At 45.2% G+C, this 55,662-nt stretch carries 74 protein-coding genes and 2 tRNA genes (1 of these 76 only partly in view); 69 read left to right on the top strand and 7 right to left on the bottom strand.

Annotated elements, in window-relative coordinates; all coding sequences use genetic code 11:
* The 7 genes from RB298_RS29490 to RB298_RS29460 form a co-directional block, all read left to right on the top strand.
* Positions 1 to 416, top strand: partial view of a WXG100 family type VII secretion target gene (locus tag RB298_RS29490; RefSeq protein ID WP_096773090.1) — the end only. It extends 658 nt beyond the left edge of the window; 416 of the gene's 1,074 nt are visible here — the last part of the coding sequence; its start codon lies beyond the left edge, outside the window; it ends in the stop codon at positions 414 to 416.
* A 14-nt stretch (positions 417 to 430) separates the two neighbouring features.
* The gene (locus RB298_RS29485) at positions 431 to 1,198 is read left to right on the top strand and encodes a hypothetical protein (protein ID WP_486049950.1); all 768 of its coding nucleotides are present in this window, start codon (positions 431 to 433) and stop codon (positions 1,196 to 1,198) included.
* Positions 1,198 to 1,473 carry a DUF4176 domain-containing protein gene (locus RB298_RS29480; RefSeq protein WP_009589601.1) on the top strand — a complete coding sequence of 92 codons (276 nt, stop codon included), beginning with the start codon at positions 1,198 to 1,200 and terminating at the stop codon, positions 1,471 to 1,473. Before RB298_RS29485 ends, RB298_RS29480 begins: the two co-directional genes overlap by 1 nt.
* 37 nt (positions 1,474 to 1,510) lie before the next feature.
* Positions 1,511 to 1,783, top strand: coding sequence for a WXG100 family type VII secretion target (locus tag RB298_RS29475; protein ID WP_009589633.1), 273 nt, complete (start codon positions 1,511 to 1,513; stop codon positions 1,781 to 1,783).
* 182 nt (positions 1,784 to 1,965) lie between these two features.
* Entirely contained in the window at positions 1,966 to 2,130 is a 165-nt protein-coding gene (locus RB298_RS29470) for a hypothetical protein (RefSeq protein ID WP_009589607.1), read from the top strand.
* Between the two features lie 82 nt (positions 2,131 to 2,212).
* Positions 2,213 to 2,289 (top strand) — tRNA-Met (locus tag RB298_RS29465).
* A 55-nt stretch (positions 2,290 to 2,344) separates the two neighbouring features.
* A tRNA-Ile gene (locus RB298_RS29460) sits at positions 2,345 to 2,418 on the top strand.
* Positions 2,419 to 2,537: 119 nt separating this feature from the next.
* Here the strand turns inward: RB298_RS29460 and RB298_RS29455 are convergent.
* From RB298_RS29455 to RB298_RS29445, 3 genes are all read right to left on the bottom strand, one after another.
* A complete protein-coding gene (locus RB298_RS29455) occupies positions 2,538 to 3,698 on the bottom strand; it encodes a site-specific integrase (RefSeq protein WP_486049947.1) in 1,161 nt (386 codons plus the stop codon).
* Positions 3,699 to 3,711: 13 nt separating this feature from the next.
* Positions 3,712 to 4,596 (bottom strand): ImmA/IrrE family metallo-endopeptidase, encoded by an 885-nt coding sequence (locus tag RB298_RS29450; protein WP_486049945.1) that lies wholly within the window; start codon positions 4,594 to 4,596, stop codon positions 3,712 to 3,714.
* Positions 4,597 to 4,666: 70 nt separating this feature from the next.
* Positions 4,667 to 5,047, bottom strand: coding sequence for a helix-turn-helix domain-containing protein (locus RB298_RS29445; RefSeq protein ID WP_486049943.1), 381 nt, complete (start codon positions 5,045 to 5,047; stop codon positions 4,667 to 4,669).
* Positions 5,048 to 5,198: 151 nt separating this feature from the next.
* Here RB298_RS29445 and RB298_RS29440 point away from each other — a divergent pair, with 151 nt between their 5' ends.
* The 19 genes from RB298_RS29440 to RB298_RS29350 all read left to right on the top strand — a co-directional run bounded on the left by RB298_RS29440 (position 5,199) and on the right by RB298_RS29350 (position 16,006).
* Positions 5,199 to 5,453, top strand: a complete 255-nt coding sequence (locus RB298_RS29440) for a helix-turn-helix transcriptional regulator (protein ID WP_456289683.1) — start codon at positions 5,199 to 5,201, stop codon at positions 5,451 to 5,453.
* On the top strand, positions 5,454 to 5,597 hold the full coding sequence (locus RB298_RS29435; protein ID WP_486049941.1) for a hypothetical protein: 144 nt from the start codon (positions 5,454 to 5,456) through the stop codon (positions 5,595 to 5,597). It abuts the gene before it with no gap.
* A gap of 15 nt (positions 5,598 to 5,612) precedes the next feature.
* The gene (locus RB298_RS29430) at positions 5,613 to 5,906 is read left to right on the top strand and encodes a hypothetical protein (RefSeq protein WP_456289685.1); all 294 of its coding nucleotides are present in this window, start codon (positions 5,613 to 5,615) and stop codon (positions 5,904 to 5,906) included.
* A gap of 342 nt (positions 5,907 to 6,248) precedes the next feature.
* A complete protein-coding gene (locus RB298_RS29425) occupies positions 6,249 to 6,764 on the top strand; it encodes an XRE family transcriptional regulator (RefSeq protein ID WP_486049939.1) in 516 nt (171 codons plus the stop codon).
* A 9-nt stretch (positions 6,765 to 6,773) separates the two neighbouring features.
* A complete protein-coding gene (locus RB298_RS29420) occupies positions 6,774 to 7,052 on the top strand; it encodes a hypothetical protein (RefSeq protein ID WP_486049937.1) in 279 nt (92 codons plus the stop codon).
* Positions 7,049 to 7,414 (top strand): hypothetical protein, encoded by a 366-nt coding sequence (locus tag RB298_RS29415; RefSeq protein ID WP_486049935.1) that lies wholly within the window; start codon positions 7,049 to 7,051, stop codon positions 7,412 to 7,414. The genes RB298_RS29420 and RB298_RS29415 overlap by 4 nt, the downstream gene beginning before the upstream one ends.
* 146 nt (positions 7,415 to 7,560) lie before the next feature.
* Positions 7,561 to 7,824: a hypothetical protein gene (locus RB298_RS29410; protein WP_486049933.1), complete on the top strand. Its 264-nt coding sequence runs from the start codon at positions 7,561 to 7,563 to the stop codon at positions 7,822 to 7,824.
* A 192-nt stretch (positions 7,825 to 8,016) separates the two neighbouring features.
* Positions 8,017 to 8,964, top strand: a complete 948-nt coding sequence (locus RB298_RS29405; RefSeq protein WP_486049931.1) for a YqaJ viral recombinase family nuclease — start codon at positions 8,017 to 8,019, stop codon at positions 8,962 to 8,964.
* Between the two features lie 9 nt (positions 8,965 to 8,973).
* On the top strand, positions 8,974 to 9,828 hold the full coding sequence (recT, locus tag RB298_RS29400) for a recombination protein RecT (protein ID WP_486049929.1): 855 nt from the start codon (positions 8,974 to 8,976) through the stop codon (positions 9,826 to 9,828).
* Positions 9,829 to 10,089: 261 nt separating this feature from the next.
* Positions 10,090 to 10,968: a hypothetical protein gene (locus RB298_RS29395; protein WP_486049927.1), complete on the top strand. Its 879-nt coding sequence runs from the start codon at positions 10,090 to 10,092 to the stop codon at positions 10,966 to 10,968.
* The gene (locus RB298_RS29390; RefSeq protein WP_486049926.1) at positions 10,955 to 11,290 is read left to right on the top strand and encodes a hypothetical protein; all 336 of its coding nucleotides are present in this window, start codon (positions 10,955 to 10,957) and stop codon (positions 11,288 to 11,290) included. The genes RB298_RS29395 and RB298_RS29390 overlap by 14 nt, the downstream gene beginning before the upstream one ends.
* On the top strand, positions 11,268 to 12,692 hold the full coding sequence (gene dnaB / locus RB298_RS29385; protein ID WP_486049924.1) for a replicative DNA helicase: 1,425 nt from the start codon (positions 11,268 to 11,270) through the stop codon (positions 12,690 to 12,692). Before RB298_RS29390 ends, dnaB begins: the two co-directional genes overlap by 23 nt.
* A 13-nt stretch (positions 12,693 to 12,705) precedes the next feature.
* Complete coding sequence (locus RB298_RS29380; protein ID WP_486049922.1) at positions 12,706 to 12,873, top strand: DUF6906 family protein; 168 nt, start codon at positions 12,706 to 12,708, stop codon at positions 12,871 to 12,873.
* Between the two features lie 53 nt (positions 12,874 to 12,926).
* Positions 12,927 to 13,061, top strand: a complete 135-nt coding sequence (locus RB298_RS29375; protein WP_486049920.1) for a hypothetical protein — start codon at positions 12,927 to 12,929, stop codon at positions 13,059 to 13,061.
* Between the two features lie 131 nt (positions 13,062 to 13,192).
* A complete protein-coding gene (locus RB298_RS29370) occupies positions 13,193 to 13,321 on the top strand; it encodes a hypothetical protein (protein ID WP_486049918.1) in 129 nt (42 codons plus the stop codon).
* Positions 13,318 to 13,854 (top strand): hypothetical protein, encoded by a 537-nt coding sequence (locus RB298_RS29365; RefSeq protein WP_148248689.1) that lies wholly within the window; start codon positions 13,318 to 13,320, stop codon positions 13,852 to 13,854. Before RB298_RS29370 ends, RB298_RS29365 begins: the two co-directional genes overlap by 4 nt.
* 5 nt (positions 13,855 to 13,859) lie before the next feature.
* The gene (locus RB298_RS29360; RefSeq protein ID WP_486049916.1) at positions 13,860 to 14,684 is read left to right on the top strand and encodes a hypothetical protein; all 825 of its coding nucleotides are present in this window, start codon (positions 13,860 to 13,862) and stop codon (positions 14,682 to 14,684) included.
* A gap of 93 nt (positions 14,685 to 14,777) precedes the next feature.
* The gene (locus tag RB298_RS29355) at positions 14,778 to 14,948 is read left to right on the top strand and encodes a hypothetical protein (RefSeq protein WP_486049915.1); all 171 of its coding nucleotides are present in this window, start codon (positions 14,778 to 14,780) and stop codon (positions 14,946 to 14,948) included.
* 5 nt (positions 14,949 to 14,953) lie between these two features.
* The gene (locus tag RB298_RS29350; RefSeq protein WP_486049913.1) at positions 14,954 to 16,006 is read left to right on the top strand and encodes a phosphoadenosine phosphosulfate reductase domain-containing protein; all 1,053 of its coding nucleotides are present in this window, start codon (positions 14,954 to 14,956) and stop codon (positions 16,004 to 16,006) included.
* Between the two features lie 227 nt (positions 16,007 to 16,233).
* Here the strand turns inward: RB298_RS29350 and RB298_RS29345 are convergent, their stop codons facing one another.
* Positions 16,234 to 16,926, bottom strand: coding sequence for a Cthe_2314 family HEPN domain-containing protein (locus RB298_RS29345; protein ID WP_486049911.1), 693 nt, complete (start codon positions 16,924 to 16,926; stop codon positions 16,234 to 16,236).
* A gap of 107 nt (positions 16,927 to 17,033) precedes the next feature.
* Here RB298_RS29345 and RB298_RS29340 point away from each other — a divergent pair, with 107 nt between their 5' ends.
* The 43 genes from RB298_RS29340 to RB298_RS29130 all read left to right on the top strand — a co-directional run bounded on the left by RB298_RS29340 (position 17,034) and on the right by RB298_RS29130 (position 52,582).
* The gene (locus RB298_RS29340) at positions 17,034 to 17,483 is read left to right on the top strand and encodes an ArpU family phage packaging/lysis transcriptional regulator (RefSeq protein ID WP_486049909.1); all 450 of its coding nucleotides are present in this window, start codon (positions 17,034 to 17,036) and stop codon (positions 17,481 to 17,483) included.
* Positions 17,484 to 17,597: 114 nt separating this feature from the next.
* Complete coding sequence (locus tag RB298_RS29335) at positions 17,598 to 18,758, top strand: MrcB family domain-containing protein (protein ID WP_486049907.1); 1,161 nt, start codon at positions 17,598 to 17,600, stop codon at positions 18,756 to 18,758.
* Positions 18,759 to 19,916: a PIN-like domain-containing protein gene (locus RB298_RS29330; protein ID WP_486049905.1), complete on the top strand. Its 1,158-nt coding sequence runs from the start codon at positions 18,759 to 18,761 to the stop codon at positions 19,914 to 19,916. It abuts the gene before it with no gap.
* 56 nt (positions 19,917 to 19,972) lie between these two features.
* A complete protein-coding gene (locus RB298_RS29325; RefSeq protein ID WP_486049903.1) occupies positions 19,973 to 20,308 on the top strand; it encodes a nucleotide pyrophosphohydrolase in 336 nt (111 codons plus the stop codon).
* A gap of 6 nt (positions 20,309 to 20,314) precedes the next feature.
* On the top strand, positions 20,315 to 21,298 hold the full coding sequence (locus RB298_RS29320) for an HNH endonuclease (protein WP_486049901.1): 984 nt from the start codon (positions 20,315 to 20,317) through the stop codon (positions 21,296 to 21,298).
* Between the two features lie 259 nt (positions 21,299 to 21,557).
* Positions 21,558 to 23,054, top strand: a complete 1,497-nt coding sequence (locus RB298_RS29315) for a PQQ-binding-like beta-propeller repeat protein (RefSeq protein WP_486049899.1) — start codon at positions 21,558 to 21,560, stop codon at positions 23,052 to 23,054.
* 399 nt (positions 23,055 to 23,453) lie between these two features.
* Positions 23,454 to 24,332, top strand: a complete 879-nt coding sequence (locus RB298_RS29310) for a discoidin domain-containing protein (RefSeq protein ID WP_486049897.1) — start codon at positions 23,454 to 23,456, stop codon at positions 24,330 to 24,332.
* Positions 24,333 to 25,584: 1,252 nt separating this feature from the next.
* Entirely contained in the window at positions 25,585 to 27,090 is a 1,506-nt protein-coding gene (locus tag RB298_RS29305; RefSeq protein WP_486049895.1) for a PIN domain-containing protein, read from the top strand.
* A 68-nt stretch (positions 27,091 to 27,158) separates the two neighbouring features.
* Positions 27,159 to 28,040 (top strand): phage terminase small subunit, encoded by an 882-nt coding sequence (gene terS, locus RB298_RS29300; RefSeq protein ID WP_486049893.1) that lies wholly within the window; start codon positions 27,159 to 27,161, stop codon positions 28,038 to 28,040.
* Complete coding sequence (locus tag RB298_RS29295) at positions 28,021 to 29,304, top strand: PBSX family phage terminase large subunit (protein WP_486049891.1); 1,284 nt, start codon at positions 28,021 to 28,023, stop codon at positions 29,302 to 29,304. Before terS ends, RB298_RS29295 begins: the two co-directional genes overlap by 20 nt.
* 13 nt (positions 29,305 to 29,317) lie before the next feature.
* On the top strand, positions 29,318 to 30,811 hold the full coding sequence (locus RB298_RS29290) for a phage portal protein (RefSeq protein WP_486049889.1): 1,494 nt from the start codon (positions 29,318 to 29,320) through the stop codon (positions 30,809 to 30,811).
* Complete coding sequence (locus RB298_RS29285) at positions 30,808 to 32,448, top strand: minor capsid protein (RefSeq protein ID WP_486049887.1); 1,641 nt, start codon at positions 30,808 to 30,810, stop codon at positions 32,446 to 32,448. Before RB298_RS29290 ends, RB298_RS29285 begins: the two co-directional genes overlap by 4 nt.
* Positions 32,445 to 32,609 (top strand): hypothetical protein, encoded by a 165-nt coding sequence (locus tag RB298_RS29280; protein WP_486049885.1) that lies wholly within the window; start codon positions 32,445 to 32,447, stop codon positions 32,607 to 32,609. The genes RB298_RS29285 and RB298_RS29280 overlap by 4 nt, the downstream gene beginning before the upstream one ends.
* Positions 32,610 to 32,667: 58 nt before the next feature.
* Entirely contained in the window at positions 32,668 to 32,943 is a 276-nt protein-coding gene (locus RB298_RS29275; RefSeq protein ID WP_486049883.1) for a hypothetical protein, read from the top strand.
* Positions 32,944 to 33,053: 110 nt separating this feature from the next.
* Positions 33,054 to 33,701: a phage scaffolding protein gene (locus RB298_RS29270; RefSeq protein WP_486049881.1), complete on the top strand. Its 648-nt coding sequence runs from the start codon at positions 33,054 to 33,056 to the stop codon at positions 33,699 to 33,701.
* Between the two features lie 6 nt (positions 33,702 to 33,707).
* Positions 33,708 to 34,064: a hypothetical protein gene (locus RB298_RS29265; RefSeq protein ID WP_404566206.1), complete on the top strand. Its 357-nt coding sequence runs from the start codon at positions 33,708 to 33,710 to the stop codon at positions 34,062 to 34,064.
* Between the two features lie 22 nt (positions 34,065 to 34,086).
* On the top strand, positions 34,087 to 35,136 hold the full coding sequence (locus tag RB298_RS29260) for a major capsid protein (protein WP_486049879.1): 1,050 nt from the start codon (positions 34,087 to 34,089) through the stop codon (positions 35,134 to 35,136).
* Positions 35,137 to 35,186: 50 nt separating this feature from the next.
* Positions 35,187 to 35,474 carry a hypothetical protein gene (locus RB298_RS29255; RefSeq protein WP_486049878.1) on the top strand — a complete coding sequence of 96 codons (288 nt, stop codon included), beginning with the start codon at positions 35,187 to 35,189 and terminating at the stop codon, positions 35,472 to 35,474.
* A gap of 41 nt (positions 35,475 to 35,515) precedes the next feature.
* Positions 35,516 to 35,908: a DNA-packaging protein gene (locus tag RB298_RS29250; RefSeq protein WP_486049876.1), complete on the top strand. Its 393-nt coding sequence runs from the start codon at positions 35,516 to 35,518 to the stop codon at positions 35,906 to 35,908.
* Positions 35,905 to 36,276: an ABC transporter ATP-binding protein gene (locus RB298_RS29245; protein ID WP_486049874.1), complete on the top strand. Its 372-nt coding sequence runs from the start codon at positions 35,905 to 35,907 to the stop codon at positions 36,274 to 36,276. The genes RB298_RS29250 and RB298_RS29245 overlap by 4 nt, the downstream gene beginning before the upstream one ends.
* Entirely contained in the window at positions 36,276 to 36,683 is a 408-nt protein-coding gene (locus RB298_RS29240) for an HK97 gp10 family phage protein (RefSeq protein WP_486049873.1), read from the top strand. The genes RB298_RS29245 and RB298_RS29240 overlap by 1 nt, the downstream gene beginning before the upstream one ends.
* A gap of 4 nt (positions 36,684 to 36,687) precedes the next feature.
* Positions 36,688 to 37,128, top strand: a complete 441-nt coding sequence (locus tag RB298_RS29235; protein ID WP_486049871.1) for a phage tail terminator family protein — start codon at positions 36,688 to 36,690, stop codon at positions 37,126 to 37,128.
* Positions 37,109 to 37,300 (top strand): hypothetical protein, encoded by a 192-nt coding sequence (locus RB298_RS29230; protein WP_456289730.1) that lies wholly within the window; start codon positions 37,109 to 37,111, stop codon positions 37,298 to 37,300. The genes RB298_RS29235 and RB298_RS29230 overlap by 20 nt, the downstream gene beginning before the upstream one ends.
* Position 37,301: 1 nt before the next feature.
* The gene (locus RB298_RS29225) at positions 37,302 to 38,633 is read left to right on the top strand and encodes a phage tail sheath family protein (protein ID WP_486049869.1); all 1,332 of its coding nucleotides are present in this window, start codon (positions 37,302 to 37,304) and stop codon (positions 38,631 to 38,633) included.
* A 1-nt stretch (position 38,634) separates the two neighbouring features.
* Positions 38,635 to 39,102 (top strand): phage tail tube protein, encoded by a 468-nt coding sequence (locus tag RB298_RS29220; protein WP_486049867.1) that lies wholly within the window; start codon positions 38,635 to 38,637, stop codon positions 39,100 to 39,102.
* Between the two features lie 63 nt (positions 39,103 to 39,165).
* Positions 39,166 to 39,573, top strand: a complete 408-nt coding sequence (locus RB298_RS29215; RefSeq protein WP_456289733.1) for a phage tail assembly chaperone — start codon at positions 39,166 to 39,168, stop codon at positions 39,571 to 39,573.
* 238 nt (positions 39,574 to 39,811) lie between these two features.
* Positions 39,812 to 40,372, top strand: a complete 561-nt coding sequence (locus tag RB298_RS29210) for a hypothetical protein (RefSeq protein WP_404566217.1) — start codon at positions 39,812 to 39,814, stop codon at positions 40,370 to 40,372.
* A gap of 54 nt (positions 40,373 to 40,426) precedes the next feature.
* The gene (locus RB298_RS29205; RefSeq protein WP_486049865.1) at positions 40,427 to 42,973 is read left to right on the top strand and encodes a phage tail tape measure protein; all 2,547 of its coding nucleotides are present in this window, start codon (positions 40,427 to 40,429) and stop codon (positions 42,971 to 42,973) included.
* Positions 42,974 to 42,985: 12 nt separating this feature from the next.
* Positions 42,986 to 43,651 carry a LysM peptidoglycan-binding domain-containing protein gene (locus RB298_RS29200; protein WP_486049863.1) on the top strand — a complete coding sequence of 222 codons (666 nt, stop codon included), beginning with the start codon at positions 42,986 to 42,988 and terminating at the stop codon, positions 43,649 to 43,651.
* On the top strand, positions 43,648 to 44,625 hold the full coding sequence (locus RB298_RS29195; RefSeq protein ID WP_486049861.1) for an XkdQ/YqbQ family protein: 978 nt from the start codon (positions 43,648 to 43,650) through the stop codon (positions 44,623 to 44,625). The genes RB298_RS29200 and RB298_RS29195 overlap by 4 nt, the downstream gene beginning before the upstream one ends.
* Position 44,626: 1 nt before the next feature.
* A complete protein-coding gene (locus RB298_RS29190; RefSeq protein ID WP_486049859.1) occupies positions 44,627 to 44,998 on the top strand; it encodes a DUF2577 domain-containing protein in 372 nt (123 codons plus the stop codon).
* Positions 44,995 to 45,399, top strand: a complete 405-nt coding sequence (locus RB298_RS29185) for a DUF2634 domain-containing protein (protein WP_486049857.1) — start codon at positions 44,995 to 44,997, stop codon at positions 45,397 to 45,399. Before RB298_RS29190 ends, RB298_RS29185 begins: the two co-directional genes overlap by 4 nt.
* Positions 45,392 to 46,471: a baseplate J/gp47 family protein gene (locus RB298_RS29180; protein WP_486049855.1), complete on the top strand. Its 1,080-nt coding sequence runs from the start codon at positions 45,392 to 45,394 to the stop codon at positions 46,469 to 46,471. The genes RB298_RS29185 and RB298_RS29180 overlap by 8 nt, the downstream gene beginning before the upstream one ends.
* Positions 46,464 to 47,051, top strand: a complete 588-nt coding sequence (locus tag RB298_RS29175; RefSeq protein WP_486049853.1) for a putative phage tail protein — start codon at positions 46,464 to 46,466, stop codon at positions 47,049 to 47,051. The genes RB298_RS29180 and RB298_RS29175 overlap by 8 nt, the downstream gene beginning before the upstream one ends.
* Positions 47,048 to 47,332, top strand: a complete 285-nt coding sequence (locus RB298_RS29170) for a ketopantoate hydroxymethyltransferase (RefSeq protein WP_486049851.1) — start codon at positions 47,048 to 47,050, stop codon at positions 47,330 to 47,332. Before RB298_RS29175 ends, RB298_RS29170 begins: the two co-directional genes overlap by 4 nt.
* A 1-nt stretch (position 47,333) precedes the next feature.
* Positions 47,334 to 48,503, top strand: coding sequence for a phage tail protein (locus RB298_RS29165; protein ID WP_486049849.1), 1,170 nt, complete (start codon positions 47,334 to 47,336; stop codon positions 48,501 to 48,503).
* An 11-nt stretch (positions 48,504 to 48,514) separates the two neighbouring features.
* Complete coding sequence (locus RB298_RS29160; protein ID WP_486049847.1) at positions 48,515 to 48,787, top strand: hypothetical protein; 273 nt, start codon at positions 48,515 to 48,517, stop codon at positions 48,785 to 48,787.
* On the top strand, positions 48,788 to 48,934 hold the full coding sequence (locus tag RB298_RS29155) for a hypothetical protein (RefSeq protein ID WP_486049845.1): 147 nt from the start codon (positions 48,788 to 48,790) through the stop codon (positions 48,932 to 48,934).
* Between the two features lie 81 nt (positions 48,935 to 49,015).
* Entirely contained in the window at positions 49,016 to 49,306 is a 291-nt protein-coding gene (locus tag RB298_RS29150) for a hypothetical protein (RefSeq protein WP_486049843.1), read from the top strand.
* A 15-nt stretch (positions 49,307 to 49,321) separates the two neighbouring features.
* On the top strand, positions 49,322 to 49,588 hold the full coding sequence (locus RB298_RS29145; protein WP_486049841.1) for a phage holin family protein: 267 nt from the start codon (positions 49,322 to 49,324) through the stop codon (positions 49,586 to 49,588).
* Positions 49,585 to 50,310: an N-acetylmuramoyl-L-alanine amidase gene (locus RB298_RS29140; protein ID WP_486049839.1), complete on the top strand. Its 726-nt coding sequence runs from the start codon at positions 49,585 to 49,587 to the stop codon at positions 50,308 to 50,310. The genes RB298_RS29145 and RB298_RS29140 overlap by 4 nt, the downstream gene beginning before the upstream one ends.
* A gap of 107 nt (positions 50,311 to 50,417) precedes the next feature.
* On the top strand, positions 50,418 to 52,004 hold the full coding sequence (locus RB298_RS29135) for an SIR2 family protein (RefSeq protein ID WP_486049837.1): 1,587 nt from the start codon (positions 50,418 to 50,420) through the stop codon (positions 52,002 to 52,004).
* 134 nt (positions 52,005 to 52,138) lie between these two features.
* Positions 52,139 to 52,582, top strand: coding sequence for a NucA/NucB deoxyribonuclease domain-containing protein (locus RB298_RS29130; protein ID WP_486049835.1), 444 nt, complete (start codon positions 52,139 to 52,141; stop codon positions 52,580 to 52,582).
* 365 nt (positions 52,583 to 52,947) lie between these two features.
* On the opposite strand, the gene RB298_RS29125 is transcribed toward RB298_RS29130, so the two are convergent.
* From RB298_RS29125 to RB298_RS29115, 3 genes are all read right to left on the bottom strand, one after another.
* Positions 52,948 to 53,661: a DUF4145 domain-containing protein gene (locus RB298_RS29125; RefSeq protein ID WP_486049833.1), complete on the bottom strand. Its 714-nt coding sequence runs from the start codon at positions 53,659 to 53,661 to the stop codon at positions 52,948 to 52,950.
* A 113-nt stretch (positions 53,662 to 53,774) separates the two neighbouring features.
* Positions 53,775 to 54,095 carry a hypothetical protein gene (locus tag RB298_RS29120; RefSeq protein WP_486049831.1) on the bottom strand — a complete coding sequence of 107 codons (321 nt, stop codon included), beginning with the start codon at positions 54,093 to 54,095 and terminating at the stop codon, positions 53,775 to 53,777.
* A gap of 490 nt (positions 54,096 to 54,585) precedes the next feature.
* Positions 54,586 to 55,452 carry an ATP-dependent DNA ligase gene (locus tag RB298_RS29115; RefSeq protein ID WP_486049828.1) on the bottom strand — a complete coding sequence of 289 codons (867 nt, stop codon included), beginning with the start codon at positions 55,450 to 55,452 and terminating at the stop codon, positions 54,586 to 54,588.
* Positions 55,453 to 55,662 lie beyond the last annotated feature (210 nt).

Below are 55,662 nucleotides of genomic sequence, written 5' to 3'. Positions count from 1 at the left end.
TCCTGCCCGGCGCAGCCGTGAAGGACTCGCTCAGCTGGAAGGGCGGCAAGCTTGGTTATGCCGGCATCGCCATGCAAACGGTGGGAAATCTGGTCACGAATATCAATGAAAACAAAAGCGGGGCGAAAATAGCCGGAGACGCCGTCGTCGACGTGGGTGTCGGCGTGGGAACCGTGGTCGCTTCCGCGGCGGCTGGCGCTAAAGCCGGCGCGCTTATCGGTACGGCAGTGGGCGGTCCGATCGGCACCCTGGCGGGTGCGGCCATCGGCTTCGGCGTGTCGGTCGGCGCTTCCTACGTCATGGACGGCATCAAGTTCGCGGATTTTGACGGGGATGGGAAGAAAGATACCGTAACCGAAGGATTGAAAATGGGGGCGGAGAAGATAGGTTCTACGATAGCCGGATGGTTCAAATAAAGGGAGTGTCATAGATGAGCACGAAGATTTCAGAGGAAGAACAGTTTCATTTCCGGCTAATCCCCGCCGAGCAAATTCGGGGCGGCATCGTATGCTTTTTATTCATTATGCTCATCCCCGCGCTGGTCACGCTGGCGGCGCCGATGATGTCGGTATATTTTTATGCGGCTGCGGCAGTGTGGGCGGCCATGCTGCTGTGGGGAATTGGCCTGAGCGTAAATCCGTACCGGTCTGAGGTCGGTTTTGTGCTGTACTTGGGGATTTACGGATTGGCGTTGGCGGTCACTTGCCAGCTGGCTATCTTGAAAATGATGTATGACATGGCCGGTGTCGAATCGATCGGATATGGACTTAGCTCGATCGCGGTGATGCTCCTGCTGCTCGTTGCGTTTTATGTTCTGCATGCAAGAGCGCTGCGGCAAGGGACGTACCAGTCCATGGAACGCAAAGGCGGCATCGGCAAAGCAGGCAAAGCGGCCTTGCTGTTGGCTGGCATCGGTTACACAGGGTATTACGTCGTGGTTGCCGTTACCGGGGACCTTGGCGGATTCGTCATGGGCATGGCGGCTTTTTCCGTCCTGTTGATTCTCGGCTTGTACCTGGCCGTTGTGTTCATCCCTCGATATCGGTTCATCCAGAACAATATGGAAAAGCTGAGAGCTCATTATCCCGTACTGGGATTGCCGAAGGAGCAGCGGAACGCCGCGTTTCTGAACAAAATGAATCAGGGCCGCACGCCGGCGGCACCGCATCGTCAGAGTAAGAAAAGGAGAGGAACGTAATGACGCAACAACAGCAGCTGCTGCCCAACGGGTCGATCGTCATTTTGAAGGAAGGCGAGAAAAAGCTGGTGATCTATGGACGCAAGCAAATTTTGGCGCTTGAGCAGCCGCAATTGTTCGACTATCTGGCTTGTCCGTATCCGGAAGGGTATGTCAGCCCGGAGTTTGCTTACGTGTTTAACCATGAGGATATCCAAGAGATTATTTTTACGGGTTACCAGGACGAAGAGGAAGAACAATTTCAGGCCGTACTGGCTGAGACGAAGGCTACTTAGCTTACGAGGGATTAAGGGAGGAGCGTGAGGCGGATCTATGTCAGGACGTATAGAGGTATCGCCCGAGGAGCTGCGCCGCGCGGCGGCAGACATTCGCAGCGGGAGTGACTACGGCGGAGAATTGGTCGCGAGGCTGTCCCAGGTCATTGAAACGCTGAATGCCGAATGGGAAGGCGTTTCCCAGCAGCGATTTCGCACAGAGGCCGAGGAGACGAAGGCGCAGCTGATGAATTTCATCCAGATGATGCATTCGATGGAGCAGGAGCTGATGAGCATCGCTGCCCGGTTTGCAGAGGCCGACGGCCAATAAGCGAATGGGTTATAACCCAAGACAACAATCAGCATATACGTATCCCGGCACGGTATACGGCATGGCTGATTGTTTTTATTATGGGGAGGGACGGAGAACTTCGGAGGACGGCGTTTTTTTTGTGGAAGTTTGGACATAATATGACAGCATTACATTATCATTTCGGTAAGGAGCCGCATAGGATGAACTGGGTATATTACGGAAAGCTCTATACAACCAAATTTCAGGCTGGGTGCTTCGCTAAACGTCTGGAGCAGGACGGCTGGCTGTTCGGGTATCATGATCCGCGGATGGTAGAGGTTTATCGTTCCAAGAAGGGGCGTTATGGCGTGCGATTCCTGCCTTGAGGAAATTCCATTAAAACAGCACTTGACTTGATGCAGGGGAATGGTGTATATTTATTCTTGTCGCTGTTTGATACAGCATTGACGCGGGGTGGAGCAGTTCGGTAGCTCGTCGGGCTCATAACCCGAAGGCCGCAGGTTCAAATCCTGCCCCCGCAACCAATTTTTAAACGATGTATGTATGACGTCCTTATGTTTATGTGTACATGTATGTTCAGGACCCTTAGCTCAGTTGGTTAGAGCGGTCGGCTCATAACCGACTGGTCGGGGGTTCGAGTCCCTCAGGGCCCACTTTATGAAAACCCTTGCGATGCAAGGGTTTTTTGCTGTTTATAGGGCTGTTTAGTCGCATAAAAAACAATGGTGAAAAAGCAGGAACTTCAATTTGCTAACGCATTTGCTAACGGCAGCTATTTATCCACAGGATCTCGCATCTTTTCAGAGTACTTATTAAGCTCTGCTTCGATTCTGTCAACGGCTTCATCTTGCATTGTAGGGAGTAAGTGAGAGTATCGCTCATTGAACATTGCTGGGGTCATACCAAGACGTTCAGCTGCCACTTTGGGGTTTATGCCAATCCGGAGTAAAAACGACGCGTGGGTATGTCTTAAATCGTGGAATCGAATCTTCTTTACTCCTGCCTTCCGGACCAAAACGTCCATACCTTCTGTTATACGTTTCGGTTTTATATAACCGCCGTTCGGGTAGCAGCATACGAGATCATTATCCTCATACCCATCGCCGTACTCAGATTTATTCTTCTGAATCTGCTGATAGCGTTCCTGAAGGTCGTCTAAGATAAACTGGAATAGCTTTACCCTACGGATTGAATCATTCGTCTTAGGGCGCTGTATGACCAATCCTGAACGGGTCCAATTGGCTGTTTGAGTAACTAGCAGCTCCTTGCGCTCAAAATCGACATCCTTCCAGCGAAGACCCAGAATCTCACCGCGACGCATGCCAGTATAAATTGCGAGTGAGAAAACAATATAGTGAACATGACCTTTCGATGATTTTAGAAACTGGTTGAATTCTTCAACAGACCAGAACTTCATTTCCTTTTGCTCGTTCGCATTAACCTTGCTTCTCATGGATACCTTGCTCATAATGTCTTCTGACAAGAGCCCTGATTCGGTGTAAGCGATCCTCAGTGCACGCTTCATAATGCCGTGAATGGTCTTTACATACTCCTTTGAATAGGTTTTTCGTAGCTCGGCGTAGAATGTTTTGATTGCTCGAGGAGTTAATGCTTGAAGTCTTATTTTACCGAGAACAGGAATAATTCGAGCTTCAATAACCGTTTTCTCAGTATCATATGAAGTAGGCTTAAAATTCGGCTTAGCATGGGTTTCGAGATATTCCAGCAGGTATTCCCGAAGGGTTATTTTTGAGTCATCGACATGCAGACCTTTCTCAATCTCAGCAATTTTTAAGTGGCACGCTGTCCAGGCTTCCTTTTCGGTTTTAAAACCGCCTTTTGATTTTTGCCTCCGACCACCTGTCATTGGATCAGGTGGTAGATCAATTACATACGTATATGTTTTTCCTCTTGGATATACATGGCCTTTCATATATTAGCCCTCCTTAAAATTCATCTCCATAAAACCTTAGTAATTCCTCAATATCTTTTTTCTGAATTACAAACTTATTTGCAGAGTTATAATATCTGCTTGCCAGATGGCTCAGCTTTAAACTGACTTTTCCTTCTCTGGTATAATCCAAATCGAAAAACTTTACTGGTTTACTGTCTGTAAAATTCTCAAGCTGGCCATCCTCGACTACCTCAAATGGGCCATCTATGGAGAAAATGAGTTCTTCTTGAGTATGTAAAGTTTCATGGTCTACATGAATGATAAATTGTGAAGGTGCGATCAAATCATCAGCGGAATCGTAATATGCGTAGACTTTAGTCTCTCTCATATCGTCGTGATCTCCATTACTAACATGATCGCTGTCTTCAACCTGTTTAACAGTCTCCGTTAACAACTTCCCTTGGCACAATCTATGTTGGATTTGTTCAAGTCTCTTTTTAGCTAGATACAACGGGACTTTGAAAATAGAGGCTAAGAAATGAATAGCATCATTCTTTCTTACAGGTAATCGAAGTTGTGAGATCATTGAAATCGGCATTGCTGCATAAAGAACAAAATTATCTGCTTCAGCTTCTTGAGCTCTGGTGAATTGCTCGGGCATGATTCTCTGATCCCCAGAATGGCGTAATATATGGCATAGTTCATGCAGAAAATCGATCCATTGCCTTGCCCTTGACTGATTCTTATAAATGTTAATGGATCCTAACCCGCTCTTTATTTCCACCGCTTCACTACCTAGCTCCGAATAATAAACCCATACGTTTAGCCGCCTGGCTAATTCTTCAATATTCAGTTGTTGTGGAGTAAGTATTCCGTGTTTTTTATATAAGTCTTCGACAAACTGCTCTAAAAGAGTGGTTTCATAAAATCTAAACATGCTGCACCCCCTCAATTATAGGAATATATGTTCGGTTTTAAGGTAAAAAGAAAAGCCAATAATGGCTATTTCATTCTCCTTGTTGTTGACCAGGTTTACGATCTTTCTCTTGCTCTAAAATGAACTTTAAAAACTGACGCATCTCTGCCTTTTTCTGTTCTGGGGCATCCAGATATCCCTTGAAGAAAGCTCCGTGTACTGGGTTCTCAAGCAGTTTCTCAAGCTCTGAATCTTCATTGTTTGAGCGAGGGATATCCGTTCGACCTAGAAGATAATCGGTATCAACATCAAGTATGTCAGCTATAAGAGTTAAGGTAGCTGTATCCAAATCTCTTTTCCCTGATTCATAATTTCCGTACCCTTGTCGGGTAATCCCCAATTTGCTTGCCATATCTTCATGGGTAAGTTTTTTTTCTAATCTGTGGCTCTTCAATCGATCTAAGCGCACCATATCACCTCTTCTTATGAAGAAAGTATAACGCAACTATATGTTGCCTAAAAGCACCGAAACAAAAAGTTGCATAAAAGAGTTGACAGAAACAAAATGTTGCTTATAATGAGAGGTAACAGGAAACAAAACGTTGCTTAAGGAGGTGGATGTAATGGCTAGAGAATGGTTAGCCAAACTTAGAATTGCCAGTAATAAAACCCATGATGATGTAGCAAATCAAGTTGAAGTTAGTCGTCAATATTATGGGATGATTGAGTCAGGAGTTAGAAATCCAAGCGTAGATCTAGCGAAACGAATCGCTTCGTCCTTAGGATTTGAATGGACTATTTTTTTTGTAGATGATGGAAACGAAATGTTTCGTGACGATGTACAGACAGCATCATCTGATCGAAAGGAGGTGGGGTAGGTGGAACAACAATTATCAGAAGCGAAGGCAGTTAACGAAACCTATGATTTTTCTAAAGTGAACGAATTGCTTTCACTAGGGTGGACATTACACAGCATGTGGCCAGATCAAAGTAAGACACGTTATGTACTCATGAAATTTTGATAGGGAGGAGAGAGCATGGCAAGAGCACTTACAACCCCTTCAACATTGGCGGAAGCTTTACGTTTGGCTGCTGATCTCGCTGAACGAAATGAGGAACTGGAGAAACAGCTAGTGGAATTGCAAACATCCCAGTTTCCTGAGGTGCTTCAATCAAAGCACATTCTTGAATTGATGGGGTGGTCAAAATCAACTTTGACATTTGCGGCAAATGATCCAACGTTTCCGCATCTGGATGGATCCAGAAAGAAAGGTGATGCAATTCGGTGTTTGAAATGGGATTTTTACGACTGGCTTAAATCGCGGAGGTGAAGAACATACGGTTTCGATGGATGCGCCAAACTTCCAGAACTGCCTGTGTTTCAGCAACAGTAACAAGAAGCCTGCTCAAAAACATTGATGTCGAGATCGCTCTGGACATGTCGCTTCCGAAGTACGCTATAAATCCGGAAAAGCTATCGAAGCTTGAAAGGAAGCGAGTCTTGAAGGAAGCGCAAGAAGATTTGAAGAGGATAGAAGAAAGCCGCCGGAGCGGTACCAGCTGCCAGCGGCGAAGGGGATGACGAGTGGGGAAGGTTTTCTTACAACTTCATAATACATCAGATCCTTGTCCGTCATCTCCCAATAAATCGGACAAAGGAGATCGATAAAGCAATGGCAATCGGACAGTTTGGACCAGCACTCGACGAAGTGCTGAAACGAAAAGGAGAGACGCGAGGGACGGCCGGCGTCGCAGCTCACGTAGATGCTTCCCTGATCGGGAAGATCGTAAAGGGAACAAGGAAACCTTCTAAGGAAGTTATGGCTTCCACGACTAAGCATTACGATGATGGTCAGCTTTACATTGCAGCAGCCGGGGAGGTTACTGGCGGCGCTTTTGCCCCCTGGCTCAACAATGTGGATTTACATAGAGCATCAGTTCTTTTCAAAACGGTCGAGGAAATCAAGGAAGTCTTAGTGCTCACATCCGAGGCGCCGATCAGCAAGACGGCAGATCAACTCAACGAATCAGAAAGAAAGATCATGAAACGGCTGCTGATGGAAACGGTCGAAGCGATAACGGCGTTGACTCACTTTGCAGCGGTCCTCTGTAAGGAATATTCATTCAGTTGGTTTGCCACGTGGAAAGAGCACCGCGCCGATCTTAAAGCAAAAAAATACATGAAGTGAGGTTTCGATATGTTGAGAAACGAGTTGGTAAAACAAGCACTACAGGCTGGAAGAAATGCTGAACATAATCTGCAGGTCATCGTCCGGAATCCAGATAGGATGATTCACCCCAACAAATTGGTTGATGGAATCGACTATTTGAACAACATGATCAGATTCGCGGAAAAAGAATTAGAAATGAAAAAAGACCGCCGGCCAGGGCAGTCTCGGTTGAGAACACGTCTAATGAGTCTCTTGTCGTCTATTGTAGCTGACGAACAACGGAAGCGCAAGGAGGGTACGACATGATTGATAAAGGTTTAGTTATGGAGCAAGTCGGTAGGGATCTGTCGGAGCAAGAATCCCGGATAGTGGACTGGCTTAATGGCTGGAGTTCCGATACCAGCAACACCGTCGCAAGACTTATTTATTCAGCTTATGAAAATGGTAGACAAGCGCATGTTGTGGCAAGGGAACAAACGATGACAGCTGAGGATATTCAGGAATTCGTTCAGGCACTTGCCTTTCGATTCAAACAAGTTATGGATGCATGGATTGTATCAAAGCCAGGAGACGAGAAAGCCATCTCAAATTACAAACTCTTTCAGAACGTTATCGATTCATTACCTCGAGAGATTTCAGGCCCCTTTTGGGCGGAGTTCAATCGTTAAGTTCAGGGCTGTTAGCCCTGTCTCTCGGCGTCGGACAGTTTTCTAACCTATTCTCCTGTTCGGCGTCGAGAGATGCGGCTAACGCATCCAAGGTGGTGCCAACCCCCGGCCCACCTTGAAAAGTACATACGAAGGGAGGACAAACCATGCAAGTGATTCAAAAGCTGACCGTTGTCAGTAACCCGACAAGAATTTTTGAAGTCGGTACTGAGGTCAACAGCCGGGAAGTAATTGAGATCAAACAAGTGGGTGATGACAACATTTCCGAGTTCTGGGTGATCGATGAGAACGAACAGATTATTGTCAGTGTCGAGAATTGTCCAGTCATCGTGGAATGGCAGAACATCGCTGAACATGATCAAACAGAAAATGACCCGCGGGAACGGGTCATATCTGGTGCCAAAATTTAATTTTGATGCCCCCATATTAGCAGATGGGGGCGAATCACACAAGAGGGAGGCCAACTCGATGGATGAAGAGGATTTACTTTGGGAGGATCGTCAGTCCGATGATACGACTCTTTGGTGGCCTTCATTGGAAGAACAACTTAATGATGTTGGCATGAGCATTCATGACTTTATCTGAAAGGTGTGTTGGTAGAGGTGGCAATGAGTATTGCAGCAGTAACAAAAGGAATCGACCGTTCCGAGTGGTTGAAACTCCGTCGGAAAGGCATTGGTGGGAGTGATGCATCCGCAGTGGCTGGCCTAAACCGCTACAAATCACCTGTTGGCGTGTTTCTGGACAAGACCGGTCAAATTGAACCAGAAGAAGCCGGAGAAGCAGCCTATTGGGGCAATGTGCTTGAGGATGTTGTTGCCCGGGAATTCTCGCTTCAGTCTGGATTACGGGTACAGCGCAGTAACAAGCTTTACCAGCATCCTAAGCACGAGTTCATGCTTGGGAACGTGGACCGCTTGATCATGGATAAAAGTGGGCGCGGGATCGGTATTCTGGAGTGTAAAACAGCCAGCGCATACAAAGCTGACGAGTGGAATGACGAGAAAGTCCCCGATGAATATGCGATCCAACTCCAGCATTACATGGCTGTGTTGGGCGTGGACTATGGGTATTTCGCGGTCCTGATTGGTGGTCAGAAGTTCCAGTATAAGTTGGTTGAACGAAATGACAAGATTATTGACTCGCTCATACAGATCGAGGATGAATTCTGGAATAAACATGTCGTCCCTGGTATCCCACCGATGATTGACGGAAGTGATGCTTCATCGGATCTGCTGAATCAGTTATATCCCGTTTCATCCCCGGCTACTGAAATCATTTTGGATGATAAGCAGGCCGGACTTGTCCAACGATTAGTGGCTGCAAAAGAAGATGCTGCTCTGGCAGCTGAGCAAGTAAAACGATGTGAGAACGAGCTTAAAGCCATCATGGGTGAGAATGAGTTTGCCATTCATAACGGGGAAATCTTGGTGTCTTGGAAGTCGAACGATACCTCTCGGATCGATAGCAAGCGTTTGAAGAAAGAGCAGCCTGATTTGTATGAAAAATACGTGAACACCACGTCTTCCAGACGGTTCTTGGTGAAATAAGGAGGCACTATGGCACGAGCACAAGGAAACGGCGCATCACTTGAAAATAAACTTCAGAGCAGGGCAGCAGGGGCAAATAATGCTCCTGCTGCAAGTCCATCACAGACGATTGCTGCATACTTGAAAAAGATGGAGCATCAGATCGCGGAAGCCATGCCAAAACACATGAATATTGAGCGGCTTAGCCGTATCGCACTCACGACCATCAGAACGAATCCGAAGTTGTTGGAATGCTCTATTCCTTCTTTGATGGCAGCGGTCATGCAATCCGCGCAGTTGGGTTTAGAACCAGGGTTGATTGGTCATTGCTACATCATTCCTTATGGCAAAGAGGCAACCTTCATCATTGGCTACAAAGGCATGATTGACCTGGCCAGACGTTCAGGTAATATCCAATCCATTGCTGCCCATGAGGTCTATGAAAATGATTTCATTGAGTTGACATATGGCTTAGAAGAGAACCTGAAGCATGTCCCATGGTTCCTGCGGAAGGATGAGAAGCCAACAGAATCCGGTAAAGTGGTCGGAGCGTACATGGTGGCCAAATTTAATGACGGTGGGCACTTCATCCACTATATGCCAATCAGTGAGATTGAGGCCCACCGGAAGCGATCCAAGGCATCCAATAACGGACCATGGGTCACGGATTACACTGAGATGTGCAAAAAGACGGTAGTTCGCTCCGGTTGGAAGTGGTTGCCGATCAGCGTGGAAATCGCCTCGGCTGTAACGAAAGATGAAACTACTCGGACGGATATCACATCGGACGATTCTTTTATTGACATAACACCAACATCTTCGGATGAAGCGCCTACGTCAGAAAATTCCGGCAGCAGCGATGCTGAACAAGTTGAATTTGAATAATGGAGCATCTTGATTCCATCACTGGCCAACCACTGCTTCGCAGTATGATTGGTGATCGAATATGGATGTTGATGGACACTGATCCAGCCAGATTCAAGCAAGAGGTTCGAACCTATTTCGAACGGGGCTATCCTGGCTGGACCGTTGTCCGGGCTAAGTATCCGCATATTTACTTACGAGATGATAGGGGGAAATAACAATCTGCTGGTGTTGTAGTTACTAAGATGAAATTTGTAAAAGAATGATTTAGGGGATGAGAAAATGCCCGAAGGCAGTTACCCTTTTCCGATGTACTCCGGATTGTTGGAACACAGACATTACAAAAAAATAGGATCAGCAATATGGCTGTTCCTTTGGTGCATCAGCTCCACGACGAAGGAAGTCGAAAGGGACGGAATTGTCTGGGGTATCGTCCTTGGGAACAAGCCAGTAAAAATAAACGAACTTGAATCAGAATTCGGAGTGTCGGACCGGACGATCAGGTCGTGGATCAGAACGCTCGAAGATAACCACTACATACAAGTCACCAGAGCACCCTATGGTCTTATCTTTACAGTCCGGAACTCCAAAAAGTTCAAAAATAGATCGGAAGAAAACTTCCACTCTGACTCAGGAGATCGGCAACAATCTTCCGATCTGAACGCTAGTGATCGGCAGGAATCTTCCGATCACCCGGAAGAAAACTTCCGATCTAATAAAGATATTACAGAGATACACAATGCTGTTACTACTATCACGGATCCTGAGACCATTTTAAAACTTGCTCATGAAGTCGAGAAACATTTCTGCATGAGACGAGGGCAAGGTTTGAACGTGAGCACCTCAGATTTCGAGGAGATCAAAAAGATGGTGGCTACGGGGATCCCTTTAGACATCGTGAAGAGAAGCATTGATAAATCTTTCGCGGAGTACAAGCCCAAGCACAATTGGGACAAAATCCGAAACATGGCCTACTGCATCCCTCGCTGCCTTGACGAGTGGACAAAGATGCAGGTGGATGACTCCATAACTGTTGCGGTGCCGCCCGTGCCAGTCGCCCTTGGACAATCTCCCCAGCGTGGCTATCGAAACAAAAAACAAGCGCAGATGGACGAACTAGATCGCTTTATCGAGGAGGAGAAGAATCGTGGAAATCGTTGAAGTTGCTCAGCTTTACAAACACATCGCAAATTACTACCCAGCCTTTGACGCTTCGGTAGATCGAGTGAAGGCAGACCATAAGTATCTTCAGGATTTTCCCTTGAAGGTGGCTCAGGAAAATGTTGATGAGCACATTCGGAAGAGCAAGTATCCGCCGAATATTGCGGAGATTCGCGGGAGCTTAGGAGAACAAATTGAACGGGACCGAATGAAGGTGGCTACCGAAGAATATTTCTCCGAGCGTGCCCGTGCTCGAGAAGAAGCATGCCCTCCTCCGCCAGGCTGGAAAGAGGCATTATATGCAAAGCTCAAACGTGCATGACATAATCCTACCCGAGATGCCGCATGATTTGGCAGCTGAGTGCTCGGTACTCGGTGCTATCCTGGTCAATCCGGATGTGTACGAGTACGTTGAAGCACTGGTCCCGAACGCCTTTTATCGTGCAGAGCATCAGATCATCTTTAGCCGAATGTTGGAACTCGCCGAGGAGGGGCAGCCGATCGACCTGGTGACGTTGGCTTCTCGTCTGCAGGATCAGAAAGAGCTTGAAGATACAGGAGGCGTCAGCTACTTATCAAATCTGGCTCGCTCAGTTCCGACGACAGCAAATATAGAATCTTACGTCAAGTCAGTCCTAACCAAGTACATGTTGCGTGAATATATTCGGTCAAGTATGGCCGGGATACAGGCTGCTATGGCCGGTGAGGATATACGACACCTAGTCACATCAGCTCAGCAAGTTGCGACAACACTGGCAGATCAAGCAGCTCCTAAGAAGGATTTCAAACGAATCAATGACGTCCTGGTGGAAGTTATCGAGACGACAGAGGTTAAATCAGAGGCGTATAAGACAGGTAATGTTACGGGACTTCAAACTGGGTACACGGATTTGGATTTAATCACAGCCGGTCTACAACGTAGCGATTTAATCATTGTCGCTGCCCGGCCATCTGTCGGGAAGACTGCTTTTGCTCTCAACGTTGCGCAGAATGTAGCACTTCTGAGTAGGGATCCCGTAGCGATATTTAGTTTGGAGATGTCGGCTGCTCAATTGGTGACCCGAATGGTCAGCGCAGAAGGGAATCTGGAAGCAAGTAAACTCCGGATGGGTGATATGGCTGAAGATGATTGGAGCAAAATGTCCGCGGCTGCTGGTGTCCTCGGTGGTACGAATATTTTGATCGACGACTCAGCTGGAATCACGGTGCATGATATCCAGTCGAAATGCCGGCGCCTTAAGAAGCAGGAAGGACTTGGACTTATCGTAATCGATTATCTGCAACTGATCGTCGGCCGCAGCAAGGGTCGTGGGCCAGAGAACCGGCAGCAGGAGGTCTCGGAGATCTCCCGGACATTGAAACAGCTGGCCAAAGAGTTGGATGTTCCGATTATCGCGCTTTCCCAGCTTAGCCGCGGCGTGGAGCAACGGCAGGATAAGCGTCCAATGATGAGCGACCTTCGAGAATCCGGATCGATCGAACAGGATGCGGACATCGTGGCCTTCCTGTACCGGGATGACTACTACGACAAGGAATCCGAGAAGAAGAACATCATCGAAATCATCATAGCTAAACAGCGGAACGGCCCAGTTGGAACAATTGAGTTGGTGTTCCTGAAGCAATTCAATAAATTCGTCAATTACGACCGGATTCATTCAGATCCTGGTCCAAAACCACCAAAGCAGAACAAGGTGGTCAATATGGAAAAACGTCAATGGGCGTGAAGGAGGAGTAGCATTGGGAAAGCAAACGAGACCAACAATACCCACTCGTAAGCAGAAAGAAGAAATGAAGGCGTGGAAGCTTGTTCCGGATTCCTGGCTAGTCGTCCAGGATACCCCGACGGAGTTGCTTCTGATTAGTAAGAGCGGATTAAAGAAACGTTCCATCCGCCGAGGTGCATGATGGGGAGACCTTGGAGCAAGTGGAGCGTGTTCGAATACATGAGACACCGGTTCATGAATACTGGCAGCGTTCCCGATCGTCAGGAACTGTTTATCGAGTTCTCGGGCATGGAATCTTCTGAGATTGACGAGGGCGTTAAAGAGTTTGAGCTCGCTATGAAGATCGGAGGCGGACAGCTTGCGCAGTGAAGCTCGAATCGATCCGTTTTTTCAAGAGTCACCCTGGGAAATCATCTATGACAACGACGGTCGGCAAATTGGAGAAGTTTTCGTGCTCCGTGGATGGTCGAAGTCCAACAGAAAAAGGAGGGCTAAGAAACGTGGAAGTAAGAGACGAAATCAAAAGAGTTATTGACGACCTTGAAACGAAGGCCGAGGCTGTCGATAACACGGCTGCTGCTGCGGCCTACCAGTACGCCGCCGAAGAATTGAAGAAGGTGGGTAAATGAACCGATACGTCGGGGTTGACCACTCAACGAAAACGGGGGTCGCTATATTGGACCCGAACGGTAATGTCTTGAAAAGGATCGAGATCCAAGCGGATGGTGCGTTAGATGCTGCACGGATCAACGATGTTGTTGTCCGGACACTCCGGTTAATCCAGCCAACCGACAAAGTGGCCATCGAGGGATTCTCTCATGGGTCGACCGGATCTTTTGTGGGACAACAGTATGCAATAGGCTGGGCAATTCGAATCGGACTGTATGTGAGAAAGCAGAAATACATCGAGGTAGCCCCCACCCAGCTTAAAAAATTTGCTACTGGGGTGGGGAAAGGGTCGAAAGAGGAGCTAATCCTACCTATATTCAAACGCTGGGGGTTTGAACACCCAAGCGATAACGTCCGGGACGCATTTGTCCTGGCGCAAGTCATAAGAGCAATTCATGAGCCCGTACAGCTTACCAAGCCGCAGCAGGAAGTCATTCATAACATTATCAATCCACCGGTAAAAAAGCCGGCTAAAAAGAAGAAGGGAAAGTGATCGATATGGGGAAAGATTTTGCGAAGCTTACTGGAGAATTGGCAAAAGGGATCAAAATCGGGGAGTCGACAATTGAAATTAAACTAACTTTTCCACTTAAAGCAGCATTACCGCATTTGGTGTTCTTAAGTAACAACCAAGGGGAAGAGCTCAATGTATTCCTTGGAGATCCGCAAATGTCATTCGATTTTGATGAAGACGATGACGACGCCTACAAGATTTACCAAGGTGGCCGTCGCGTGACAACCGATGCTTCCGGTGTGGTGACATCCGTTGAACAACCGGATGAGCAGAAGGATGGAAATCAGGCTGAGTTGGACCTCGATGAGTCCGGATCAGAGGGATCCGCTGAACACAGTGATGGACAAGTTGAGGATCCTGCAGGAGACCCTCCACCGCCAGCGGAAGAGGACGAGCTGAACGATTACGAAAAGGAAGTAATGGGCGAAGGATCAACGCAAGAAGGTTCCGATCTTCCAGAATGGATGCAAGAACAGCAACAGGAACAGTCGGGTGGACAGGAGATGAGCTTTGAAGAATCTGACGATGATCCTGCAGACAATGATGCCTCTCAGGCCGAGGAAACTCAGGCTTCCAGCGGTGAAGAGATTAGCAAGGAGGAACTGGAAGAGTACATTCTTGCTCAGCGACCATCATTCCCTGACCATCCGCTCGATTTCCCAGAGTTGTTAAAACGTAAGCGTACGGAGGAAGTGACCTGGCGTGAGCTTGCTAATAGCGTCGGCATGACATCGGGGCAGTTGAACGGAAAGTATGCAAAGTACAAAGAAGCGGTCAAACAGGAAATGAAAAGTAACGGCGTCGCTTAAATATAATTGCATTCCAGCCCCGGTCGAAGCAGACCGGAGTACCTAAATACATGGGGTTAACAGAACATCAGTTCTTGTAGGAGGGGAAGCAGCATGAAATCATCGGTACCTAATCGTGAAAATGAACTGAAGGGGTCGCCCCCGAGTAAAGTCATGAACTATAGGCTTAGTCCGGATGAATTGGCGCAGATTGTTGGGAAACCGATTCCGGCATCACATAAGAAGCCGATCAACTTCAGATCTATTTTGAAGGGGAGAGGGTGATTCGGTTGAGCGTAATCGCAAATGTAGCTTCCTTATCAGGTGGAAAAGACAGCACAGCCATGTGGATCAAGGGGATATATGAGGACGGCGTTGACCTCATCCCTGTATTCGCAGACACGGGTCATGAACACATTGAAACATATAGATACCTTGACTATCTCGAAAGTGTACTCGGCCCTATCAAAAGGGTAAAGGCTGATTTCACCGAACGGATCGCAAAGAAGAGACTTTACGTCCAGGAACATTGGTCACGAAAGTTAACTAAGGACCTTCCGGGTTATTGGCACACCGATCTTGACGAGCCGGAGGCTTCACCGGGATGGGAACCGGAGGATAAGTCAAGAGAATGGACACATGGGTCATGGACTTGGATTCCCATGCAAAAAGGGATGACAGATAGAGAGGCTGAAGCCATTGTGGAACGAGCAGTGAATGCCCTGCAGCCAACAGGTATCCCTTTCTTGGATCTGTGTATCTGGAAAGGGCGCTTTCCAAGTACAAAAGCCCGGTTCTGCACTCAGTTTCTAAAGGTTGAAGTAATTCAAGAACAGGTGTATCTGCCGCTTCTAGAAGAGGGTTTTGACATCGTGAGCTGGCAAGGAGTACGGGCCGAAGAAAGCAGAGCGCGGGCAAACCTCTCTATGAGAGAGGCTGGTGACGGATTTACAGTATATCGTCCCTTGATTCATTGGACGGCTGATGATGTGTTCGCGATGCACAAGAAACACGGCATTGAACCAAATCCCCTGTACAAGCTTGGAATGGGGCGGGTTGGCTGCATGCCTTGCATTAATTGTAATAAAGCGGAACTTTTTGAAATAGCCCGCAGATTCCCGGAAGAAATTAAGCGTGTCGCTGAGTGGGAAAAGATAGTGAGCATGGCAAGTAAGCGAGGAGGATCAACTCTTTTTCCAACTGCCAATGGAGTTGGTGAAGGCATTTACGAGATGGTGGAATGGTCAAAAACAGCTCATGGCGGAAAACAGTACGATCTACTGAAAGCGATTGAGTTCGAAAATGTGCCAGCCTGCAGCTCCTCATACGGGCTTTGCGAATGAGGAAGTTTCATGAATTCAATTGCCCGATGTGTGGTGATGCTGGCGTTGAACAGCGCCGGGTTGATTTGAAGAGGCAGTGCCCTTGGTCTATCGTATCCTTCATGATTTGTAGGTGCGGGTACAATTGGCGGACCTATATTAGGGACAATTCCAGAGAGACACCATTCGACATTGTTGATGGCGATGATGATTAATACTGAGTTTAAGACACAAAAAGAGATTGGAAGCTAGTCCACTTTAATAATATCCAAGATTTCAAAGACAGTGTCCTTTAGCGAAGTCATTGTTACGTATCTCTGAGAAGTTGGTGTGTAACTTCCAACAGAAGTTATTGTCATACCATTCCGATCCTTAATTATCCCTGAATCTACTTGACCTGGAGAGATATTATGTGTTGAATCATTTCTAAGTTTTCTAAACTCATTAAAACTTTCTGATTCAATAATAGTTTTTAGTTTGCTAGATCTGAGGGGGTCTTTTTCCTGAAGTTTATTAATCAATGTTTTGTTAAAAGATACTATTCTCATTTCTATTCCGTAATTGATAGAGACGATATGAGCAATAGTGTCTAAAGCCGAGAAGGATTTGAGGAGAAATATCTCACCGTAGTATTCGAATCCTTCTTTGTTGGACCAATGTGGTTTTTCTTTAAACTGAGGGAAGAATTTGTTGCTTACTTTATCGTAATAAGGTTCATCTGGTATGCCGTTGTGATAATAAAATGAGGCCATAATATAACTGAAATTTAATTCACGTAATCGCTGGGCCAAGATACGAGCCCAAGTTCTAATTTTAATTGTTTCATCATCTAAAATTGTGAATTGTTCACTTATAAATTCTGAATCGCTAAATTCAAAGTGGGTGGAAAAACTCTTCAGTTCCTTCATTTCATCTGGAGTAGGGAAAGAAATTTCGTACATTTGATAACCTCTAAAAATGACAATGACCCCCTAATCCTTGGTCGGGGCGGGGGTCGATCGGTAATATATTCCTCTCGATAAATTATAACACGGGTGAGGGGATAAAGATGGGGAAAAGAAGAAATAATCCACTGCAGCTGGCGCTCAATATCCTGCCGATCGATGAGAAAGCAACTCGCCGTGCTGTAGAAGATTTTTTGGAAGAAGTTCGTATTTATCGGCAGATTGGTTTCGTTCGTAGGCAAGCAGCTAAGACCCCTAGTTATGAACCGCGATATCATGGAACAACAAATGTACTAAGCAAACCTACTGAGAAAGTGGCACTATGGAATGTGGATCGAGAAGCTGAGCTGCATCGGAAATCTGAATTGTTGGATTTAGCGATGAGTCGATTATCAAGTGTTCAAAGGGAAGTTATTGAGCGAAGTTATCTTAATATTGAAGATGAATTTGACTATATGAATAGCATTGAGATGGGTATTAGTGATCGTACGTATAGAAGATTAAAATTTAGTGGAATTAGATTGCTTGCTGCTGCTCTTAAATTAGAAAAGTAAAAAGTTTTACTTTGAAAGTCGTAAACTAAACGACTTTCTTTTTTGATGGAAAAAAGTTGATATTACTAGTACTATATTACTAAAACTATATCACTATACTGCTTAAATTAGGAGGTGGATCAAATTTCATCAATCAGTTTAAATAAAAGATTTGAAATGATCCTTAAGAGTTATGATCAAGCAAAACAAGAAAATATTAAAAATCATCCATTAGCTAATTTAGTTCGCAGAAATTTAACTCAAGAGTTAATTGAATCAATTGGGCTCGATACTTATAAGTATAAAGTGTCTGGTTCAGTAGGTCTGGGAAGATGGGCTGAGATTCCATGGATATCTATTTTCGATAAGAAGATTACAACAAGCGCACAAGTTGGATACTATATTGTTTTTTTGTTTAAATCTGATATGTCAGGTGTTTATCTTAGTTTAAACCAAGGCTGGACTTATTTTGAAAATAAATATGGTAAAAAGGCTGGACGACCTAAGTTAGCTAAAGCTACCTCTAAAATTAGAGGATCTTTAAACTCTATTCCTAACAATATGAATTCAATTATTGACCTTGGCAGTTATAATGATCTCCCTATCGGATACGAATTAGGACATATTTGTGGAATATATTATGAACTCGATAATTTCCCCTCTGAAGAAAGTATGCACAATGATTTAGTTAATCTTTTAGTAACTTATCAAGAGATATCAACTCTCCTTAATGGGCGGAGTTTCGCGCAATATAACGAGTATTTACTTGCCGAAGAAGATGGTTTATTTGTCGAAGATACATTCAGTGAAGAAGGTTACCAAAGAGAAGTAAACATCCTAAATCCAGGTGTCTTAGATAGTTTATTGGACGGTGAAGATGCTAGCACAAGGCCGGATCCAATAGTTAATAAAGACGGGACACGTAGATGGCCCAGAAACTCGAAAGTAGCAGCATCTGCTCTTCAAAGGTCTAAATATAAATGTTCTTATGATCCATCTCATCTCACATTTGTTTCAAACAAATATGTACCTTTTGTAGAAGCTCATCATTTAGTTCCAATGTCAGCTCAAGAAAAATACGTCAATAGTTTGGACAAAGTATCTAATATCGTAGCTCTATGTCCAAACTGCCATAGAATGATTCACTTCGGTCAAAATATAGATAAGAAGAAAATGATTGATTTATTATTCCAGGAAAGAGGCAACGAACTAAGTAAAATAGGGATAAATGTAACTAAAATGGAACTATATAAGTATTATGGAATTAGTAATAAGAAAATGTTGGAGGTCCAATAGATGGATTTATCGTTAGATAAGTATTTTTTTAAGCCCAAAGAGCCTAAAGAAATCATAAACACTGCATATATAGTTGTAGATACAAGTGTTTTATTATCAGCTTATCAATGGAAGGAAGTCACTTTTAAAGAGATGCTACGTATTTTAAATGAGATCTCTTCTGAAAAGAGATTGAAGATTCCATATCAAGTTTTTAAAGAATTTACAGATCAAAGGCCAAGGAAAATTAAAGAAACAATCGAAAAGTTAAATACTCAGATATACTCAAAAATTCAAAAAACAACGGACTTAATATCGGTTGTGCCGTTTTTTGAGATGCTAGAGGATAACGAGAAGCTTGAAAAAACAGAAGAAGAATATGTAAAAGCTCGAAAAGAGTATAGGAAAAGCCTTGAAGATTTATCAAAGCGATTAAGACTATTATTTCAGGATGATTTAGTCCTAAATTCTATTCAGCCATTATTTGAAGAAAATTGTTATTTATCATTTGATTATGAGGAATTAAGTAATGAAGCAAAACAACGACAGACTGACAAGCTACCTCCATTAACCGGTGGAGATCAAAATAAAAAAGAAAATAATTATGGTGATTATTATATATGGAAAGATATTTTATCCCTAAATGGTGATGTTATATTTGTGACGACTGATACAAAAGAAGACTGGTTTTACAAAGATCATGAAAAAAATATACTAGCACCGAGAAGAGAGTTGATTGAGGAATTTTATGAGAAAAATAATAAAAAGACAGTATGTATAGTACCTTTGAAAGAATTTGTAACAATTCTTAATCCAAAAACGAAAGAGGCAGTAATAGAAGATATCTCTAAAAACAATCAGTTGGATCAAATAACACAAAGGCTCTTTGAAATAAGGTATCTTGCAAATTATGTGGAACAAAATCCCAATAGTTTCAGAAAAGGAATCTACGACAATATGCATTATTTTTTTAATTATGGAGATATTGATATTTCTGATACTGAGTATCTTACTAAAGATGAAACAAACATCGAGTACATCTATATGAAGATAACTAGCTCGATTAATTATAATGTATCAGATTTAAAGAAAGTCCTGATAGGTGGCTATGCTGATGGTTCACAAATTATCGATATCAAAGAACAATCTATCAGTGATGCGATAAAGTATGATCTTTAATGATTGGTAAACATGAAACTGACTCTTTCTTTTAAATTTTTACGAGGTGATGACTAATGGAAGATTTAATTAAAGAAATTATAAAATTTAGGGATGAACGCAATTGGGCCAAATTTCATAATGGAAAAGATCTTGCGATCTCTCTTAATCTTGAGGCTAGCGAACTTCTTGAGTTGTTTCAATGGAAGAACAGCGAGGATGCAATTGCTGATAAGAAAGGTGAGATGCGAGATGAACTTGCTGATATCCTTTACTATACATTGCTGATGTTTAACGATCTTGATATTGATCCAAAGCAAGCGTTGATGGAGAAGTTACATAAAAACGCTGAAAAATATCCAGCAGATAAAGCTTATGGATCAAACAAAAAATATACTGAGTTAGAGGAGTAACTTCTAATGACACTTGTTATTTTACAACCTGCTGGAACTGATACTTCTGAGTTTAATTTCAACAGCACAATGAAAAAAACTGTCAGTCTAGATAAGATTGCGAAATACGATAAAGCTTATGGAGAGTATTTGAGTAATATATATAAGGATGGGGGAGCTCCGACGTGGGGGGTAACACCTGCTAAAAATAAAAGCAACGCAAAAAAATGGGAGAGAGTTAACCGAGGAGATGTTGTCTTTTTTTATGCTCAGAAACGATATTTCGCCACTGCTGTAGTAACAGGAAAATTGCATTGTAAATCACTTGCATTAGACCTATGGGGGTGGAAGGATCGCAATGAGGGAGTAACGTGGGAGTATATTTATTTTCTAGATGAGTTGAAGTTTATAAATATTTCTTTAAATGATATGAATAAATTAATTGATTATACTAAAGATAAATTTTTGCAGGGATTTACAGTACTTTCTCAGGAAAAAAGTAATGAGGTTCTTAATATATATGAATATGAAAGTGATACCTACGTTCCTTCTTATGATTTCGATAGTTACAGGAATGCTCTTAGTAAATTCCAATCAGGTCAACCATTGGACGCAGAGGGGAAAGCCCTTCGTCGAGCTGAACAAGGATTTTTGCGTCAGCATCTATTTGGATCTAGTCTGACAGGATATTGCGGAGTATGTGGAGAAGAACTTCCAGTAAATCTTCTGGTAGCAGCTCATATAAAAAAACGTGCAGAATGTACTCCTGAAGAAAAACTAGATGTATTTAATATTGTCATGCCGATGTGTAAACTAGGATGTGATGATTTATATGAAAGAGGATACATATCAGTGAAAGACGGGGAAATCGTAGTAAATGAACAAAAATACTTAACATCAAGTTTGAAGGTATATATAGAAAAAATAAATAAAAAGTTGTGTTTACATTGGAGTGAAGAGTCACTCAAGTATTTTGAATGGCATAATAATAAACACGGGTTTTCTTACTAGTTCGTTCTAATTTTTGTTTTAATTGATTTTTGTGGCCTGAAATTGACCGGAAATGGACCTCTAACTGGACTTATAATATGTTAAATTTATATTATGAAAAAGGCGAGAATGACACGCACGGCTGCATGAATGCGGCATATGACCGGGGCGTACCTCTTCTCGCTTTTTCTGATATATGGGGTCAATGTAGCTGATATTATTAATTCCATAGAACTATCCGATATATAATATATTCAAATAATGGGAGGATGAAGGAGTTTTGAGAATCAAAAAAGGATTAACATTACTCACTGCTTTTACTTTGGGGTTTTCTTTATTAGCGACAAACGTGGAGGCAGCTAGTACACCTTTTACACAGGGTGGAGGATATGAACAAGGGGCATACGATAATTCAGCTATGCAGCCTACAGGGCACAACTGGAACAGGAACTCTAGGTTTGCAGCGGTTAATTCTAACATTCATCTGAAGTGGAAGTATCAGATGCCTTCAGGCGGAAAATCATCCATAGTCATTGATGAAGAAGGAACAGTATTCACTAAAAATTATGAATCACCTTCAAATCCGAAATTTAATATTCATGCAATCAATCCTGATGGCACAATGAAATGGATACAACCGATTGTTGATACTTCGGTTAATGGCACTCCAATTATTAACAATGAAAAGAAATTGATTATTCCTGCAGGTTCAAAGTTGCTCACTTTAAACACCGGTGACGGAAGTGTTACTGAATTAACATTACCAACTAGCTACTCAAATGAAGTTTTAGTAGGAAAAGATGGCACCTACTACTTGTCTGGTATAGCTGGTAGATTGGCTGCGTATAATCCTGATGGTACTCCTAAATGGAGAACTTCTTTCGAATCTACATATCATGCAGGCTACCCTGCATTAACCAAACAAGGCTCTTTGATTTTTAAAGCTGGCTATGGCAGTTATGGAAGTTTATATTCATATAATTCACAAACCGGTGAAAAAAATTGGGAATTCAAGGATTTGGTTGGTAGCGAAACTCGGTCGGCACCAGCTATTGCTGAGAATGGGACAATTTACGCGACTTCACAAGATGGTTATGTTTATGCAATTAATCCGGATGGAACTTTAAAATGGAAGTTCACAGTAGATAGATCGATTTCAGCAACTGATACAATTGACCCAATAGTGGGGCCTGATGGCACGATTTATGCAGTTAACGGAACTAAGAATTTTTATGCAATTAACCCAGATGGAACTTTGAAATGGGTGTACAATTCTAAAGCAATGTATACATCACCTATAATTGATAAAAATAATTTGATATATATTGGCGTAGGTGGAAAAGTTGTAGCTCTTAATTCTGAAGGAGTTGAGCAGTGGTCTTTAGCCTTAGAAGCTTCTAATTTTGTGTCAGCACCAGCTATTGCGGAAGACGGGACAATTTATATTGCTGATTCAAGTGGTGCAGTCTATGCAATTGGTGGTGAAGTAATAGGAAAGGATCCTACGGACCCCCCGGTCGATCCTAAACCACCTGTTGATCCAGTCGGTGAACGTGCAATTTTCGTTCTGACATTAAGTAATGGGACTGAGAAAGAATATGACCTCTCTATGCAAGAAGTACAGCAATTTATCAGTTGGTACGAAGGAAGAGCGGCAGGTGCTGGCCCGGTAACATTCGCAATTAATAAGCACGATAATAATAAAGGTCCATTCAAACAGAGACAGGATTACATTGTTTTCGATAAGATTATCACTTTTGAAGTAAATGAATATTAGAGTATGGGCGGCTGTCTAAAACAGCGGCTTTTGATTTAATGAGCATTATGTTGAAAATGGAAAGTAATGAGGAGATAGTCAGCATTATTCCGAATTTATTATGTTGACTCCATTTTTAACCCAACAGTAGAATGGTCTTGTTCTTCCTCTCTAGTTACTAAGTGCAGATGCTTTTAAAGCAAGGAGCGCAGCGTTTTTGCTGCGGCCGGCACGGTCGCAATGTTCTGACGGATCTCTTTGCAGATAAACTGAATATATAATCCGAAGTCGTTCCTTCCTGGAGCGGCTTATTTTTATTTGCTTTATATAACATTAGTTACATTATATTCAAGTTTATGTTTAGACAAATGTTGATTATTCTTGTACTTTTATCACATACATAATTTAGGAGGAAGATAGATGTCTACATTAATTAAGAGAAGCACTCTATTTTTAACTGCAATTGTATTGTTTACTACCGTTTTTTTATCATCTAATACTTTTGCAGCTACAACTCAAGATCAGTACTCAGATAATTTAATTCCTAAGATGACTAGCCACACAGCACCTAGTGGTATTGCATCAGCAAGTCAGGAATACGGTCCCATGTATGCAGCTTGGAAGGCCTTTAACAGAAGTACCAGTCAATCATATGAAGATACTTGGGAACCACCTATTCCGACTGGATGGTTAGCTTATGAATTCGATTCTCCACAAGTTATTTCTAAGTATACAATTAAAAATATTACCCCACGTTTGAGCTCTGATATGAACAGAGCACCAAAGGATTGGACGTTTGAAGGATGGAATGAACAAACTCAAGCTTGGGATATCCTTGATACACGAATAAGCGAAATTAACTGGATCGGAGGAGAAAAGAGAGAGTACACCTTTAACAATATAACACCTTATAAAAAGTATCGTTTAAATGTGAAAGCTAACAATGGTGGTATATATGTAAGCATTGACGAATTAGAAATGATGAGTAAGATCACTGAACCAACCGAACCTCCAACAGAACCTACCGAACCTCCAACAGAACCTACAGAACCACCAACTGAACCAGATAGCAATCGTGCATTGCTTGAAATTACCTTGCTCAACGGGGCTATAAAAGAGTTTGATCTTTCTATGAGTGAAGTAAACGCATTTATTAATTGGTATGAAGCAAAAGCATCAGGAAGTGGCTCAATATCTTTTGCTATTGATAAACATGGGAACAACAAGGGTCCATTTAAGTCCAGAAAAGACTATATCATCTTCGATAAGATAATTAATTTTGAAGTAAGTGAATATTAGAATAATTAAGTCGTCCATCCCTGGGCGGCTTTTTATATTTCTTCGAAGGAGCACGATTTTATATGAAATGGATTGAATGGTTGGTAAAAGTGACTGTTGGGAGCTCCCCACGAAATCGGGAGGAACGACGACATGGCCGGAAAACGTAATAATCTGAAGCGACCACGTTATAAGCCAAAGCAGCCGGAAAAGTGTAAACGATGTGTGTGGGGTGAATGGACCGGTACAAAGCAGTTCTGTAGTAGGAGACCTTGTGTAAAGAAGGGAAATACTTCCTAATGTCGAATTGTGATATGGGAGATTTAGGAGGGGGATAATGGCATATTTAACATCACAGATTATTAATGATCCGCGTTATCAGGACAATGATATGTTTGGAGTAATTTGTATCACGTATATTATTACAATACCAATTGGGTATTTGATAATGAATAAATTACCAGAGAGATTAAAGGAGAACGAAAAACTCACTACATTCTTACTTTTTCTTTGGCTTTTTATTATTCCATGTATAGTATGCGCGTTATACGCTTATTACCGCGATTATAAGTGAAGATTGAAGTACCTCTGTGGGTGCTTTTCTTAAAAAGGGAAACCCTTCCTGATTTCGAAATTTGTTTTATTGAAGATATAGGAAAGGTGGTGGGATCGATTTACCCTTTAAACGCAGTTCATGTAATAGACCTTGATGATGTAAGTCCTTTCGCGTGGGGTCTCATAATTGGATCACTCACATTGGTGATCATAATACTGAATCTTTTAATAAAGTATTTGCCAGATAAACAAAGCGATAAAGTAGTGGCAAGTATGCCCTTTGTGATTACTGGTACAATAATTGTAATTGTTATTATAGGTGTAATCTTTGATAGGTAGTTCGTGATTTAGACAAGTTTGCACATGAATTTAGAGAATGTCGCTCTAAACGACAAAATCTAAGCCGATTTAAGGCATCCGTTATTGATTACGGATGGAATAGAGGAACAAGATTGGAAAATAGCAGAGAAGGGGCATAGCGTTGGCGTATGCTCCTATTTGTCGTTCATCAATATTAGAAACCAACTCAACTCAAAACTTTCTTGCATTTTCTAATCTCGGAATAGACCAAACGATGCAAAACAGTGCATAATTATATAGTTCTTTTGAATCTATGGAGGGAAAAAGAACCAAAACGTAGAATAGGTATAATGATGTTCTTTCAGAGGTGGGAACTCGGTAATTATCCTATTATTGTAAGCGAGGGAATAGAATAGTCATGGCTTATACATATCATTATGATGATTTTCAAGAAGTATGGAGATTAGGTGCGGAGGTTTGTATTGATACCAATGGTTTTCTAAACACTTATCGCTTCACACCAAGTGTTACAGACGAAATACTCAATGTGCTGGATCAAATCTCGGAGCGTATCTGGATTCCAGCGCAAGTAATCGAGGAATTCAATGAGAATCATAGCAAAGTAGTAAGTAGAGAACGGAACAAGTATAGAGAAGTTAATCAAGAAATACAGCGTATAACTGATAAGGCTAAAAATGATTTTGAGAAACAATTTTTTAAATTTGGTAAATTTAGATTTCCTCAGGTAAAAGAACTTAGGAATTTTATTGAAGCGTCAATTACATCAATACAAAATAAATCAATAGAGTATGAGAGCCAGATCACAGAGGTAATTGAAAAAAACAAAAAAATGCTTAAAGAAGATAAAGTGAAGGCATTCGTGACTAAACTAATTAGCAGTGGACAGGTTGGGACTCCATTTACAATTTCTAAGTTACTTGCTACATACGCTGAGGGTGAAGAAAGGTACAAGTATCAAATTCCCCCTGGCTACAAAGACGTTGACAAGGATAAAACAGATCCAACAAAAAGAAAAAAGTTTGGTGATCTAATTCTATGGAAACAACTATTGGAACACGCTAGTACAACAAATAAACCAATCATCTTGATAACAATGGACGAAAAAGAGGATTGGTGGGAGTTAGATGAAAAAAATCATAACGTTCCTCTTAGACCGAGAGATGAGTTACTTAGTGAATTTAAAGAATGTTGCAATCAAAACCTTGCCATGATGTCGCTTACACAGTTTGTGAATCATGTTTCTAAAATGAATGATATAACTATTGCTAATAGAACGAAGTTAGAATTAAACGCTAATGAATTTGCAAAAGATTTAATTAATGCAGCGGATTGGTCGCTAGTACTAGGAGATTCTGATTTAGAGAGTTATCTAATCAATAGTGGAGATTTGCAACAATTTTTGGATAATCCACTACAGGACGTTGAGGTTTTTGATTTTTCTAGCCCAAACATTAATATTAATTCTGTTGAAATTGATGAGGAAAATTGTGTTATCTTTGAAGGGGTATTTGTTTCCGAAGTTGCAGCAAATATTGATGAAGCGATGTCTAAAGAATATACCTTTTCCTCAGAAGCTCCTATCACAATTGAGGGCTCGATAAATTTGGAGTTTACAGTTGATTTCAGTAAAGAAGAAGAGTTTATAGATGAAAACTCTATTGAAGTAGCTGTAGGTGGGTTTGAGATTCTCTCAGTAGGCCGTCATCCTGAAGAATATTTCGAAGAAGATATCGACAGATGCACCGACTGTGGTAAAAATGTTGGTATATACTACAATCAGGCTGGTGATGCAATTTGCGAACAATGTTCTATAAATTATGAAACATGTCCGGATTGTGGAAAGCTATTCGAAATAGGAACAATGGGCGGAGCATTCTGCACTAAGTGTGAAGTCGGAAAATAATATTATTCGATTCTAAAAGACGAGTGACTTTCACTCGTCTTTTCTTGTTGGGGGTGGTGATGGTGTAGATGGCAAGGGAACGCAGTCCCGACCGGGACAAGGCAAAACAGATGTGGCTGGAGAGCGGCGGGACGATGAAGCTTAAAGACATCGCCGCCGCTCTTTCTATTGGAGAGACGCAGGTCCGAAAGTGGAAATCCCAGGAAAAATGGGCCAACGATTTGAATAGTAACGTTACCAATGAATCGAAAGGTAACGTTACTAAACGTGGCGCTCCAAAAGGGAACAAAAATGCTGTAGGTAACAATGGTGGAGCTCCTGCAGGTAATAAACGAGCTGTGGGCAATAAGGGTGGGCCCGGCGGACCACTGAGAAACAAGAAGGCCGTCACTACAGGTGAATACGAGACTATCTGGCTCGACGCATTGGAAGATGACGAGCTTGTTTTAGTGGACCGGATCGACACGGATCCTATCCTGCAGGTGGATGAATCGATTCTCAAATTTGAGATTCGCGAGCGGCGTATGCTACTTCGAATCAAGAGGCTGATCGACGGCCTGACTGAGAAGGAACGGCGGGTCCTGTACGAGCTCAAGTCTGTCAAGGAAGCCATGACGGTACATGACGAGAAATCCGGCCTGACCAAGACAATCCCCGTCACGCGCACCGAGCTGGTGGAGTCCGAGATTGAGGAAAAGAGCTTCAGGCAAATTGATGACATCATCGCTTTGGAGGAAGCCCTGACTCGAGTCCAAGACAAAAAGTTAAAGGCAATTGAACTGAAAAACAAGCTGCTGGATGAAGAGCGGCAGGTCCGCATTGAAAAGCTTAAGTTTGAGCTTCAAATGCTTCGAGGCGGCGAAGGCGATGACGTTAAAGATGATGGATTCATTGAAGCTCTAAGAGGAAAAGCGGCGGAGGTGTGGGCGGATGGCAAGACTGAAGCTTAAGCCGCCACCTTTTAAATGGAGACCTTTTTCCGAGAAGCAGATCCAAGTCCTGACTTGGTGGATGCAGGAGAGCCCACATCACGATAAGGACGGCATAATATGTGACGGATCCGTTCGTGCCGGCAAGACGGTCGCCATGTCGCTCAGCTATGTGTTCTGGGCCATGGAAAGCTTTAATGGCGAGCAGTTTGGTATGTCCGGCAAGACCATCGGCGCGCTGCGACGAAACGTAATCGGGCCGCTCAAGCGAATGCTGACGAGCCGGGGATATAGCGTTCATGACAACCTGACGGATAACGTCCTGACGATCAGCCGCGGGTTAGTGGCGAACTATTTCTTCCTGTTTGGCGGGAAGGACGAGCGGAGCCAGGACTTGATCCAAGGGATCACGTTAGCCGGTATGTTCTTCGATGAGGTAGCCCTGATGCCACAGTCGTTTGTGAACCAAGCCGTGGCGCGCTGCTCTGTTGAAGGCAGGAAGTATTGGTTCAACTGCAACCCGGCCGGCCCTTATCACTGGTTCAAGGTTGAATGGTTGGATCAGGCTGTCGAGAAACGTGTGCTGCATCTGCACTTCACGATGGACGATAACCTGTCGTTGTCTGAAAAAATCAAAGACGGCTACCGCAGGCTGTTCAGTGGCGTATTCTATAAGCGATACATTCTTGGCTTATGGGTGTTGGCAGAGGGTATTATTTACGACATGTTTGACAAGGACAAGCACGTTGTGCCGACTGAGGAACGGCCATATACGCAGTATTATGTCAGTTGTGACTATGGGACCCAAAACCCGACCACATTTGGGCTATGGGGTCAATCTCAAGGTATTTGGTACAAGGTCAAGGAATATCACTATGATGGCCGAGCTCGCAGCCGGCAGAAAACCGACGAGGAATACTGCGATGATCTCATAGAGTTTGTAGGCAAGCTGCCGGTTAAGGGAATCATTATCGACCCTTCGGCAGCTTCTTTTATTGCAGCCATCAAGAAGCGTGGCGTGCTGCGCGTCATTAAGGCTGCCAATGAGGTAGTGAACGGGATCCGCGACGTCGCGTCGGCGTTGGTTGAAGGTTTGATCAAATATAACGATTGCTGCAAGGAGACGTTCCGGGAATTCAGTTCCTATGTTTGGGACGAGAAGGCAGCAGCTCGCGGCGAAGACAAGCCGGTTAAAGAGAACGATCACCAGATGGACGGTGATCGTTATTTTGTGCATACCATCGTGAAGCGTCGGGGCGGTGTATTCTTCCCGGGGCAAGCGTGAAAGGAGGAAGACCGTGTCATTACTGTGGCCTACAGATGAATATCAAAAGGAAATTGAAGACATTATCATCCGGGGAGCTAAAACGGCGGCCACGCTGGAGCAAATCATCCAGCTTGAGATCGGCGGGTGGAGGGCCTCCCCTAAGCGGAAATGGATGGAGATTGGTGACCTCTATTACCGTAATAAAACGGACATCTTGGAGCGGCAGCGGACTGCAATAGGTGCTTCTGGAGCTCGGGAGCCAGTCGGTAACCTGGCTAATAACAAACTGGCTAATGCATTTGTACGAAAATTAGTGGACCAGAAGGTCGGCTATTTGCTCGGGAAGCCACTAAGCATCCAGACAGATAATTCAAAGTACGCGGATGCGTGGGATGAAGTTTTCGACAGCACCATGTTCCGGAGAATCCAGTCTACAGGGAAGGAAGCAGTCAATAAAGGGATTGCCTGGTGGTTCGTGTACTACGATGAAGAAGGAAATCTCCAGTTTAGGAAGATGCGATCAGAGGAAATCATTCCACTCTGGGCCGACGAGGCGCACACAGTTTTGGATGCGATCATACGTGATTATGAGGTCATTGTTTACGAGGGCATGCAACGCAAGACTGTCAGAAAAATTGAATGGTGGGATACACAAGGTGTTCGCCGCTACGTAATGGACGGAACGGGCTTTATACCAGATGTGGAAGCCGGGCCGGTCGGATCCCATTTCTCGGTAATTTCTGGTGGTCAGGAACAACCGATGAATTGGGAACGCGTACCGTTCATTTGCTGGAAGTATAACGAGGAAGAGCAGCCCCTTGTCGAGATCATCAAATCCCTGGTAGACGACTATGACCGTAACAAATCCGATAACAGCAACAACCTGGAGGATTTGCCTGAATCGATCTACAAGGTCAAAAATTACAGCGGGACGGATCCGGCCGAATTCCGTAAAAATCTTGCATTATTTCGGACTGCTTTTGTAGACGGTGACGGAGATCTGGATACGCTGTCGCTTGCGCTCAGTGTCGAAACCTATAAGACTCATATGGAACAGGCCCGCAAGGATATTTATGAGTTTGGTCGTGGCGTCGATACGCAGGGCGTAGAAATCGGTAGCGCCCCCTCAGGAATCGCACTGAAATTTCTTTATTCAGACCTTGATCTCGATGCCAGTCTCATGGAGACCGAGTTTCAGGCCTCTCTTGAGCAGCTTCGGTGGTTCGTCGATACGCACCTGTATAACACGACAAAGGTTGATTACAGCGAAGAGGATATTGAGTTTATCTTCAATCGAGATATGCCGATTGATGAGGAAAGCATCATTCGCGGGATAAAAGACAGCATCGGTATTTTGTCAGACGAAACGCTTGTTGCGCAACATCCGTGGGTTCGTGTTGTTCAGGCTGAACTGGACCGCATTCAGAAGCAAAAAGAGGAGTCTCTTGAGCGCATGGCCGCATACGGCGGGCTTCCACCGAATACACCGCCTGATGCTACCAGTGAGGATGGCGATGATGAATGAAATCGGAAGATTACTGGGCGCGCCGGATGGAGGACCTGAACGAGGCGGAGCTTCGAAAGGGAGAGGCGTATATCAAGGCGCAGGACGCTGAGTATGACAAGGCGTTGGCCCGGATCCGGAAGGAGACGGAAGCCTGGTATGCTCGGCTTGCCAAGAACAACGGTGAAATCTCTATGGCAGCTGCTCGCAAGCTCCTGACAGACAATGAGCTCAAGGAGTTTCATTGGTCGGTAGAGGATTACATCAAGGTCGGCCGGGAAAATGCAATCGATCAGCGATGGATGAAGCAACTTGAAAATGCGAGTGCCAAAGCCCACATCAGCCGGCTGGAGGAACTGGAGCTGAAGTTGCAGCAAGAAGTCGAACTGCTGACGGCCCGGCGGGCCAGGGGTTCGACCGAAGTCCTCGGCGATATCTACAAGGAAGGGTATTACAAAGGGATCTTCGAAGTACAGCGCGGCGTCGGCGAGGGCGTGCCGTTTGCTGGGCTGGATGCCCGCCAGATTGACAAGGTCTTGGCGAAGCCCTGGGCGCCAGACGGTCGGAACTTCAGTTCGAGGATCTGGGGAGATCGGGATAAGCTGCTGTCGGAGCTGCAGACGGTACTGACGCAAGACCTGACCCGCAGCGAGCCGTCAGATAAGGTGATCTCCGATTTTGCGGAGCGGATGGGCGTCAGCAAGCGTGCGGCTGAGCGGCTTATCTTAACGGAGGCGGCGTATTTCTCCGGTCAGTCTCGGATCGATGGGTATAAGACCCAGGGGGTTACGGCCTATAAGTTCGTCGCCACACTGGACAAACGGACATCCAAAGTTTGCCGGGAAATGGACGGGGAGATCATTCCGCTGTCGGAGGCGAAGCCCGGAGTCAACTATCCGCCATTGCATGCATATTGCCGCTCGACGACGATTCCCGTTTACGAGGACGAGGGGGAGGAGGCAGAGCCCGGCGAACGGGCTGCGCGCGGGAAGGACGGCAAAACCTTCAGCGTGCCGGGTAACATGTCTTATAAGGAGTGGGCCGCGAAACACGCGCCGAAGGATTCTGAAAAGCCGCCAGCGGTTTCAGAGCCGCCGGTAGTCGATCCGCCACCGGTTAAGACGACGGAGCCTGATCCGGTGCCATCGGCACAACTTCCAAGCCCGCCGCAACCACCTGCTCCATCCGATCCGCCGGAGTTGACGAAAGACGAAGAGGCGGCTGTCACGCGGTACATCGGAGGCGAGTCTTACGTACTTAATGACAAGCTACGCCGCGGGCAACCGCTAGAAAGTCGGGAAATGGAATGGATCGAGGAACTAGATAAGGCCCTTAACAAGCTTCCTCCATATGAAGGGGATGTGTCGAGGTCGCTGCAGTTCACTTCAGAGGAATCCCTCGAGGAGTTTATGGCAGACATCCGGTCCGGAGCCGTGATACAATATCCGCAGTACATCTCGACAACGGCTGGCCCTATTTACAATCCGGCTGGTCAGGTTCAAATGATCATTTTGGGTGCCCGTCAGGGTCGTAACATCACGATGTACAACCCGGGAGAACAAGAAATTCTGTATTGGAGGAATTTCGGGTTTGAGGTTACCGAGGTGCGGTATGTGGACGGCGTTTACATCATCCTCATGAGGGAGGTTGGTCAATGAGTCAGAACAAAAAACCATTTTCGGATCCGCGGTGGAATGATACTTCGAAACCGAAGATTATCGGGTACCGGGAGATCCCTCCGGAAGAACAGAAAAAATACAAGAAACAGCTGGATGACTTTTTACGGAAATCGGGAGTTATGAAAAAGGATCATAATTAAGGCACTTACGCATGGATTTGCGAGGGTGCCTTTTTATTATGCCTGGAGGAGGTAGTCTATGCCCAAGCGATATAAGAAGAGCGTTTTTATTGACGTCCTTGAATTCAGCAATACGCCTGAGAACCACCAAGACATCATTGATTTTACCGGCTTGCCTATCAGCGTCGAGTACATCAGTGACGGTGTGCAGCTCCGGGTGATTCGTGGAGCCTACAGCGTCCTGGTGGCCAAGTTGGGGGAGTGCATCGTGAAAGATGGTGCTGGTACCTTAAGTGTTCGGACTAAAGAGTCACTTGAGGCCGAGGGGCACACCCTAGTCGAAGAGGCTGGCTAAACTCTTGCCCTGTCGAATGGCTTAAAACTAGGCATACTCGCGGTCGGAGTATATCGGCCGGCTCCCTTAGCTGGAGAGCAGCTATAAAAATCTATGGAGGTTGATGATAAATGGATTGGTTACGTGAGCTTTTGAAGAATGCCGGGTTGGATGAATCGAAGATCGATGCCTTGATCGGTGACGTGAACAAGGAGCTTCCGAAACACTTCGTGCCGAAGGACAAGTACAACGAGGTGTCGGAAGCCCGCAAGGCAGCTGAGCAGAGTGTTACTGATCGTGATAAACAACTGGAGCAACTCAAGAAGGAAGTAGGCGACAACAAGGAACTGCAAACCAAGATCGAGCAGCTGCAGGGCGAGAACAAAACGGCGAAGGAAAAATATGAGTCCGACATGAAGGATCTCCGCCTAGGCACTGCAGTCAAATTGTCGCTGGCTGGTAAGGTCCACGATCCGGACATTGTCTCTGGTCTCCTGGACAAATCCAAGATTGAACTGGATGACAACGGCAATATCAAAGCTGGCCTGGATGACCAGATCAAAGCCCTGCAAACGAGCAAGGCTTTTTTGTTTGTCCCGGAAGACAAAGGCAGCGGTCAGTTCCAATTCCGCGGGGCAAACCCACCTGAAGGAGGAGGGTCCCGAAACGGTGGAGGATCTGGCGACAATAAGGCAGCCGACTTCGGCAAACGAATCGCTGATTTCGCAAAGTCCAATTCAGCGACAAGCGATGCACAAAAATCTTACTTTGGAGAGTGATATGAAATGAAGTTTGTACAGACCGATTATGGTAACCGGAAAGAGATTCTCAAGTTCCCGGATCATTACGTGAACATGCCAATCACCGTCGATGACACTGGCGTAACGGCCAATGCTGACGGGAAAAAGATTGTACCTGCCGGCACTGTAATGGGCGGCGGCGTACTAACCGATGCGTCGAAGCTTGCTACCAAGGCGAATGACGGTACTGCAGAGGGCGTGTTGTTTTATGACGTGGATGTTTCCTATGGACCAGCCCCGGGGGCGTTGACAATTCATGGTTTCATTGATCTGCAGAAGTTACCGGAAACGCCGTCCGCTGAAGCAATTGAGGCCCTTAAACAAATAACATTCATCGCCTAATTGGCGGAAAGGAGCAATTTACATGCCTAGCATTTTTGATTATGTGACTGCGCCGGCCATTGCCTCGTATGTCACGAACAACCCAAGCAATAATATTCCCTACCTTGGAGCAACCCTGTTCCCTGCGCGGAAGAAACTCGGACTTGATCTATCATGGATTAAGGGTGCCCGAGGCGTACCAGTCTCGCTGCAGCCATCTGCATTTGATGCCAAAGCCACGCTCCGAGATCGGATAGGTTTTAAAAAGGTCGAAACCGAGATGCCATTCTTTCGGGAAGCGATGCGGCTGGGAGAAAAAGATCGTCAGGAGTTGCTTCGTCTTCAGGATAATTCCAATGATCAATACATCATGCCGTTACTAACTCAGATCTTTGATGACCGCGCTCAACTTGTGGCCGGTGCTCAAGTCATTCCGGAGCGGATGATCATGCAACTTCTGTCCAGTGGGCTTATCCGTATCACATCGGATGAAACCCGCCAAGACTACGATTACAATTATGGGTTTTCAGGCAGTCACAAAGAAATTCTTACCGGTTCTGCCGCTTGGTCCGATCCAAACAGTGTGCCAATTGAAGACATTCAGCGTTGGAAACGGATCATCAATCAGGATACAGGAGCCACACTTGCCCGAGCGATCTGTACCGAAAAGACATGGGGCTACTTGATGCAGCATCCAGCGATCCGTCTGGACATGAATCCGATTGGTGGTCAAAACATCATCATGACCGACGCCATGCTCCGCACCTACCTGCAAAACAAACTTGGTATCACGGTGGCTGTATACAACAAAATTTATGCTCTGCAGGATGGAAGCACACATCAATTCTTCCCGGATGACTTCTTTACACTGATTCCTGACGGTAATCTCGGCACCACTTGGTACGGCACAACGCCAGAAGAAGCTGACTTGATGGCTGGTGCAACGTCCGCGGAGGTATCTATCGTCAATACAGGCGTAGCGATCACCACGATCAAAGAGCCGCATCCGGTGAATGTAGAAACGATCGTTTCGGAAATTGTACTACCATCGTTTGAGACCATGGATACGGTGTTTATTGCGAAAGTGGCATAGGTAGGGGCTATAGCCTCTCCTATTTCATTGGATTAGAAAGGAGAATGAATGTGGCTAAGAAAAAAGAAGAAGCGGCGGATCAAGTGCAAACCGAGTTGACGATCGGGGAGAGTGGCCAGGGAAGTAACTCAGATGTTGGTGCTCAGCCTACACAAAATCCAGTAGGGATGTCGGGTAGCCAGTCCACACCAGAACCACAAGAAAAGATCCGAGTAGAGTTCCTAACAAACTGTACCCATAATCGAGATCGGTACTACGCAGGGCAAAGAGAGAGCCTGCCTGAAGATGTCGTCGAGGTCCTATTGGAAGCAAAGGCTGTACGACGATTGGGGGAATAACGTATGTCTCAACAAACCAACAATGAAAGCGACGATCAGTGATGATTACGGCTTCGGACGTATGGGGCATCGTGAAGGACCGTTTGGGGCTTGCTGACAATTCACTGCAACCGCTGATAACCACTTATATTTCCGAAATTGAGTGGCGCATCAAGCACTACTGCAATATCAACACTCTGCCGAATGCTCTTCTGTTTGTTTGGGCCAGCATGGTTATTGACGCTGTTCGCGTTGAGTTGCCCAATATAGATGAAATCGATGACAGTGTAGGCGGCCAGGCCAGTAACGTAAAAGTTGGTGACACATCGGTAGGCGGTGGCGGGTCCGGGGGTGGGCTGACGAACACATCCAAGGCAGTAATTGATCAGGTGGTCTTTGATTACCGGGCGGATTTGCATCATTACCGCCGGATTACATGGGGGCGCAGCCGATGATTAATTACCGACGTCATCGCCGGCAGATCGAGCGATTGTATCAGGATCGAGCCACGATCAACCGGCATACAGAGATTAAGGATCCAGTTACAAGGGAGACCAAGCAGGTACTGCAGCCGCTGTATGAGAATCAGCCCTGCATGCTTTCGCAAACCGGCTTGCCAAAAAACGGCCAAACTGAGGATGCCAATAACCTAGAATATGATGCCAAGTTGTTTATAGCTCCAGAGTTGGAGATTAAACAGGGCGACGTTATTTCCGTCACGCGGAAGGCTACAGGGAGGGTGGAGACATACGCTGCCGGAGAACCATTTCCGCCATATCCGAGCCACCAGGAAATTAACCTGACGGCAAAGGACTGGGCTTAATGAGTCGCTTCGGAAAATTTGATTTTTCGGAGATTGAGGAGTTCCGGGATCAGCTGAAAGCGATGAAAAAGGCCTGGCCGAAATTTATCAAGGAATTTGTGGAGGAGCTCGCGAACCGTTTGCTCGCCGAGGTTGTCCCTCGGACACCGGTCCAGGACGGGGAGCTTCGCCGCAGCTGGACGATCGGGCAGGTGACGATGACGGCTGAAGGCGGGGCCGAGCTCGAGGTGTTCAACCCGGTGTATTACTCGGCTTACATCGAGTACGGCCATCGGACACCGAACCATCAAGGATGGGTGGAAGGCAGGTTCATGATGACTCTTTCCGCTCAAAAGTTGGAGCGTGAAATACCTGGGATCTTGGAGCGCAAGCTTGATAAATTCCTCAAAAAATACATTGGGAGGTAGTGCCGTGCAGGTCACCTATAATGACGTGCGGTATGCGGTGCAGGCTGCCCTAGACAAAGCCTTTCCCTCCATCCCCATTTCCGGCGAGGAGATCAAGCAGAATCTTGATCCACCTCGTTTTTTTGTTCGCTTGTTGGAGCCCGCTCATACGCAGGAGCTCGGCCGACGGTACCGCCGCGACCATCCATTTGTGGTTCGTTACTTTGCGCCGGAACGGTCAAATGATGACATGTACGATATGGCAGAACAACTGACCGATGCCCTCAAATGGATCACGGTCGGCGGTCGCAAATGGCCGGGGCAGGGGATGGATTTTAAGATTATTGATGAGGTCCTGCATTTCTTCGTGACGTACAGCCTGCTTGTCTGGGAGCTGCCGCCGGATGATCCGAAGATGCAGATGCTTGAACAGGAGGGATATGTGCATGACAGACAAGGCAGATAGAAGCCGGGCTCCTGCAGTTCCGGCTTTTACGAAGGAGCAATTTTTGAAGTCCAGACAGCGCCCGGGCCACGAAAGGGATATCCTGGCCGCTGTGCTGGAGGACGGTAAAACCTACACGTTTGCAGATGCCGAGAAGGCCCTGCAAGCATACCTGAAAAGGAGTGTGAAGTAAGATGGCCGGTGGAACATGGACAGTTCAAAACAAAGTCAGACCGGGCACGTACATCAATTTCAAGGCACGCCCGCAGCCGCTCGGCTCCCTGGGCGACCGAGGAATCGCGGCGTATCCTGCGGCGCTGCCGTGGGGGGACCCGGCCAGCGTGATCGTGGTGGAGGCATCCGAATATATGGATAAGTCCCTCGCACTGATCGGCTTCCGTCCGACCGATCCACGCATTCGCCATATTACAGCGGCGGTTAACAATGCCAGCACCGTATTGCTGTACCGCCTCGGCGGGACGGGAGCGGTCAAAGCCAAGGCGACGGAAGGACAATTGACGGCGACGGCCAAGTGGGGCGGCACCCGCGGGAACGATCTGCAGATCGTGGTGCAGAGCAATATCGATGATCCTGCAGCGTTCGACGTGGTCACGCTTTTGGATGGGGAAGAGGTCGACCTGCAGACGGTCACTGTGATCGAGGAGTTGCAACCTAGCGCCTTTATCGATTGGAGCGGATCAGGCACGCCGACAACGACGGCCGGCATCAGGCTCACCGCAGGGGCCGACGGTACAGCGAGCGGTGCAGACTTTTCGGCGGCCCTTAGCGCCTTTGAAGCGTATCAGTTCAATGTCTTGGGCGTTCCTTTGACCGATTCAACGAGCAAGCAGCTGACCGCAGCTTACGTACGTCGGCAACGGGAAGAGGAAGGAAAGAAAGTTCAGGCGGTGCTCGTGGATTACTCGTCGGCGGATTACGAGGGGATCATCAGTCTGAAAAACAGCATCATCACGTCGGACGGTCTTAAGGTTCCTCCTGAAATGCTGCTTTGGGAAATCGCGGCGATGGAGGCGGCGGCCAACGTGAACGAGTCCCTCACCTATACGGTCATTCCGAACGCCGTCGACGCCTATCCTCGCTTGACCAACAGTGAAACGATCGCAGCGCTCAAAAACGGAGAGCTCGTTATCACGGCTGTTAACGGGTCCGCGGTCATTGAGCAGGACATCAACACATTGACGAGCTTCACACCGGATCGGAACCGGTCCTTTAGCAAGAACCGGGTCATTCGGGTGCTGGACAGCATCGGCAACGATATTAAGCGGATCTTCGACCAGTTTTACATCGGGAAGGTGTCCAACAACGACGACGGCCGGGCACTGTTGAAGGCGGAAGTCGTTTCCTATTTACTTTCGCTGCAGGGGATCGGAGCGATTCAAAACTTCGACAGTCAAACCGATATCTCTGTCGCCCCAGGCAACGATGTGGATTCCGTTCTGGTCGAGCTGAGTATCCAGCCAGTAGACAGCATCGAGAAAATTTACATGACCGTGGAGGTGGTATAAGATGGCCTTTTTCCGTGAACAGGACGCAATTAGCGGCAAATATGCCAAGGCGTATGCGACGATCGATGGTCGGGTCGAGGAGTTGTTTTATGCGAAATCTCTTGAATCCACCATTGAAAAAAATAAAGTGGACGTCCCAGTCCTTGGTAAGACCAATACGCCTCAGCGAGCTGCAGGCTGGTCTGGAACGGGGACAATGACTGTTTACTATGTAAGCTCCGTTTTCCGGCAACTTATGCGAAAATACATTCAGACTGGCGAAGACTTTTGGTTTGACTTAATGGTCACCAACGAGCAGCCAGGGAGCTCGACAGGAAAGCAAACGGCTATGCTGATTGGCTGCAACGTGGACAGTGTAGTTGCTGCACAATTCGATGCTACCAGCGATGATATGCTGGAAGAAGAAATCCCGTTCACATTCCATGATTACGATCTGCAAGATCAGTTCAATACGATTTCAGGTGGATGACAATAAGGCGCAGCCGATCAGGTTGCGCCGCTCTTAATTTATAATTATGGAGGATGATGATATATGAATTTGCAGGACTTTCTGAATGCTAACCCGGTGGACAACTTGACTGAAGAGGTAGCTATCTCTCCGCGATTTAAGGACGAGAAAGGCAATCCTTTGAAATTCACGATCAGAGCAATGTCTCCAGCTGAATTCGAGGACATTCGAAAAAAATCCACGCAGATTAAAAAAGGCAAAAAGGTTGAGTTTGATAATCAATTGTTTAATCTCAGCATCGCGATCAATCATACAGTGAACCCTGATTTCCGAAATGCCGAATCTATTAAGAAGCTTGGCCTGGCCACTCCTGAGGATTATGTTCAAAAGGTGCTGCTGGCCGGTGAGTTGTCAACACTCGTACAGAAAATCAACGAACTGAGTGGTTTTGATGTAGCGATGAACGATCTGGTGGAAGAGGTAAAAAACTAATCAACGAGGGCGATGCTGACGCGAATTTTGCGTACTACGCCCTCCACGAATTGCATATTCTTCCTCATCATTTGATGGCAATGACGGATCGAGAACGTGCTACGATCTATGCCATGATCTCGGTTCGAATAGATAAGGAGAAAAAAGAACAACAGAGAATGAGAAGAAAAAAATAGAATTATTCACCATTATGATGTAAGATATGGGTAAATATTCCCATATATATAGGAGCGTGGTAATGGTGTGGTTATTGCTTTTCATAGTTGCAATTTTTATCGGGGCTATAGTGGTTCTTGTGAATCAAGCAAGAAACAACAAGAAGATCAAGCAAGAAGCGATAGACCGTGGGGCATACGATGGCGTTGCTTGTAAACATATCGAAGGCCTAGGGATTGGTGATAAATCATGTAATATACTCGCCTTTGAAAATGAAATTCAAATTGAGGCTGCTAATAAATCTACGTTTAGAATTCCGATTGAGCGTGTAAGAGCTTTTGTCACAAAAAGCCAACAAGAATTTGAGGATGTAGATAGGAGCGTCGTTGGAAGAGCTGTTGTGGGTACCTTATTGGTTCCTGGATTGGGGACTATTGTTGGTGGAATGTCCGGATTGAAGAATAAAAAGAAAAAGAAAGGTGGGAAAAGTTTTTATTTAATAATTAACTATGTTGATGCTAGTGGGGAATTAAAAGGAGTAACATTTCAGGATGATTTAAACATAACTCGTCTCACCTCTTTTACAAAAACGGTTAATGATAAATTATCATCGCAATCGTACGGTCAAGTAATTGACTTATAGTTCGATAAGGCGCCTCCTAAGGCGTCTTTTTTTGTTGGTGAAGGAGGTTGTCCAGTGCCGACTATTGCAACACATTTGAATATGATGAATAACTTTAGTGGTCCTCTCAAGGCGGCGATTCGCCAGACCAATACAGCCATTTCAGCTATGGAAAATTTGAGGCGAGTAGTGGAGCGTCCAACACATGCAGATATTGATGTTACTTTGGACTCTTCTCAGGCCATGCAAGAAGTACGTCAGTTGAACCAAGAAGTAGAGAGACGGTTAGGAACTATAACGAGTGAGGTTGAACTAGAAGTAACGACTCAAGTTACTAACGCCATCGGGCAGCTTGACGGTCCAATCAATCGTGTACGCTCAGAAATTGACCGGTTAGCTGATGTTTTACAATCACAGAATCAGCCGTCATCAGGCAGTGGAGGATCAGACGGTGGTGGTTTTCTCCTTGGCTCGGGCGGAATTGTTACTGCTTTAGCAGGGGTTTTAGGTACCGGCGCTCTTGTTAGTGGTACTGTTGGGGGAGCAATGGAACAGCAACAGCTTAAGGGATCCCTCCAAGCTCAAGTTGGCATAGATGATCAACAAGCAGCTTTTATGGTGCAACAGGTGCAAGACGTTTGGTCCTCAGGGTGGGGCGAATCTCTTGCCATGGTCAATAATGATATGGCTACTGTCCGTCAAAACCTTAGTGGTTTATCTCAAGATGCCACCAAGGCCTATACCCAATCAGCGTATGCTGTCCAGCAGGTAGCAAAAGGGCAAACGGATGTCCGAGAGCTGTCTAAAGTAACCCGAACATTAATGGCTAATTTTGAGGGGCTTGGTGAAATTCAAACCCTAGACCTAATCGCGACAGGCTATCAGCGCGGTGGGGACTACGCTAATGACTTGTTGGATACTGTTAACGAGTATGCTGTTCATTTCTCCGGTCTCGGAATGAGTGCCGAGCAGATGTTTGCCACTCTGATTGCCGCCAGCGAGGAGGGGGCTTGGAATCTGGATAAAGTAGGGGATGCTGCGAAGGAAAGCTTTATTCGCCTGCAAGATCTCTCCGATTCCAGCAGGGAAGGACTTCAAGCGCTTGGGTTGGATGCTAATCAGGTAGCTGCAGATATCGCAGCCGGTGGCGATGCAGCTAATCGAGCATATCAGGCAACATTACTCGCGCTCGGAAATATGGAAAATGCCACGGATCGTAATACCGTCGGGGTTAAATTGTTCGGAACCATGTGGGAGGATCTTGAAGATAGTGTGGTTCTGGCTATGCAAGCTGGGCAAGCTGGACTTGGTGAGTTTGAAGGAGCAACGGCGCGGGCAGCCGATGCATTGCAGAATAAACTCATATTCCAATTTGAGCAGTTTAAACGTAACTTTGCTTTGGGCTTTGCTGAAGCTGGGCAAGGCTCTATCGAAGGGCTAGCCCCTTTAATTACGATGCTTAACGAAGCTTTCCAGGCTGGGAAGTTTCAGCCGTTTTTCGATGGGCTGTCTAACGCTTTAACATTTACAACCGAGCTGATTAGTTTCCTTGTGGAGAACGCCATATGGCTCTCAGACACGATAATTGAGAATTGGTCCTGGATCAGCCCGATTGTTATGGGTGTTGTTGCTGCTATGGGTGCGTACTTGTTGATGACTCGTGGAGTTTCAATTGCTCTGCAGATTGCCAAAGTAGCCCAGATCGCTTTCAATGCAGCCATGAGCATGAATCCTTATGTTCTTGTAGCCACACTCATCGTCGGAATCATTACTGCCTTAGTCGCACTATGGAAGACGAATGACCAGTTTGCTGCTGGCTTCTTAAGAGCTTGGAATGGAATCCTAAATTTCTTCGATCAGATTCCGATCTTTTTTACCTGGGTCGGCAACGGAATTGCTAATGCCTTTGACTGGGCGAAGGTCGAAACTCTCAAAATTGTTGATTCGTTGGCCAACGGTGTTATTGATCGGATTAACTGGTTAATCGATAAGTTGAATAAGATACCAGGAGTGAGCATTAATGCGATAGATCAATTGAATTTAGCTGGTTCCGCTGCAGTAGAAGCTGAGGCAGCTAAGCAGGCCAGGGCAGCGAGTTTAGAAGAGATGCGACGAGGAGCTGCGGAAAAGGCAGCTGAGCGCGAAGCACAGGTACAAAAGTTCTTGGATGATCGTCAATCCAAGCGTTCCAAAGAAGCTGCCGAAAAAGCTGCTCAGGAGGCAGCACAAAAAGCTGCAGAAGAAGCGGCTAAACAAGCGGCAGACGCAGCAAGAAACCAGCAGCCTGGCGGAGGTCCAGGTGCAGGTTCGAACCTACCAAGTCGGGTGACTACTCCAAAACTGCCTACCCTAGGTGTTGGTGACAAGGACATCGGCAAAGTCGGAAAGGTTGGCCAGGTCGATAAGATCAAGGATAAGGTGGATATCTCCAGCGAGGACCTCAAGATGATGCGGGAGCTTGCTGAAATGAAGAACATCCAGAACAATGTCACTCTGCAGCCGTCGATTAGCTTCGGCGATACACACGTCCGCAAGGAAAGCGATATTAATACCATCGTTGCCCACATTACTGAGAAACTGGAGCAAGACATTGCATCCTCGGTCGATGCCGCGTACACATAAGGAGGGTTGACCATGCGAGTCTATGGTGTTGAGCTGAGCTTCAACAATAAAGCAGAAGTGCTGCAGCTGCCGATCAACCCTTCCGAAATGGAGGTTGATGAAACTGGCCGTGGAAACACGTATGATGTGGTCGGCCTCGGTGAGATCAACGTGATTAAGGATAGGCAGCTTACCACGTACAGCTTTAATGGTTTGTTTCCCGCGCAATGGTACCCGTTTGTAACAACGGATGACCTCTTACATCCGGTGGAATACATCAAGATGATTGAGAAGTGGATGACGACCAAACGGCCCATCCGTTTCATTTTTACATCGGATACCTACGATATCAACACACCCGCCAGTATTGAGTCCTTTACATGGAAAGAGGTCGCCGGCAGCGGTGGGGATATCGAGTATTCGCTGCAGCTTAAGAAATACGTGTTCTACGCGGCGCGGAAGATTGTCAAGGAGTCCACAAATGGAGGCGGCCGCGTCCAGAAGAAGAAAGCGGCGGCCCGGCCAAATGACAAACAGCAGCCGAAGACGTACACCATGGTTGCCGGCGACAGCCTGTGGAAAGTCGCCCAGATGAAGCTCGGAAACGGGGCACGCTGGAAGGAAATCCAGCAGCTGAACGGAATCAAAGACGCCGAAATCAAACGGCTGCCGATCGGGAAGGTGTTGAAATTACCATGACACTGGATGTGAAAATCTTGAATCGTCAGGGCACTGGCGGTGAGTGGGATGTCAGCGAAATTGTTGAGGGCTTAAGCTGGAAGACATCCCGGATCGGCAAGGCTGGCAGTGTCTCTTTCAAACTGGTGAAGGGATCCCCGTTTGAGTCGTCCGATTTTACGTACAACAACGGTGATATCGTTCGGGTCCGACTCGACAAAACGAATGTGTTTCATGGTTATATCTTCTCGATCGATGAGGGCAGGGATGAGGCCGTTACCATCACAGCATACGATCAAATTCGTTACTTGATGAATGTGGACACATACGTCTTTAAGGGCGTTACGGCAACGGAGATCCTGGAGCGGATCGCCAAGGACTTCGGCCTTAAGCTCGGCACCGTAGCGGATACTGGATACAAGATCCCGACGATGTCCGAGGATAGTCAGAAGCTGCTCGATATCGTCACTAAAGGAATTACGTTAACCTTCTCCAACACCGGCAGAGACTATTGCCTTTACGATGACTTCGGCGCGCTGTGTCTCCGGGGGATTAACGATGTACAGCTGGACTTGATCGTTGGAGATGGCAGCTTGATGTATGACTATGAAATCAAGCGTTCCATCGATAGCGATACGTACAACCAAATTAAGTTGTATAAGGATAACAAGGACACGGGCAATCGTGAGATTTATCTGGCCAAGGACAGTGTGAATATCAAACGCTGGGGCCTGCTGCAGCTCTATCAAGGCGTGGACGAGGACATGAACAAGGCACAGATCAATGCCCTGCTAAGTAAACTGGCCGCGCTAAAAAACCGGGAAACGAAAGCACTCAAGGTTAGCGCTTTGGGTGATATTCGTGTGCGTGCCGGCATGCGTGTCCGAATCCTCATATCGGAGTACGGGGTTGATCAGGCGCTGCTGGTTGATGAGTGTTCGCACGACTTCGATGGAGCTGCGCATACCATGTCATTGGATTTAAGGGTGGTGTAAGGTGGCAGATCTACTGAATACAGTTAAAAAAGCTGCTGTTGCTGCCGTGGCTGCGGGGAATCCAACCTCGGTCATGTTCGGTACGGTGAGCAGTGCGAATCCGCTGGAGGTAACCGTTGATCAACGGTTTACCCTTCCTGCGGATTTTTTGGTTATTCCGGAATCGCTGATTCATTTTGAAATCGATTTTCACCATACCCACGAATACACGGATGATACCGGGACCGGATCCAGCACGAAGCAAACCGAGCCTGCACTGCCGGTGAAGCCGATCGTCATCCGCCGCGGGCTGGAGGAAGGAGACAAACTGCTCATGCTTCGGGTCCAGGGCGGTCAGAAATACATTATTTTAGATAGGGTGGTGGACGCGTGATACCTGAAACGGACGAAGATCTGCTGGATGAGTCTCTTGAGGACCTGCCACAGCCGTCACTTACCTGGCACATCGATTTTGATAAGGGTCGGATTATCGGCAAGACCGATGGACTTGTTGCCATCCAGCAGGCTGTTTTCAAGGTGTTCCAGACGGATCGCTTCTGGTATGACATCTATTCTTTCGACTATGGACACGAGCTGACGCTGCTTCTTGGCAGCAGTCCGGAATTCGTACAATCCGAAGCAACACGTATGATTCAGGAGGCACTCCTACCAGACGACCGGATCGATGCCGTGGAGAATGTGGAAGCTGTGATCAACGGCGATCAAATAACCATCCGATTTACGGTCGTGACGGTCTACGGCAGTTTTGAGCAGGAGGTGAGCCAAAATGTATGAGCACATGACCTATGATTTTATTCTGCAGCGGATGCTTTCCCTGGTGCCAGATACGATCGACAAAAGGGAGGGCAGCGTCATTTATGATGCTTGTGCGCCGGCAGCGGCCGAGCTGGCGCAAATGTATATCGAGCTGGATATTAACTACAATCTATCTTTCGTGGATACGGCGAGCGGAGAGTACCTCAGCCGTAGGACAGCGGAATTTGGTGTCAACCGGGCCGGGGCAACGCCGGCTGAACGCAAAGGACTGTTTTACAACTCCGCCAATGCTCTTATAGACGTGCCGCTTGGTAGCCGTTATTCGATTGGAGACCTGAGCTTTGTTGCCAAAGAAAAGATCAGCACCGGAACATATAAAATGTCCTGTGAGACACCAGGGACTGTCGGCAATGAGCAATTTGGAGCGCTTTTGCCGATCGATTACGTGGCGAACCTCTCAAGGGCAGTTTTGGCCGAAGTTCTGGTTCCTGGTGAGGATGAGGAGCCAGACGATGAGCTCCGGCAGCGTTTTTATGCTGCTGTCAATGAGCCGGCCTTTGGTGGTAATGTCGCTGACTACAAGCAGCGGATCAACGCTATACCAGGCGTTGGGGCAACAAAGGTTTACCCGGTCTGGAAGGGCGGCGGAACCGTAAAATGCACCATTATTGCCGCGGACTGGGAACCGCCATCGACGACGCTCGTCGATGAGGTTCAAACCATTATGGATCCTACGGTTAACAGCGGGCAGGGAATCGGCCAGGCACCGATCGATCATCAGGTTACGATCTATGGCGTGACCGGGGTTACGATCAACGTCGAGACGACGCTGACACTGGCGGCCGGTATAACGCCCGGGCAGATTCAATCAGATGTGGAGGCGGCGATCACATCCTATCTCCTTGAGCTCCGGCGGGATTGGGCCAATCAGCAGCAGTTGATCGTCCGGACTGCCCAGATCGATGCGCGTATCCTGACGGTAACCGGCATCGAGGACGTTGCAAGCACGACGGTTAACGGATCGACAGCCAACCTCACCCTCGAGGCTGATGAGGTGCCGCAGCCAGGGACGGTGACGATCCATGGCTGATCGGATCCTGATTCACCTGCCAGAGTATTACGGAAGTATCGAGGATTTTAAAGAATTGGCTGAAACCGAAACCATCGAGCTTAACCTGATGGGGGATGCGATTAATCAGCTCTTTGACGACCAGTTTGTAGAGACATCAGGCCTGCAGGCGATTAAACGGCGGGAGCAAATGCTAGATATCAAAGCGGACCCGACAACCGAGACCCTTGATTTTCGTCGGCGCCGGATCTTAAACCGGTACCAAACAAAGCCGCCGTTTACGATCCGTTACCTTCAGCAGCAGCTGGATATGCTCGTGGGTCCAGGGATGACAATCGTTTCAGTGGACTATGAAAACCGTGTGCTGACGGTGACGGCAAACATCGATAACGCTAGTGTATTCCGGGAAGTCCTTCACACCATCGAGACGATCAAGCCGGCTAACATGGTCTACCAGCAAAACACAGCGCTTGAAGGAAGAATCGAGTTGGAAAGCCATATCGGAATGAAGGAAATGTTTTGGAATTACAAACTCGACGGTACTTGGAAGCTCGGGGAGAAGCCGTTTGTATCTTATGGACCGGAGGTGTCGATTAAATGATAGCTGCTGAGCTTTTACATGATGTGGCGGAATATGTAAATAGCCGCGTCGCTAAGGTGGTCATCAATGGTACCTATACCCTCACGAATTTTGACGTTAAGGCTGTTACCGACAACGTACTGGCACTCAATTACATTGTGCCGGTGGCGGAAGTCTCATTGATTACGTTGGTAGAGCTGAAAGACGCGGACGACAATGTGCTGACATCCGACCAGGTTAATGTCCCGATTGCAGCTGATCATTTGATGCTACAGACAATTGAAGTAAAGGAGGCTCTATAACATGGCACGAACGGATTGGACATCTATAGATACCGTCCGACCAGCAGATATGAATCAGATTGGGCAGGAGATCAATGATTTACAGGATGCTGTATCTAATATCAATATTCCGGATGCATCGTTGACAGAAAAGGGTATCGTGCAGCTCTCTAATGCTACGGATGGCACTAGGGAAAATGTGGCCCCGACAGAAAAGGCTTTAGGTGAGGTGATGAAAGAAGCACTGGCGGGAAAGCAGCTTGGAGTTGAGCAGAAGGGGAATGTGGTTGCCGTGCTTAACTCCAAAGGAATTACGGCATCCACAAGTGAAACCTGGGCAGAACTTATCGCCAAGCTATCGGATCAGAATGTAGTAAACACATCGGACTCTACCCTATTAGAAGATTTTGATCTGAAATCTTTTTACCTTTTAGAAGGTTGGTCTGCTTATTCCAAAGGCAAAAAATTAAGCGGTATGATGCAAAATCTATCAGGACAGACGTTTACTGAAACTGCACAGAATCCAACGGGAGCTCCAAGGATTAGAATGCCATTGCCTACGGGTGCTAATATTTCAGGGGCCTATATGAATGTAGAGGCGCCTACCTTGATTCCATCGAACATCAGAAGCGGAGTCAATATCTTGGGTGTGAATGGCTCTATGCCATCCGGGTCAGTTAAACGTGTTATACGAGGCGCTCATCTTATGACGGGTGTTAATAACACTGTGACCCTTCCTACTACGTTGGATGTAAACTCGGCAGTCGTTTTTTCGACAGTAACTTCTACTGACACAAGGATGGCACCAACAAAAATAAGTGCTCAAATCACCAGTCCTACAACAGTCATGTTTAGATCTAGATATTTTGAGCATGGGTCTAACACAACTGTTCGCTACCAGATTGTTGAGTTCAATAATGTTAAATCTATTCAACGTGGCAGCACGTCCAAAAAGGCTGGTGAAAGTCGTTTTGTCTCTATTTCACCTGTAATAGATATGTCAAAATGTCTTTTGCTTGGGTCATACAGTATGGATAATCTCTATCCAACTCCTGCGAATTTTGCCAATCATACCGACCCTGTTATTATATTTGCTGCCGCTGATGAACTTGAACTTATAGGCTTTATAGTGACAGACCCTACTCGGGATGTATATGAATATTGGGAATATCAAGTAATTGAATTCTCTTAGGAGGTTTATCAATGAAAATATATAACTTAGCACAGATTAATCAGAACGGCATTTGTACAGGGATCATACAAACACCTGATATGGTAAATGATGGTCGGCACATAGAGATTGAAAATTACGACTTTGATTATTACTGTTTTCGCAAATATGAGAGTGGCAGATGGTCGGATGTTAAGTACGTTCCAGATCATGCTCATATCGAACTTTCCCGAATGGCAAAGCTTGAAAAAGCACAGGCTGACCAGGATGAATTGCTAATGAAAATAATATTGGGGGAGATTTAATTGAACGCCACATATAGCCTATTCTTAAGAAATTGGATTAATAATCGAGCAACAGAAGAACAAGTAAACAAAGCTGTAGAAATGCAGTTGCTAACCTTGGATGAAGCGGCAACGATTAAAAGTACGGATCGTCTTCAACAAACCTGATGAAGCGCCGCAAGGCGTATTTTTTATGCCCCTAGGTGGTCCGGGGCTTTCTTTATTCAAAAATAGACAGGGGGAAGAAGGGTGGACTGGACCGTGCTCACAGCAATCATTTCCGTTACCTCAGCCATTAGCGGCATTGTACTTGGCTGGGTTGGCAAGACGAAGGCCTATAAGGCTGAGGTGGTAGAGGAAGCCACGGCGGACGCGTCGCTGCATACTGATGTGTCCTATATCAAGCGTGGTATCGATGATATTAAGGTGGATGTCCGTATCCAAGGACAGCGTATGGACGGATTTTCTGAACGACTTACAAGAGTTGAAGAATCTGCAAAACAAGCGCATAAACGCCTGGACCGGCTGGAAGAAAAATAAGAGAGGATGAATTATATGGAATGGAACGTTATTTTTGTATTGATCGATCCTCGGCTGCTCATCGTTGTGGCTGCATGTTGGGTTATTGGGTGGGTTCTGAAGAAAACCCCACGGGTTGCAAATTGGAGCATCGTGTATATTGTCATTGCAGTTGCTGTGTGGCTCACAATTGGACTCCTCGGTTTTTCGGTTGAGGCTGTCATTCAGGGAATTCTTGCCGGCGCTTTTGCTGTGTTTGGTCACCAGGCTGTGAAACAGACAAAGGAAGGAATTGAGTCATGAAAAAGGTATGGATTGATGACGGTCATGGTGGCAAGGATCCGGGAGCATGTGGGAACGGGCTACAAGAAAAGGATATCGTCCTTACTCTTTGTATGGAAATCAAAAAGCAACTGGAGCGTGATTATGAAGGAGTCCAAGTGCTACTATCCAGGTCAACAGATGTATTCCTTGAGCTCAAAGAGCGGACCGATGCTGCCAATAAGGCAGGTGCTGATATATTGGTGTCCATCCATTGCAATGCTGGTGGCGGTGCAGGGGGCTTCGAGTCCTTCCGACATACTAATGCTTCAGCTGCTTCACGGTCACTGCAAAACATGCTCCACACCGAGATCATGGCAGCCTTGAAACCATTCGACGTAATTGATCGCGGCCAGAAAGCGGCCAACCTTCACATGTGCCGTGAGAGCAAAATGCCGGCGGTCCTGACTGAAAACCTGTTTATCGATGTGGCATCGGATGCCGCCAAGCTGAAGTGCCAGGAAGTAATTGACGCCCTGATCGGCGGCCATGTCGCCGGGATCGGGAAATACTTAGGCCTTAAAAAGAAGGGACGTGCAACTACGGTGAGCGACAAGGTTAATGTTTTCGTGAACGGAAAGCAAATAAAAGACGGTAAGCTAATAGACGGAGTGACCTATGTACCTCTCCGGGCAGTTGGTGAGGCGCTGGGAGCAAAAATAGGCTGGGATAATAAGAGGAAGAATGCTACCATTAAACTTTAAAAAAAAGCCCATCAGTCTTCGGCTGTGGGCTTTTTTTCTTTTGCGACAAAAATCCCTATAACGTGGTATTATTTACCTATATCCTTTGTGTTAGAGAGGTGAGGGTTTTGACGATTTTGGATAAATTATTAGAGAATAATGAGTTTCCTGTGGTATTTATAGGTTCAGGAATATCTAAAAGATTATTAGACAACTTTCCTGATTGGCCGAGTTTGCTTGAGGAGTTCTGGAACAAAGCAAACTTGAAGAACTTCTATGGAGAGTTGAATAATGCTCGTTCTCGAATACAAGCTGAATTTCCTAGCTATAATGAGAAAGAAGTGGATCATGAAGCTTACATTCAGGTTGGGGCAACGTTAGAGGATGAGTTCAATCGTCAATTTAATAGCGGACAAATTTCAATCGAAAATTTCAGTCAGCAGGATTCATTCAAAACCAAAATATCACCATTCAAAAAAGCTATTGCTAATCGATTTAACAATTACTCTATAAAACAATCCGTTGAGAGTGAGTATAAGTCTTTTGTTAAAATGCTTCTTAAAACACAAATTATACTCACAACAAACTATGATACTTTCATTGAAGATTCATACAACAAATCTGGAATTCATGAAATAACAAAATATGTAGGCCAACGGGGCTTTTTTGGAGAGACATTCGATTACGCAGAACTTTATAAGCTACATGGCTGTTCGAGTAGCCCCGAGGATATAATTTTAACAAAGGCAGATTATAACCGCTTTGAAAGAAACTCAGTTTTAATTACTGCTAAAATCATTTCAATGATGTTGACTTCTCCAATTATTTTTATGGGTTATTCACTAACGGATGTAAATATGAGAAGAATAATAAGTGATTTTACGCGCTCATTGAATGACTCAGAAGTCGAAATGTTAGAAGAAAGGCTTATTCTTGTTGAATGGCTGGAAGGCGAACAGGAATTAATTGAAGAAGTCTTAACTGATAGAGATTTAGGATGTAAGCTTAAAGTAATCAAGACTGATAACTTTGGACTGGTATTCGATAAAATTAGTAAAGTCGACCAAGGTGTTGCTCCATCGGAAGTTCGTAAATACCAGCACGTAATAAAAAAATTGATTGTTGACAGTGGTAGGAAGGGAAGTTTGAATACTTTATTAGTAGCTCCTGGTCAATTAGAAGAAATTGAAAAAAGAATAGGTGATGGAAAGCTAATTGTTGCATTAGGCGATTCAACCTATATTTTTCAAATGCCTGATCTTCTAAGTTATGTGTATAACTACTTTTACGAGGACGAGCCGTTGCATACAGACATTGCACTTAGATTTATTGCAAGTCAGATTGCTAACTCAAGAATTCCTTTTCTAAAATATGTGAAGGATGTAGATATTGATAAAACGAACCTTCACGCTTTTGATAAAGATAAAATCAAGCATCGTATTGCTACATATACTAACGTATCTGTTTGTATTAAGAGTATAAATGCATCGTATAAAATTAAAAGTGGATCATTGAAAGAAATCTTAGAACTAAATTACAAACAGGAAAAAGAGCTTGAAATAATCTCTTATAACGCTCTTACTTTGGACCCAGATGAACTTAATCTTTATATAAAAGAAAAATTAAATCAGTTTATGGAAGAAGGAGCGCGGAGCTTGCCAACATCTTTCAGAAGAATGTTGATGATATTTGATTTTATAAAAAATAGAGGTTAGCGCTCGAACCCACGAGTGGATTGACGCTAACCTCTTTGATACCTTAATATTATATGCTGATTGTACAAAATTATTTCCTGAAAATCAACATATTTCATGCAGTGCTTTTTATAATTTTAGGGGGAGCGTATAGGTTGAAAGCATTGAAAGCGCGTTTTGGGGCTGTAGCTTTATTCATTATTCTACTTACGTTTGTTTTTAGGTATTTTTCGGACGTTTCACCTACTGACATTAAACCAGAGAACCCAAATCAGTCAGTAATTGAATTGGAATTCCCGACTGATCGCTATCCTGAGACAGCAGAACATATTAAAAAAGCTATACAGGATGGTCATTCCGATGTTTGTACCGTTGATCGAACTGGGGCTGATGCAAATAGGGACGAATCGTTGAAAGGGATACCGACGAAAAAAGGGTATGATCAGGATGAATGGCCAATGGCGATGTGTGCGGAAGGGGGCGAAGGTGCAAGCGTTGAATACATAGATCCATCTGACAATCGAGGAGCAGGCAGCTGGGTTGGTAACTATTTGGAGGGATACCCGGACGGTACCCAAGTACATTTCATCTTTAGATAGAAAAAAGAACCTATTAGCTATATGCCAATGGGTTCTTTTTTACGTCTAGTCGTATTAATCGACTCACATGCTTTATTTCCTCTAATGGCACCCAAACTGGCCCATAAGCACTCCGCATCTTTAAGCGATCTGTACAAGCATCTGGTATGCCTTGTAATACTTCGCCATCGATAAGATATATTGTCACGACTTGCTTCTTTTGAATGGCGATTTTTAGTTCTTTATTCCACATTTGATTGATCACGCACCCATGACTAGAGTAATGATGTCAGTATATCAAAGGTGGGTAAAATTTACTATATTTCAGTTGGTGTTTTGTTGATTAGCACCTTTAACTATGTATTACTGTAACAGTGTATAAATGTTTACGTGATTGTATGTGAATCAGGTCCATCGCCATCTTCTTCAGCATCTTTTTGACTCGAATCATCATCGGTCATTGTAAAATCCTCTAAATCAAACTTTGCTCTTTTTATTTCGCGTGGGAGTATATAAACATATTCTAGTAACTTATTAGTAAACCTGAACATACTCTCAACCATATATGTGTCAAAGGTTATTTGATCACCATGGGCCGCCATATTCCCAAAGTCTTTGATTACTTTGGAGATGTCCCCCATTAACGGAGGCAGTATGCCGCCTTGCTTTAACTGATTGAGTTTTTGGTGAAGCTGTCCTTTAACAGCGCCTTTGTCTTTGCAAAGCATCTCTAAGGTTCTTCTCAGGGCCATTATACAAGTAGTGTTATCGATATTCTTTACTTTGACAGCTGACTCGTATGCTGATCGAACATTACTGGGTAGGCTGTGTAAATTAAGTTTTTCATAATGGGGATACAGCACTGAGGCATCTTCGTAAATGTCGTAACCACTACCATAGGCCTCTTCGGTGTTCCAATGGGTGTGAACCATTTGAATATCTTTGCAGACAGGGCATTCAAATAGCTCAAATATATCATTAAACAGCGCCTCTTCGTTAATCACCAAAGGCACTCTGGTTACATGAGTGTATTCGTTCAATAATTTCATGGGGGCCTTATTTCCGCAACTTGGACATGTTAAAATTTCATTGTTTCCCATCAAGAACACCTCGTTAATCCAAATTTAAAAGGGTAGTACCAGCGAAGCTGATACCACCCGCAAAGCAGATAGCAGATCGGTACCTGTTTTGTATCCAAGCACCTTTTCTTTATTTAAAGGCCACCCGTACTGTACTCAAACTTATGATATTTCTTTGTGCCATCGGGATTGATAAACTCCAGTCCTTCGTAATCAGTCTCAATATAGGGAGTTTCCCCGTTTCGCAACTGCTGACTAATGCAGCCAAATACATTAACCGTTACACCATCTTCATATTCCAGCTGGACTTTAAACTCCTCATGTTCAGGCTGGCGCTCAATGATTTCCTGGAGCTCGTGGTACATGCTTAGTTCAAAATCGTATCCATGCATGGTGATTCCTTCCTGCAAAAAAATTCTCTCTAGCTTTTTCAAGTATGGTTGTTTGATGGACATGGTAAGGATTCCCCCTTAGACAAGTGTACTCTCTAATTTAAACTTGATTTTGAGGTATTGTAAATCCATATATTATTGTGGGAATTAGTTGTAAAGCGAAGCCGATACGTGTATGTAGGGTCATTTTTTTGACGCTGTTTAATTGCTTTTTCCCTCTTTTGTTTTCAAGTTTATATAGAGGAGAATGCTCCCAAAGAAAGATATTTCAACTGCACCAGTAAAAATCCGCATTAATCGTGTTTCTTTGAAATCAAAAAAGATATGTCCTATACAGAATAATGCTGACAGGACAATAACCCATCGAAGTAATGTTTTTTTCAGTAGTATTCACCTCACATTTAAAACCAATTATACTTCAAGTAGTGGAACAAACTGTAACTTTATTTATTATGCATTTTGATTTGAGGAGGACGGTGATTATATTCCTAGTATGGAACAAGTAAAGCCCTACTGATCATTTATCAGTAGGGCTTTATCTATACTGAAAAACTTAAACAATAAACTCTGTAAACACTGGACTCCGAAGCATTCCCGATCTCGTCCAATTACGCATCTTCACACGTGCTCTAATTCGCGGCTCGACGTAGACGAAATTCCGATCCTCTCCAGTAATTAACGGCTTCACAACGTTATAAAAAGCCTTCTTATGCGTAGGATTTGCGCCTAGCTCGATAATACCGGCTGGACGCATTTTTGCGTTGTCTAGTGCAGGCACGGCCGCGAGCCATCCGAATTCCTCTTTCCGATATCCCGTTATAAAAACATCCGCATACGACCAGTTAATCACCTTGCGCCAATTATTCGATCGTCGACCGGTTTCATATACGCTGTCCTTTCTCTTACCTACTACGCCCTCCATGGCACGCGCTTCAATCTGCTCAAATAACACTTCGCCGGCCCCTTCAATATGCGGAACAATACCGAAGCTAGCGGATGGCAGCGGAACAGACGCGAGTATTTCTTTGCGCTGCAATAGCGGCAGCCGGCGCAAATCCTTACCGTTATACTGCAACACGTCGAACATGACGAATGTAGACGGCAGAGTTCCGGCTAAAGCCGTAATTTTATCCGTCTTCTTCGCCTGGAATCGCGTCATGACTGCTTCAAAATCCGAGTTGCCAGTCACGGGATCAACGCACGAGATTTCGCCGTCAAATACGATGTCATGCGGGAATAGAGCGCTAGCTATCTCAGGATATTGGCGCGTACAGTCGTTGTTATGGCGCGTATATAAACGGACTACGCCGTTCTTCTGCGAGAAGATCAAGCGGTGGCCATCGATTTTAGGTTCAAATATGAAGCGCGTGTCTGAGAATGGAGCTGGCGATGTTTCGAGTAACATCGGATCAATAAACATAAAAACTCCCCTTTACCGAATTATATACCTTAGATAAGTAATAAAGGGGAGGGAAGTATTGGATACATCTCTTTCAATAAAATTATTTATTTGAAAGCTAATCAACTCTTAATCAATATTTAAAATCATTCTAAGACTTTACTTTTAGTATAAATTAGACAATTTACAATTTTGCATATCGAATTGCTGATAATATACGGGGATATTATA

This window comes from Priestia sp. BR_2 (assembly GCF_041954005.1).
In the GTDB taxonomy this organism is placed as follows: domain Bacteria; phylum Bacillota; class Bacilli; order Paenibacillales; family Paenibacillaceae; genus Paenibacillus_AQ; species Paenibacillus_AQ lautus_A.
Note: the sequence above shows the minus strand (reverse complement) of the source record. Positions and strands in the feature narration are given on the sequence as shown.

Coding starts and splice junctions, on each gene's coding strand:
- RB298_RS29340 (WP_486049909.1), top strand. CDS start 17,034: ATGGGGAAAAGAAGAAATAATCCACTGCAGCTGGCGCTCAATATCCTG.
- RB298_RS29355 (WP_486049915.1), top strand. CDS start 14,778: ATGAAATCATCGGTACCTAATCGTGAAAATGAACTGAAGGGGTCGCCC.
- RB298_RS29120 (WP_486049831.1), bottom strand. CDS start 54,095: ATGTCCATCAAACAACCATACTTGAAAAAGCTAGAGAGAATTTTTTTG.
- RB298_RS29200 (WP_486049863.1), top strand. CDS start 42,986: ATGCGAGTCTATGGTGTTGAGCTGAGCTTCAACAATAAAGCAGAAGTG.
- RB298_RS29325 (WP_486049903.1), top strand. CDS start 19,973: ATGGAAGATTTAATTAAAGAAATTATAAAATTTAGGGATGAACGCAAT.
- RB298_RS29410 (WP_486049933.1), top strand. CDS start 7,561: ATGCAAGTGATTCAAAAGCTGACCGTTGTCAGTAACCCGACAAGAATT.
- RB298_RS29210 (WP_404566217.1), top strand. CDS start 39,812: ATGGTGTGGTTATTGCTTTTCATAGTTGCAATTTTTATCGGGGCTATA.
- RB298_RS29395 (WP_486049927.1), top strand. CDS start 10,090: ATGCCCGAAGGCAGTTACCCTTTTCCGATGTACTCCGGATTGTTGGAA.
- RB298_RS29295 (WP_486049891.1), top strand. CDS start 28,021: ATGGCAAGACTGAAGCTTAAGCCGCCACCTTTTAAATGGAGACCTTTT.
- RB298_RS29330 (WP_486049905.1), top strand. CDS start 18,759: ATGGATTTATCGTTAGATAAGTATTTTTTTAAGCCCAAAGAGCCTAAA.
- RB298_RS29125 (WP_486049833.1), bottom strand. CDS start 53,661: ATGGGAAACAATGAAATTTTAACATGTCCAAGTTGCGGAAATAAGGCC.
- RB298_RS29160 (WP_486049847.1), top strand. CDS start 48,515: ATGAAAATATATAACTTAGCACAGATTAATCAGAACGGCATTTGTACA.
- RB298_RS29455 (WP_486049947.1), bottom strand. CDS start 3,698: ATGAAAGGCCATGTATATCCAAGAGGAAAAACATATACGTATGTAATT.
- RB298_RS29310 (WP_486049897.1), top strand. CDS start 23,454: ATGTCTACATTAATTAAGAGAAGCACTCTATTTTTAACTGCAATTGTA.
- RB298_RS29275 (WP_486049883.1), top strand. CDS start 32,668: ATGCCCAAGCGATATAAGAAGAGCGTTTTTATTGACGTCCTTGAATTC.
- RB298_RS29250 (WP_486049876.1), top strand. CDS start 35,516: ATGATTACGGCTTCGGACGTATGGGGCATCGTGAAGGACCGTTTGGGG.
- RB298_RS29265 (WP_404566206.1), top strand. CDS start 33,708: ATGAAGTTTGTACAGACCGATTATGGTAACCGGAAAGAGATTCTCAAG.
- RB298_RS29425 (WP_486049939.1), top strand. CDS start 6,249: ATGGCAATCGGACAGTTTGGACCAGCACTCGACGAAGTGCTGAAACGA.
- RB298_RS29225 (WP_486049869.1), top strand. CDS start 37,302: ATGGCCGGTGGAACATGGACAGTTCAAAACAAAGTCAGACCGGGCACG.
- RB298_RS29240 (WP_486049873.1), top strand. CDS start 36,276: ATGAGTCGCTTCGGAAAATTTGATTTTTCGGAGATTGAGGAGTTCCGG.
- RB298_RS29140 (WP_486049839.1), top strand. CDS start 49,585: ATGAAAAAGGTATGGATTGATGACGGTCATGGTGGCAAGGATCCGGGA.
- RB298_RS29220 (WP_486049867.1), top strand. CDS start 38,635: ATGGCCTTTTTCCGTGAACAGGACGCAATTAGCGGCAAATATGCCAAG.
- RB298_RS29430 (WP_456289685.1), top strand. CDS start 5,613: ATGGCAAGAGCACTTACAACCCCTTCAACATTGGCGGAAGCTTTACGT.
- RB298_RS29445 (WP_486049943.1), bottom strand. CDS start 5,047: ATGGTGCGCTTAGATCGATTGAAGAGCCACAGATTAGAAAAAAAACTT.
- RB298_RS29280 (WP_486049885.1), top strand. CDS start 32,445: ATGAGTCAGAACAAAAAACCATTTTCGGATCCGCGGTGGAATGATACT.
- RB298_RS29470 (WP_009589607.1), top strand. CDS start 1,966: ATGAACTGGGTATATTACGGAAAGCTCTATACAACCAAATTTCAGGCT.
- RB298_RS29305 (WP_486049895.1), top strand. CDS start 25,585: ATGGCTTATACATATCATTATGATGATTTTCAAGAAGTATGGAGATTA.
- RB298_RS29485 (WP_486049950.1), top strand. CDS start 431: ATGAGCACGAAGATTTCAGAGGAAGAACAGTTTCATTTCCGGCTAATC.
- recT (WP_486049929.1), top strand. CDS start 8,974: ATGGCACGAGCACAAGGAAACGGCGCATCACTTGAAAATAAACTTCAG.
- RB298_RS29165 (WP_486049849.1), top strand. CDS start 47,334: ATGGCACGAACGGATTGGACATCTATAGATACCGTCCGACCAGCAGAT.
- RB298_RS29260 (WP_486049879.1), top strand. CDS start 34,087: ATGCCTAGCATTTTTGATTATGTGACTGCGCCGGCCATTGCCTCGTAT.
- RB298_RS29480 (WP_009589601.1), top strand. CDS start 1,198: ATGACGCAACAACAGCAGCTGCTGCCCAACGGGTCGATCGTCATTTTG.
- dnaB (WP_486049924.1), top strand. CDS start 11,268: ATGCAAAGCTCAAACGTGCATGACATAATCCTACCCGAGATGCCGCAT.
- RB298_RS29450 (WP_486049945.1), bottom strand. CDS start 4,596: ATGTTTAGATTTTATGAAACCACTCTTTTAGAGCAGTTTGTCGAAGAC.
- RB298_RS29230 (WP_456289730.1), top strand. CDS start 37,109: ATGACAGACAAGGCAGATAGAAGCCGGGCTCCTGCAGTTCCGGCTTTT.
- RB298_RS29365 (WP_148248689.1), top strand. CDS start 13,318: ATGAACCGATACGTCGGGGTTGACCACTCAACGAAAACGGGGGTCGCT.
- RB298_RS29195 (WP_486049861.1), top strand. CDS start 43,648: ATGACACTGGATGTGAAAATCTTGAATCGTCAGGGCACTGGCGGTGAG.
- RB298_RS29270 (WP_486049881.1), top strand. CDS start 33,054: ATGGATTGGTTACGTGAGCTTTTGAAGAATGCCGGGTTGGATGAATCG.
- RB298_RS29345 (WP_486049911.1), bottom strand. CDS start 16,926: ATGTACGAAATTTCTTTCCCTACTCCAGATGAAATGAAGGAACTGAAG.
- RB298_RS29285 (WP_486049887.1), top strand. CDS start 30,808: ATGAAATCGGAAGATTACTGGGCGCGCCGGATGGAGGACCTGAACGAG.
- RB298_RS29175 (WP_486049853.1), top strand. CDS start 46,464: ATGGCTGATCGGATCCTGATTCACCTGCCAGAGTATTACGGAAGTATC.
- RB298_RS29415 (WP_486049935.1), top strand. CDS start 7,049: ATGATTGATAAAGGTTTAGTTATGGAGCAAGTCGGTAGGGATCTGTCG.
- RB298_RS29360 (WP_486049916.1), top strand. CDS start 13,860: ATGGGGAAAGATTTTGCGAAGCTTACTGGAGAATTGGCAAAAGGGATC.
- RB298_RS29180 (WP_486049855.1), top strand. CDS start 45,392: ATGTATGAGCACATGACCTATGATTTTATTCTGCAGCGGATGCTTTCC.
- RB298_RS29245 (WP_486049874.1), top strand. CDS start 35,905: ATGATTAATTACCGACGTCATCGCCGGCAGATCGAGCGATTGTATCAG.
- RB298_RS29475 (WP_009589633.1), top strand. CDS start 1,511: ATGTCAGGACGTATAGAGGTATCGCCCGAGGAGCTGCGCCGCGCGGCG.
- RB298_RS29215 (WP_456289733.1), top strand. CDS start 39,166: ATGAATTTGCAGGACTTTCTGAATGCTAACCCGGTGGACAACTTGACT.
- terS (WP_486049893.1), top strand. CDS start 27,159: ATGGCAAGGGAACGCAGTCCCGACCGGGACAAGGCAAAACAGATGTGG.
- RB298_RS29145 (WP_486049841.1), top strand. CDS start 49,322: ATGGAATGGAACGTTATTTTTGTATTGATCGATCCTCGGCTGCTCATC.
- RB298_RS29420 (WP_486049937.1), top strand. CDS start 6,774: ATGTTGAGAAACGAGTTGGTAAAACAAGCACTACAGGCTGGAAGAAAT.
- RB298_RS29115 (WP_486049828.1), bottom strand. CDS start 55,452: ATGTTTATTGATCCGATGTTACTCGAAACATCGCCAGCTCCATTCTCA.
- RB298_RS29440 (WP_456289683.1), top strand. CDS start 5,199: ATGGCTAGAGAATGGTTAGCCAAACTTAGAATTGCCAGTAATAAAACC.
- RB298_RS29320 (WP_486049901.1), top strand. CDS start 20,315: ATGACACTTGTTATTTTACAACCTGCTGGAACTGATACTTCTGAGTTT.
- RB298_RS29375 (WP_486049920.1), top strand. CDS start 12,927: ATGAATACTGGCAGCGTTCCCGATCGTCAGGAACTGTTTATCGAGTTC.
- RB298_RS29170 (WP_486049851.1), top strand. CDS start 47,048: ATGATAGCTGCTGAGCTTTTACATGATGTGGCGGAATATGTAAATAGC.